This is a genomic window from Ignavibacteriales bacterium, from assembly GCA_020635255.1.
Lineage (GTDB): Bacteria > Bacteroidota > Ignavibacteria > Tepidaquicellales > Tepidaquicellaceae > JAEYVS01.
In genome coordinates this window covers 461,371-519,041 of record JACKAC010000002.1, presented here as the reverse complement: position 1 = coordinate 519,041, position 57,671 = coordinate 461,371, and the positions used below count along the sequence as shown (strand labels likewise).

Annotated in this window: 51 protein-coding genes and 1 tRNA gene (1 of these 52 running past the window's edge); 9 read left to right on the top strand and 43 right to left on the bottom strand. The window is 42.0% G+C overall.

Annotation, left to right across the window (positions count from 1 at the left end; translation table 11 throughout):
* The 21 genes from H6614_10205 to H6614_10105 form a co-directional block, all read right to left on the bottom strand.
* Positions 1–288, bottom strand: partial view of a GNAT family N-acetyltransferase gene (locus H6614_10205; GenBank protein ID MCB9244037.1) — the 5' portion only. Its footprint begins 267 nt before the window's first position; the window shows 288 of its 555 coding nt (coding positions 1–288); its start codon is at positions 286–288; the stop codon falls past the left edge of the window.
* Positions 285–1,241 carry a hypothetical protein gene (locus H6614_10200; protein ID MCB9244036.1) on the bottom strand — a complete coding sequence of 319 codons (957 nt, stop codon included), beginning with the start codon at positions 1,239–1,241 and terminating at the stop codon, positions 285–287. Before H6614_10200 ends, H6614_10205 begins: the two co-directional genes overlap by 4 nt.
* Positions 1,238–1,942, bottom strand: coding sequence for a WbqC family protein (locus H6614_10195; GenBank protein MCB9244035.1), 705 nt, complete (start codon positions 1,940–1,942; stop codon positions 1,238–1,240). Before H6614_10195 ends, H6614_10200 begins: the two co-directional genes overlap by 4 nt.
* A 13-nt stretch (positions 1,943–1,955) precedes the next feature.
* On the bottom strand, positions 1,956–3,182 hold the full coding sequence (locus H6614_10190) for a DegT/DnrJ/EryC1/StrS family aminotransferase (GenBank protein MCB9244034.1): 1,227 nt from the start codon (positions 3,180–3,182) through the stop codon (positions 1,956–1,958).
* A gap of 16 nt (positions 3,183–3,198) precedes the next feature.
* Complete coding sequence (locus H6614_10185) at positions 3,199–4,467, bottom strand: ABC transporter ATP-binding protein (protein MCB9244033.1); 1,269 nt, start codon at positions 4,465–4,467, stop codon at positions 3,199–3,201.
* Entirely contained in the window at positions 4,467–5,291 is an 825-nt protein-coding gene (locus H6614_10180; GenBank protein ID MCB9244032.1) for an ABC transporter permease, read from the bottom strand. Before H6614_10180 ends, H6614_10185 begins: the two co-directional genes overlap by 1 nt.
* Positions 5,288–6,709, bottom strand: a complete 1,422-nt coding sequence (locus tag H6614_10175; GenBank protein MCB9244031.1) for a CDP-glycerol glycerophosphotransferase family protein — start codon at positions 6,707–6,709, stop codon at positions 5,288–5,290. The genes H6614_10180 and H6614_10175 overlap by 4 nt, the downstream gene beginning before the upstream one ends.
* Before the next feature lie 3 nt (positions 6,710–6,712).
* Positions 6,713–7,411 carry an acylneuraminate cytidylyltransferase family protein gene (locus tag H6614_10170; protein ID MCB9244030.1) on the bottom strand — a complete coding sequence of 233 codons (699 nt, stop codon included), beginning with the start codon at positions 7,409–7,411 and terminating at the stop codon, positions 6,713–6,715.
* A complete protein-coding gene (locus tag H6614_10165) occupies positions 7,408–8,361 on the bottom strand; it encodes a hydroxyacid dehydrogenase (protein MCB9244029.1) in 954 nt (317 codons plus the stop codon). Before H6614_10165 ends, H6614_10170 begins: the two co-directional genes overlap by 4 nt.
* Positions 8,358–9,518, bottom strand: a complete 1,161-nt coding sequence (neuC, locus tag H6614_10160) for a UDP-N-acetylglucosamine 2-epimerase (hydrolyzing) (protein ID MCB9244028.1) — start codon at positions 9,516–9,518, stop codon at positions 8,358–8,360. The genes H6614_10165 and neuC overlap by 4 nt, the downstream gene beginning before the upstream one ends.
* Positions 9,511–10,500: an N-acetylneuraminate synthase family protein gene (locus H6614_10155; protein ID MCB9244027.1), complete on the bottom strand. Its 990-nt coding sequence runs from the start codon at positions 10,498–10,500 to the stop codon at positions 9,511–9,513. Before H6614_10155 ends, neuC begins: the two co-directional genes overlap by 8 nt.
* A 10-nt stretch (positions 10,501–10,510) precedes the next feature.
* The gene (locus H6614_10150) at positions 10,511–12,769 is read right to left on the bottom strand and encodes a polysaccharide biosynthesis tyrosine autokinase (protein MCB9244026.1); all 2,259 of its coding nucleotides are present in this window, start codon (positions 12,767–12,769) and stop codon (positions 10,511–10,513) included.
* Positions 12,770–13,315, bottom strand: coding sequence for an SLBB domain-containing protein (locus tag H6614_10145; protein MCB9244025.1), 546 nt, complete (start codon positions 13,313–13,315; stop codon positions 12,770–12,772).
* Positions 13,316–13,358: 43 nt separating this feature from the next.
* Positions 13,359–14,303, bottom strand: coding sequence for an SDR family oxidoreductase (locus tag H6614_10140; GenBank protein ID MCB9244024.1), 945 nt, complete (start codon positions 14,301–14,303; stop codon positions 13,359–13,361).
* 468 nt (positions 14,304–14,771) lie between these two features.
* Positions 14,772–15,371, bottom strand: coding sequence for an N-acetyltransferase (locus tag H6614_10135; GenBank protein MCB9244023.1), 600 nt, complete (start codon positions 15,369–15,371; stop codon positions 14,772–14,774).
* 14 nt (positions 15,372–15,385) lie between these two features.
* Positions 15,386–16,354, bottom strand: a complete 969-nt coding sequence (locus H6614_10130) for a Gfo/Idh/MocA family oxidoreductase (GenBank protein MCB9244022.1) — start codon at positions 16,352–16,354, stop codon at positions 15,386–15,388.
* Complete coding sequence (gene gmd / locus H6614_10125; GenBank protein ID MCB9244021.1) at positions 16,355–17,398, bottom strand: GDP-mannose 4,6-dehydratase; 1,044 nt, start codon at positions 17,396–17,398, stop codon at positions 16,355–16,357.
* A 40-nt stretch (positions 17,399–17,438) separates the two neighbouring features.
* Complete coding sequence (gene lhgO / locus H6614_10120; protein ID MCB9244020.1) at positions 17,439–18,623, bottom strand: L-2-hydroxyglutarate oxidase; 1,185 nt, start codon at positions 18,621–18,623, stop codon at positions 17,439–17,441.
* Positions 18,624–18,641: 18 nt separating this feature from the next.
* Positions 18,642–19,811 (bottom strand): DegT/DnrJ/EryC1/StrS family aminotransferase, encoded by a 1,170-nt coding sequence (locus tag H6614_10115; GenBank protein MCB9244019.1) that lies wholly within the window; start codon positions 19,809–19,811, stop codon positions 18,642–18,644.
* Between the two features lie 8 nt (positions 19,812–19,819).
* On the bottom strand, positions 19,820–21,130 hold the full coding sequence (locus H6614_10110) for a nucleotide sugar dehydrogenase (protein MCB9244018.1): 1,311 nt from the start codon (positions 21,128–21,130) through the stop codon (positions 19,820–19,822).
* A gap of 10 nt (positions 21,131–21,140) precedes the next feature.
* Complete coding sequence (locus H6614_10105; GenBank protein ID MCB9244017.1) at positions 21,141–21,665, bottom strand: UpxY family transcription antiterminator; 525 nt, start codon at positions 21,663–21,665, stop codon at positions 21,141–21,143.
* 499 nt (positions 21,666–22,164) lie between these two features.
* Here H6614_10105 and H6614_10100 point away from each other — a divergent pair, with 499 nt between their 5' ends.
* From H6614_10100 to H6614_10080, 5 genes are all read left to right on the top strand, one after another.
* Entirely contained in the window at positions 22,165–22,560 is a 396-nt protein-coding gene (locus H6614_10100; GenBank protein ID MCB9244016.1) for a hypothetical protein, read from the top strand.
* 13 nt (positions 22,561–22,573) lie between these two features.
* Positions 22,574–23,548 (top strand): hypothetical protein, encoded by a 975-nt coding sequence (locus H6614_10095; protein ID MCB9244015.1) that lies wholly within the window; start codon positions 22,574–22,576, stop codon positions 23,546–23,548.
* Between the two features lie 29 nt (positions 23,549–23,577).
* The gene (locus H6614_10090) at positions 23,578–24,225 is read left to right on the top strand and encodes an RNA polymerase sigma factor (protein ID MCB9244014.1); all 648 of its coding nucleotides are present in this window, start codon (positions 23,578–23,580) and stop codon (positions 24,223–24,225) included.
* A gap of 35 nt (positions 24,226–24,260) precedes the next feature.
* Positions 24,261–24,683, top strand: coding sequence for a hypothetical protein (locus H6614_10085; GenBank protein MCB9244013.1), 423 nt, complete (start codon positions 24,261–24,263; stop codon positions 24,681–24,683).
* Between the two features lie 127 nt (positions 24,684–24,810).
* The gene (locus H6614_10080; protein MCB9244012.1) at positions 24,811–28,527 is read left to right on the top strand and encodes an FAD-dependent oxidoreductase; all 3,717 of its coding nucleotides are present in this window, start codon (positions 24,811–24,813) and stop codon (positions 28,525–28,527) included.
* Here H6614_10080 and H6614_10075 read toward each other — a convergent pair.
* The 11 genes from H6614_10075 to H6614_10025 all read right to left on the bottom strand — a co-directional run bounded on the left by H6614_10075 (position 28,512) and on the right by H6614_10025 (position 40,940).
* A complete protein-coding gene (locus tag H6614_10075; protein ID MCB9244011.1) occupies positions 28,512–29,144 on the bottom strand; it encodes a rhomboid family intramembrane serine protease in 633 nt (210 codons plus the stop codon). The genes H6614_10080 and H6614_10075 overlap by 16 nt on opposite strands.
* A 1-nt stretch (position 29,145) precedes the next feature.
* A complete protein-coding gene (locus tag H6614_10070; protein ID MCB9244010.1) occupies positions 29,146–30,171 on the bottom strand; it encodes a quinone-dependent dihydroorotate dehydrogenase in 1,026 nt (341 codons plus the stop codon).
* A gap of 141 nt (positions 30,172–30,312) precedes the next feature.
* Positions 30,313–30,387: transfer RNA gene (locus tag H6614_10065), tRNA-Pro, on the bottom strand.
* Between the two features lie 68 nt (positions 30,388–30,455).
* Positions 30,456–30,965: a DUF4920 domain-containing protein gene (locus H6614_10060; protein MCB9244009.1), complete on the bottom strand. Its 510-nt coding sequence runs from the start codon at positions 30,963–30,965 to the stop codon at positions 30,456–30,458.
* Between the two features lie 28 nt (positions 30,966–30,993).
* Positions 30,994–31,419 (bottom strand): hypothetical protein, encoded by a 426-nt coding sequence (locus H6614_10055; GenBank protein MCB9244008.1) that lies wholly within the window; start codon positions 31,417–31,419, stop codon positions 30,994–30,996.
* Positions 31,420–31,466: 47 nt separating this feature from the next.
* A complete protein-coding gene (locus H6614_10050) occupies positions 31,467–32,090 on the bottom strand; it encodes a RecX family transcriptional regulator (protein MCB9244007.1) in 624 nt (207 codons plus the stop codon).
* Positions 32,091–32,158: 68 nt separating this feature from the next.
* Complete coding sequence (recA, locus tag H6614_10045; GenBank protein MCB9244006.1) at positions 32,159–33,244, bottom strand: recombinase RecA; 1,086 nt, start codon at positions 33,242–33,244, stop codon at positions 32,159–32,161.
* A gap of 17 nt (positions 33,245–33,261) precedes the next feature.
* On the bottom strand, positions 33,262–33,741 hold the full coding sequence (locus tag H6614_10040) for a hypothetical protein (protein MCB9244005.1): 480 nt from the start codon (positions 33,739–33,741) through the stop codon (positions 33,262–33,264).
* Positions 33,742–33,991: 250 nt separating this feature from the next.
* A complete protein-coding gene (locus tag H6614_10035) occupies positions 33,992–34,495 on the bottom strand; it encodes a hypothetical protein (GenBank protein MCB9244004.1) in 504 nt (167 codons plus the stop codon).
* A 211-nt stretch (positions 34,496–34,706) separates the two neighbouring features.
* Positions 34,707–38,366 (bottom strand): vitamin B12-dependent ribonucleotide reductase, encoded by a 3,660-nt coding sequence (locus tag H6614_10030; GenBank protein ID MCB9244003.1) that lies wholly within the window; start codon positions 38,364–38,366, stop codon positions 34,707–34,709.
* Positions 38,367–38,822: 456 nt separating this feature from the next.
* The gene (locus tag H6614_10025; protein MCB9244002.1) at positions 38,823–40,940 is read right to left on the bottom strand and encodes a T9SS type A sorting domain-containing protein; all 2,118 of its coding nucleotides are present in this window, start codon (positions 40,938–40,940) and stop codon (positions 38,823–38,825) included.
* A gap of 188 nt (positions 40,941–41,128) precedes the next feature.
* On the opposite strand from H6614_10025, the gene H6614_10020 reads away from it, so the two are divergent.
* Together H6614_10020 and H6614_10015 are read left to right on the top strand one after the other, a co-directional pair.
* Positions 41,129–41,674 (top strand): DUF1572 family protein, encoded by a 546-nt coding sequence (locus H6614_10020; protein ID MCB9244001.1) that lies wholly within the window; start codon positions 41,129–41,131, stop codon positions 41,672–41,674.
* A gap of 1,020 nt (positions 41,675–42,694) precedes the next feature.
* The gene (locus H6614_10015) at positions 42,695–43,630 is read left to right on the top strand and encodes a hypothetical protein (protein MCB9244000.1); all 936 of its coding nucleotides are present in this window, start codon (positions 42,695–42,697) and stop codon (positions 43,628–43,630) included.
* Positions 43,631–43,950: 320 nt separating this feature from the next.
* Here the strand turns inward: H6614_10015 and H6614_10010 are convergent, their stop codons facing one another.
* The 10 genes from H6614_10010 to H6614_09965 form a co-directional block, all read right to left on the bottom strand.
* Positions 43,951–44,145: a hypothetical protein gene (locus tag H6614_10010; GenBank protein ID MCB9243999.1), complete on the bottom strand. Its 195-nt coding sequence runs from the start codon at positions 44,143–44,145 to the stop codon at positions 43,951–43,953.
* 593 nt (positions 44,146–44,738) lie between these two features.
* The gene (locus H6614_10005; GenBank protein ID MCB9243998.1) at positions 44,739–45,605 is read right to left on the bottom strand and encodes a hypothetical protein; all 867 of its coding nucleotides are present in this window, start codon (positions 45,603–45,605) and stop codon (positions 44,739–44,741) included.
* 31 nt (positions 45,606–45,636) lie between these two features.
* Entirely contained in the window at positions 45,637–47,526 is a 1,890-nt protein-coding gene (locus tag H6614_10000) for a hypothetical protein (protein ID MCB9243997.1), read from the bottom strand.
* A 366-nt stretch (positions 47,527–47,892) separates the two neighbouring features.
* A complete protein-coding gene (locus H6614_09995; protein MCB9243996.1) occupies positions 47,893–48,126 on the bottom strand; it encodes a hypothetical protein in 234 nt (77 codons plus the stop codon).
* A 106-nt stretch (positions 48,127–48,232) separates the two neighbouring features.
* Positions 48,233–48,838 carry a hypothetical protein gene (locus tag H6614_09990; GenBank protein MCB9243995.1) on the bottom strand — a complete coding sequence of 202 codons (606 nt, stop codon included), beginning with the start codon at positions 48,836–48,838 and terminating at the stop codon, positions 48,233–48,235.
* Positions 48,839–48,888: 50 nt separating this feature from the next.
* Entirely contained in the window at positions 48,889–50,049 is a 1,161-nt protein-coding gene (locus tag H6614_09985; GenBank protein ID MCB9243994.1) for a hypothetical protein, read from the bottom strand.
* A gap of 7 nt (positions 50,050–50,056) precedes the next feature.
* A complete protein-coding gene (locus H6614_09980; GenBank protein ID MCB9243993.1) occupies positions 50,057–50,872 on the bottom strand; it encodes a hypothetical protein in 816 nt (271 codons plus the stop codon).
* 43 nt (positions 50,873–50,915) lie between these two features.
* Positions 50,916–51,293 carry a GxxExxY protein gene (locus H6614_09975; protein MCB9243992.1) on the bottom strand — a complete coding sequence of 126 codons (378 nt, stop codon included), beginning with the start codon at positions 51,291–51,293 and terminating at the stop codon, positions 50,916–50,918.
* A 33-nt stretch (positions 51,294–51,326) separates the two neighbouring features.
* Entirely contained in the window at positions 51,327–52,346 is a 1,020-nt protein-coding gene (locus tag H6614_09970; protein ID MCB9243991.1) for an SPFH domain-containing protein, read from the bottom strand.
* A gap of 45 nt (positions 52,347–52,391) precedes the next feature.
* A complete protein-coding gene (locus tag H6614_09965) occupies positions 52,392–52,919 on the bottom strand; it encodes a hypothetical protein (protein MCB9243990.1) in 528 nt (175 codons plus the stop codon).
* Between the two features lie 238 nt (positions 52,920–53,157).
* Here H6614_09965 and H6614_09960 point away from each other — a divergent pair, with 238 nt between their 5' ends.
* Positions 53,158–54,390 (top strand): tetratricopeptide repeat protein, encoded by a 1,233-nt coding sequence (locus H6614_09960; protein ID MCB9243989.1) that lies wholly within the window; start codon positions 53,158–53,160, stop codon positions 54,388–54,390.
* A gap of 147 nt (positions 54,391–54,537) precedes the next feature.
* The gene (locus H6614_09955) at positions 54,538–55,044 is read left to right on the top strand and encodes a hypothetical protein (GenBank protein ID MCB9243988.1); all 507 of its coding nucleotides are present in this window, start codon (positions 54,538–54,540) and stop codon (positions 55,042–55,044) included.
* A 5-nt stretch (positions 55,045–55,049) separates the two neighbouring features.
* Here H6614_09955 and mutS read toward each other — a convergent pair whose 3' ends face one another.
* Positions 55,050–57,644, bottom strand: a complete 2,595-nt coding sequence (gene mutS / locus H6614_09950; protein MCB9243987.1) for a DNA mismatch repair protein MutS — start codon at positions 57,642–57,644, stop codon at positions 55,050–55,052.
* Positions 57,645–57,671 lie beyond the last annotated feature (27 nt).

The window sequence follows — 57,671 nt, the reverse complement described above, 5'->3', positions numbered from 1 at the left end:
CCAGTAATCTTTTTCTCCTATGAAGATTGAAAATTCAGCGCTTCTGTTAATATTATGAATACCTGTAAGGTACACATTCCCAATGTGTCTGTTTGCTTCTGAGTCTTCAATTGCAAGGCGGACAGCTTTATCTCTATTCTTCAAATAATTTTCATACCATGCACTATCTACAGGTTCTGATGTAAATGAATAATTAGCTCCCAAATAATCTACCAGATCTTTATCATTTCTCCATAAATTTATTCTGCTTATATCTTCTTTTCGGATTTCACGTAATTTTATTTTCATAATACCTCTTTCAGTTTTCTTGATACATATTGAATATCATCCGCGCCGTAACGCTGGTCCAAAGGAAGAGGGATCAAACATTGAGAGAAGTTTTTCTCAAATTCGAATCCCTCGCCATCCCTGCTTGTTACTTCCTCCCAGAAAGTTGGAATGAATATTCCCTGTCTGTGAAAAACAGATTTATCTATTTTTTCAGGTGTCAAAAAAGGATAACAGTAAGGAACTGCTTTGTTATCCCACTCTGCCTGGAAATAGTTGATTCCTCCAAGGAGGTTTTGATACAGTTCGTAGTTCTCTCTCCTTTTCATTGCTGTGTTATCATAATCAACATTGCTCAAAATTGTATCGGAAAGCTCTGATATGAGTTTGATTTCGTTCGTTAGGCTGTCTTCGTATTCCCTATATTGCCTGTATGCAGTTTCTGTATTTCCGATCATCCGGTTAATTAAATAATCAGTGGAAATTCCTTTGTTTACTTCGAGATCATTCACAGCCGGAAAAGTATGGTATAAATATGCTCCATCTGGCACCCCGAAAAACTTTCTCGCTGAATTAAATGAGTTTATTCCGTTCTTATCCATCTCAAAAAAGGCCTGTGTATTATCAAGTATAAGCTTATCGCCGTATTTGCTGTGTAATCCCCCAATATAAGAGTTCATCAAACCGAAATAATTAACATAAATGATCATACTTTCATCGTCTAATGTTATATCGTCTGCTATTTCCAGCCTGTCATTTAGTCCGTAAAACTCGTAAGGAATTTGATTCTCTTCGATAGGAGAAAGCACCGAATCACAACAATAAAACGGAGCGTATAGTTTATTTACATTACTGTTTTTTATTATTAGGTTCAGACATGCACGACCCGTATTCAAACATAATGCGCTGTTTCCATGATAAGAGTTATTTCCCTTCGTTACTTCAAATCCTATAAAACCTCCAATCTCTCTCATACTAATTCAAACTCATTTAATAATTCTTTGATCTTTTCCTTGGGATTATACATCATAACATCTATTATAGAAAGGTCGGGAACAAATGTTTTGTTTAATTGATTATACTCTATAGGCTTTGACTTCAGAAAATAGAGGTTAATATTATGTTTTAAGAAAGTCCCCTTATTATATAAAACCTCTCCACCGATCGGATTTATATAATCTGATGCACCCTCCTTGTAACAAATATCCAAAACTCTTTCTGTACCCTTCAATTCGCTGTTTTCATATTTTGCTGAAGACTCTATCATATCTGTTTCAATGTCCAGATACCGGCAGGTTTCCTTAATACTTTGGAAAGCTATATGCGAAATATATTCACTTTCCTCCGAAAAAACCGCTTCGAGTATGGCAATGCATTTTGAATAATATGGCGCCTTATTGTAATTCAGATTTAAAGTTTTGAAGAATTTCTTTTTCCAGACAGCATATAATCTCTCGTTAGTCATTGTCTTGTTAATTGGCCTGAATGAGCTGATGTCGCTTACAGGAATCGAAAATAGAAACGGTTTCCCATGAGAAAGGACATTATTTCTGTTTATCCATCCCTTTTTGATAAATGATACGTCATCATAATTAACGAATTTATCCACAGTATTGACAAGCTGAAAATAAGCCAGGTACGGGAATAAATATGGCTGCATAATTGCGAGCTTCATCTTATCTCAATGTTCATTTATCGGCAAATGGGACTTTAAATCTTTTTTGCTCTTCACCAAGCTCCTTAAGTTTAACAGCGATCTCATCTTTATTTGATATAACATGCCTTATAACTTCACAAATTGTTTTTATATCATCTGAAGTTACCGATACTCCCGTTGGTAAGCTAACGACTTTTTTCGATTTGGCTTCCGTCACCGGCAAAAGATATCCTGCGTGTGGGTAGTATGACCTGTATGGCTCCATTTTATGACACCCCGGATAAAAATATCTCCTGGCAAGTACGTTCTCGGCATGAAGTATCGACACTACCTCATCTCTGGAGATACCCAGAGCCGTTTCATCTACTTCAATGATTATGTATTGATAGTTACACCCCTCACTCTCATCATATTCCTGGAGAGTAATACCCTTCAAATCTTTTAGTTCACTTCTGTAAAGCTCGTAGTTCTTCTTATTATTAGCAATAAAGTCGCCTATGTTATCCAATGATGTAAGTCCCATTGCCGCGCATACTTCCGACATCTTACCGTTAGTCCCAATGTAAATAACATTATCATGTCCGGCAAATCCAAAGTTGGTCATTAGTTTGATCTTTTTCGCAAGCTCATCGTTGTTCGTAGCTATTGCGCCTCCCTCAAATGTGTTCATAAACTTTGTCGCGTGAAAGCTGAATGTTTCAGCTTCACCGAAATTTCCGATCATCGTGCCATTCCTGCTGACCGAAAATGCATGGGAAGCATCATATATTACTTTTAAATTTCTTTTTTTGGCAATTTCTTCGATAGCCTCTGTATTGCAGGGACGCCCCCATGTATGAACCCCTATTATACCTGTTGTTCTGGGAGTTATCATATCTTCTATCAGGTCAGGCTGAATGTTAAAAGTATGCGCGTCTATATCAACAAATACAGGTGTGATTTCCTGCCATTGAAGTGCATGCGCTGTGGCAACAAAGGTGAACGACGGAACAATGACTTCTCCCTTTAATTCTAGAGCCCTTATCGCCACTTCCAGTGCTATCGTACCGTTGCTTACAGTTATGCAATTTTTAACCTTAAGGTAGTCGGACAGCCTCTTCTCAAATTCTGAAACCATTGGTCCGTGATTTGTCAGCCAGCCCGAATCCAGAATGTTATTTATTCTTTCAAGAAGTTTCTCCCGGTTGCCTACGTTGGGCCTGCCGACATGCATCTGCTTTTCAAATCTCGGCTTCCCCCCAAAAATAGCTAATTCCATTTCCTATTGATAAATATTATTTAAAATTATTGTCCACTTCCCCGAGACTAAAATCCAACTTCGGTCGCACTGCCCCGACCCATTTACCGTACCACCCTTCGACACGTTCACCGTCCAGCACCTCAAAGCTCAATATATCTTTCTGCTTGTAAACCGCGTATGACCTGTCCTTTATCACCATTATCTCGATCGAATAAACATTGCTGTTGAGCAGGTTTGCCGGAATACGGCAAATGCCTTTATACACACCCTTGCCTATATGCTTCACCTCCGACGCCGTATTAAATACACACTCGCCCGACAGCGTCCATAAAATAAAGCTTAGATTTATCTCCCCCTCGTCAAGATTATTCCTGAAAACAAACTCTATCTCCGCCGGATCGTCCGTTGTTATCACTGACTCATCCGCGCTGTCCGGCTTCACCCTCACCGAAATTATCTTCACCGCATCGTTCCCCGGCGCATCCGCTTCCTCCCACCTCCTCTCAAATACCGATACCTCCGCCGACGCCAGATAATTATTGATCACCTTACCTGGTTCACCTATGTCGGCTATCCTGCCCTTATCCACCCATATCACCTTATCGCATATCTGCTTCACCGCCGTCATGTTATGACTCACGAACAACACCGTGCGCGATGTCCCTGCCTCCTCCTCCATCTTGCCTAGGCACTTCCTCTGAAACGCTGCGTCACCCACTGCCAGCACCTCGTCTATCAGCATTATATCCGTGTCCAGATGCGCCGCCACCGAAAACGCCAGCCGCAAATACATCCCCGAAGAGTACCGCTTAACTGGGGTATCGAGAAATTTCTCCACCTCAGAAAACGCTACTATCTCGTCGAACTTCCTATTAATCTCCTTCCTAGTCATCCCAAGTATCGCGCCGTTCAGATATATATTTTCACGGCCGGTCAGTTCTGGGTGAAAGCCCGTCCCTATTTCAAGCAGGCTCGCCGTCCTTCCTCTCAGCTCTATCGTTCCGGTGGTCGGCTCCGTGATCCTGCTTAGCAGTTTCAAAAGTGTGGTCTTACCCGAACCGTTCCTACCGATTATTCCAATCCGCTCACCCCGTTCCACGCTAAACGTAACATCCTTCAGCGCCCAGAACTCTTCCCTCCCGGGAAACGCGCCGTTATCGCCCTTAAATATCTTCTTGCCCGCGCTCGATACAGATTCCGATATCACGTCCCTCAGCGCGATGTAGCTTCCCCGCGCTTGCGCCTTGTGAGAGATCAAGTAACTCTTTCCAAGGTTCTGTATGTCGATAATCTTCTCGCTCACTAAATTATATCCGCAAAGACCTTTTCTGTTTTTCTAAAATACATCAATCCCGTTATCAGTAATAATACCGATATGCCCACCGAAATAATGAATCCCGGCAGGTATATGTCGAATTTCTCTCCCAGCAATGTCCATCTGAACCCGTCTATCGCACCTACCAGTGGATTAAGGGAATACAGTATCCGCCATTCATCGGGCATCAAGCTGCTGCTGAAACCAACCGGCGAGATAAGTAAACCCAGTTGCAATATGAAGGGCACAATGTAACGGAAATCCCTGAAGCGCACATTAAATGCCGAGAACCATAATCCCGCGCCAAGCGCAGGTATAAATGCCAGAAGTATGAACACCGGTAATAATATAATTTCCCATCCGGGATAAAGATCGTACCACACCATCAACATCAAAAGCAGTACGAAAGAAATAATAAAATCTATGAAGCTGACAATAATCGAGCTGATCGGGAGTAGTAATCTCGGAAAGTAAACTTTTGTTATAAGGTTTGAATTCGATATCAGACTCAGACTGCTTTCAGAAAGAGAACTCGAAAAGAAGTACCACGGCAGTAAGCCTGCGAGAACAAGCAGTGGATACGGAATACCTGCCTGCGGGAGCTTGGCGATCTTACCAAAGACGATAGAAAAGATAATTATTGTCAGAACCGGCTTTACGACACTCCATAAAATCCCAATGGCAGTTTGTTTATACCTTACAAGTATGTCTCTCCAGCTCAGAAAATACAGAAGCTCCCTGTACCTCCAGAGATCTTTAAAATAATTACCGGTGCTTTTACCCGCTTTTATAAATATGTAATCATTCGTCATGAACCAGCGGTTTCCGATATTTGTTTAAATGCCATCGCTATCCTGTATGTTGATTTCCCATCAATCTTCCCGCATTCTTTTTCCAGGGCTGTCTCCCGTTCTTTTTTATTGGTCTCAGGGTGTTCGAGATACTTAATTATCGCTTTCTTCAACTCTTCGTAATGATATACCACCTTTAGACCCCTAGTATTAATTATCTTTCTCATGTGATTATAGTTTCTCAACCTTCTAACCGAATTATGATCCCTTATATTGGCATCTCCATCGAACAAGGTCAGTATCACCGGCTTTTCATGTATTAACCCCTCTATCGAGATCGTTGAACCGGAATTCAATAAAATAGTACAGCCCGATATCAAGTTTGCCAGTTTCTCAAGATCTTCCTCATTCATGTTCCACGGCAGGTTACTCTTCTCGATGATCGGATAATCAATACCAACTCTTGAACTTTTAATCTTTTCCAGTCTTGGAAGCCATGATTCATCCGACATCTCTCCCTGCACGTTTTGGGGATGGGGTCTGATTATCAATTGCATATCCTCTCCAAAAATATCTCTGCTAACCAGGTCTGAGAGTCTCTCGACAACATCTATTTCTCTAGGCGAAAAATACGGTGAGCTCATTCCAAAAAATAAATACGGCTTCTTTGGATCTAAACCAAGTGATGTAATATACTTTTTCCTTTTCTCCGGATTGACAAGCTCCCTGCTCTTATCAAAATGCGGGACTCCCGTAGTAAAGATATTGGAGCTGTCAGCATTATAATATTCTTTCAGCTCTTCCGACATTATATCTCCCCAAGATATAAAATAATCAGGTATTGCAGGAAATCTTCCCTTGCATGTAATATTGTCCCAACTCAACAGCTGAGTTACCGTGGCGATACCGGCTTTTTGTGAAACCCTGATGCCCGAGCCTTCCAGGTAATTTACCGGGTAGGTCGAGACCACTATCCGCGGGTTTATCTCTTTTATAAGTTTTTTTAGTTTTTTATTACTCAATATGAATCCTTCAAAAAACTCAAACATTCCTCTCAAAAATTTCAATTTAGTCATTATGAAGTTTACTCCCGCGTAAATGTAGGGTTTAACTTTTCTCCATGGATTATATCCGTGATATTCTTCGATACTCTTGATATGTTTCGCCATCAGGGCCGGATTGTTCCTTACGTCTTCATAAAGATATTTTCTGAAATTAAGGTACTCATTTGACCAGAAAGTATTTTTTATATCGGCGTAATATACTTTTATCCCAAGCGTCTCTTCATATTTTCTAAATGCTCCGTCATCTTTTCCGGGAAGTATCAGCGCAATATTCTTTAAACCGGCATTCTTTAACTCACAGATCAGATTTGTGTGAAGTATCATCCTTGCAGAAAAACCTAGCGAGATTATGTAACAGATATCACAACGCTCCATATGCTAAACTCTCCGGGAATTCAAAAATTCGGAGAGAAGAAAATCGAACTCATCATTAATATCAACCGACCTCTCTCTCGGCATTATATACCCTCTGCAGTCATCCCCAATTATCCTGCCTGCGTCTATGACTCTTTTTTTCGATGCATAAACTGAGCAGTTCCTTACGTATATCTCCGGCAACTTACCCTCTTCCATTCTTCCTTTCTCTTCTTCTAAATACGGTAATAGTTTATCACCGTCCATGATCTTCATTTTCAGAGGATTGATATCATGTGCAAGCTTTACCACGCTTACTGCCGAATCAGCTCCGGAATCTAACAGCAGGCTTATTGTGCCGTCAATGTCCTCAGGGCTTGTAAATGGCGAGCTCGGCTGAAGTATCACAACCACATCGAACTCTTCTCCATTTCCTTTAAAAAATTCACGCACGTGGTTTACATACTCTATTGCGGGAGAGTCGTCTCTCGATATTTCTTCCGGTCTTTTTAAAAAGAAAAGATTCTCGTTGTCATGATCCTTTGCAAATGCTAATACATCTTCCGAATCCGAACTGACGGCTACTCTGTCCAGTTTTTTTGAAGCTAAAGCGGAATCTATCGTTCTTGCTATAAGAGGTTTTCCTCCCAATAAACGAGTGTTCTTTCCCGGCAATCTTTTTGAGCCTCCGCGTGCCGGGATTATGCCGAGTATCTTCGTCAAAAAATACTCTCCATTTTTTCAACTAATTTCTCTGCTATGAACATTTCCGTCTTTGCAAATGATTCATACGTATTTCCGCCTATATGAGGCAGAATTAAAAGATTCCTATTTTCTGATGCGAACTTTATTAAAGGATTATCCTTTGTAAAACCTTTCTCATCCTTTATAACATCGACAGCTGCGCCTTTTATCCTTCCCTCAGTGAGGGCATCCAAAAGCGCACTCTCGTTTATCACACCACCCCTCGAAGTATTTATCAAAAAAGCATCTTTTTTGAAATAGCTGAACATCTCCTCATCGAATATGTCCTCCGTTTCCTTTGTGTAGCTCAGATGAATGCTCACTATATCCGACAATTCGACCAGTTCCTTTAGCGAAGCCATCCTTTTTATATCTTCCGGGAAGTCTTCTCTTATGTCATAACCAATGACATCCGCACCGAACGCCTTAAAATAACCCGCTGTGATCTTTCCCAATCTTCCCATACCCGCTATACCCACAGTCTTTTCGTATATTTCATTTCCTCTGAATATATCCCTGTCCCATTCCCCTTTCATTACCGAGCTGTATGCCGGGATCGCGTTCCGCATCAAAGCTATCGCCATTCCTACCGTTAGCTCAGCCGTCGCTCTTATCTCTTTTAAAAACTCGGATTCTCCCCGCAGTGAAATTATTTCAATACCTTTGCTTTTGCAAAATTCTTCGTCGATATGGTCTGTACCGGTCACAGGACTGACTATTATCCTGCACCTTGCGTTCTCACCAAATGCTTTCTCGTCTATCCTGAAACCCAGACGCATCCATAGTACGTCATACTTTGCAAGGTGATCCCTTAGTTCGCTCTCCCTCACAGGTTTAAGAGTAACTTCCGCAAATTGCCTCAAATGATTTACAGCCTCTTCGCTGAAATCTTCAGGTTCTGCAATTAAGATCTTTGGGGTGAAGTTCAATAAGAAATGATTTTGTCTATGGTAAGCGGAGCTGAGGCAAGCAGGTCTGCGATCTTCTCGCCTGCCTTTCCGTCTCCGTATATTGTGTCTCTCTCATAGTGACCTGCGCTCATCTGCTTCTCAATGGCACTCTTTATAAGTTCGGAATCGTAATCTACGTCTAACACGTTCCTTCCTCTTTCACGTCCTCTCTGCCGGGAGCCGATGTTCACCACCGGTACGCCCAGGAATGAGGACTCTCTTATCCCAACACTGGAGTTTCCCACCAGGCACTTGCTGTTCTTTAGCATCTTTAAAAAGTCCATCGGTTCCATGCTCTTAAAGAAATGTATCTTCGTGCCGGGGTTCTTTTCCCTGAATGCCCTTATTCCCTTTGATGTGCCATCCGCTCCAGCGTCCACATTAGGCCAGAACCAGAACACGGGGATGTCGAGATCTTTTACAGCATTAAGTGTCTCGTTTACGTGTGCCCGCGACATGCCGTATTCGGTCGTAACCGGGTGCTGCATGGCAACTATGTATCCATTTGAAATATCCGTAACATTACCTACCCCGCCATATTTTTTGAAAGGATCAAAATCCAGTGCGGAGTTAATTGCGACTTCGTTTGCAATATCTATCGATGGGCAGCCGGTTATAAAAACCCTTTCGGCATTCTCACCCATTGCAATGACCCTGTCGTAAGATCTCTGCGTTGACACAAAATGTATATCGGAGAGTTTTGTAACTGCGTGCCGAACGCGTTCGTCAATATTGCCTGTAACTTCTCCGCCCTGTACATGCGCGACGGGTATATTCATATACGACGCCGCGATTGCCGTCGCTATCGTCTCAAATCTGTCGGCTACAGTTACCACTATGTCCGGTCTTAGATTATCGAATGCCGTCGTTATTTCCAGTAATCCTAAGCCTGTTGTCTTTGCCATGGAAGTGAGATTTTCTCCCTCCAGCACCATGTAAACTTTTGACGCGATGTCAAATCCATCCTTTTCTATGTAATCGACCGCGTTACCATATCTATCAAGCAATGCCGATGCTCCTACAACCAGTTGAAGTTCGAGTTCAGGATGGTCTTTGATAGCCTGCAGTGCCGTCTTTATCCTTGAATAACTCGGGCGGGCTGAGACTACTACGCTTATTTTTCTTTTTTTACTCAATGTCCGACAGCAATATTAACTCGTCCTTTTTTATATCCCGTACTGCCTTTTTTTCAGTGAGTGAGCCTGCCTTATCCGGTGATAGTCCCGTACCCGGCTTTTTAAATGCAAGCATATCTTCGCTTATTACCGTCCCCTTTGCTATATCATCCCTTGCCACTATGCTCTTATTGAATAGCTTTCTCATATCAGTCAGCTCTTCAGCCATAGCATCCTTATCGACGGGATTTTCCTGTACCGTTCGAATGTAGTTCGCCCCGTCGTACAGCATTTTTAACTCTTCCATAGTGAGCGACACCGGCACGTCCGGTCCAAACATCTCTCTAGAAAACGTTACGTGTACCTCTATAGCATCTGCTCCCATTGCCGCCGCTGCTAAACCGGTATAGACACTCCCCGTATGGTCCGACAGCCCTGCTTTCACACCGTATCGCTCCCTGTACACATCCATCATATTTAGCCCGACTTTTTCCGGCGGTGTCGGGTAAAGCGACGTACACTGCATGACTGTTAGCTCCTTGCTATCCTTGCTGAGCAGTTCCACTGCCCTATCTATCTCCGCCATCGGGCTCATCCCGGTGGAAAGAAAAATCTTTTGCCCAGTAGATGCCACTTTCTCAAATAGTGGTAAATTGCTTACTTCTCCGGAAGCTATTTTCCATGCATCAGTGCTAATCCCGATCAAAAGGTCGACTGCCTCAATTGAGAATGGGGAGCTTATAAAGATAAGATCTTTTTCATTCGCATGCTCTTTTAGCTCGCGCCACTGGTCCTGAGTAAATTCCATCCGCCTCCAATAGTCATAACGTGACTTATCTTGCTTGCTGAATTGCACGCGCCAGGGCTCAGCCGGTGTGCTCTCTGCAGAGGCAATGTGTGTCTGGAATTTCACTGCGTCGGCTTTTCCGGCTACTGCGTCGATATAGGCGTGCGCCATGCCGAGGCTGCCATCGTGAGCCTGGGCTATTTCTGCTATGATCAATACCGGGTTTTTACTTCTTGGCACGCTCTTCTGGTCTGGAGTAATAATAATAGTAGTTATAATAATAACCATATGAGCTCTTGAAGCTGAAATTATTCAAAACACAGCCCAGCAGGTTATGCGGATTTTTATTGTAAAGTGTCTGGTAGGTTTTCCAGAATGTTTCCGTAGGTGTCTTATTTGCCTGCGCGATCAACACCGTTCCGTCTGTGATATTAAATAATATCTCCGAATCCGTAACTGTTATTAGTGGTGGAGAGTCTATTACTATATAATCGTATTTCTCCTTTAGGAAATCAAGAAACTTTTTCATTTGCATTGATCCTAAAAGCTCCGATGGATTTGGAGGTATGGTACCACTCGTTATAAAATACATTCCTTCGAGCGCTGTCTCTCTCACTATCTCGTCAAACTCAACATTATTAAAAAGATAATCACTCAGACCAGGGTAGCGCTCTTCCTTGAAGAAGGTATGCACTTTGGGTTTTCGCAGATCGCAATCGAGAAGCAGAACTTTTTTACCTGCCTGAGCAAAACTTCCCGCAAGGTTGACGGAGACAAGCGTCTTACCTTCAGACGGTATAGAACTTGTTACGAGAATCGTCTGCAATGGTCTCGACTGTAATTTAGAAAATTGTATCCTTGTCCTAAGTGCTTTGAATGATTCGGATACGGCTGACGTAGGTCTGAGATATACCACAAATTCCGATTCTATTCCTGTATTGGCGCTGATATTTTCTATGTTCGGAATCCATGACAGCAGGCTTCCTCCCTTGTCCTCGATCTCGTCCGGAGTTTTGATGGTCTTGTCGAAATAATTCCTCAAAAATGCAAATGCTATACCAAGTATCAAACCTGTAATGGCACCGAAAAGCATTATCCTGGGCCGATCCGGAGCTACAGGACCGTAGTTATCGTACCCCGGGTCTAGTATAGATACATTTCCTAATCTCGACCTCTCGTTTATAGTAGCTTCTTGATATTTTTCTTCGAGCGTCAGATAGAGTTTCTCGGTAGAATTTCTTGTCCTCTGCAGTTTAGCAAGTTCAATACTTTGCGACGGTAATTGAGAAAACTTACCCTCGTAAATTCCAATTACACCTCCCAAAGAAGCTATCCTTGAACTTAGCCTTTTTGAATCTATCCTTGCATCTATTATCCTGTCATAAACTCCTTTCAGTTCATCGGGAGTATCCGAGTCCAATCCTTTTTTAAAAATTTCGATCTGTTGGTTGAGTTGAGTCTGAAGTGCCGATATTTTCTTATTTGCATCTGCCCTTATCTTTTCTTTTACCCTTTCATCATTCGTACTTGCAATATCGACATCCCTTGCTACCTCTATCTTGGCTATTTCACTCTGTATCTGAGCAAGGAGACTCGAATTTAGTCTCGCATCTACATAATCAACAAAATTTGAATCTATTTTTTCATACTCGCTAGTAAGAACATTCATCCTTTGCTGGTTTGCCTTGAGCTCTATTTCAGCGGTATTCTTCTCAACATCATAGTCTGATATGGTTCTTACCAGATTGGTCGTCTGCTCATCGAGTTGTATTATTCCAGTTCGTTTTTGAAATTCTTCGAGTGATGCCTCTGCGTCATTCAATTCATTAAGCTTCTTATCCTTTTCGGAATTTAAATAGTTTTTTACGTTCTGTATATCTTCCCTGCTTAACTCCAGATTATAGTTCAGGTAAACAGTTGCGTAGGTCAGAGTTATAAGCTGTGCTTCATTAAAATACGGACCTTCGACCGATATATCTACCGCGTCAAGACCCTTCTTTTGGTTTGCTTCCACAATCCCTATCAGCTTTTTACGCAAGACCTCCTTTGATGGAATAGATACTCCTGAATTTTCAGAATTTGAAACCAGGAAATTAAAATATTTAAGATCATCCCTATGAGGAATAGAGTCCAGCAAGGCACCTGCTACAAGGTCTCTTATAATATAACTTTTCAGGACCTCTATCTGGTTTGCAATATATCTCTCATCCTTTGAAATCTCAACATCACCAAAACTTGACTGCAGTATGTTTCCCTGCGGGGGTTCGATCTGAATAACAGTTGTAGCCTTATATACGTTAATCGATTTCCTTAAGAATAAAAATGTTACAACAACGCTTACAACCAGTATGAGTAATATAGGTATGATATTTGCGCGCAGAATGCTGAGATATTCACTAATAAGATCTCTCTGCACCTTTGGACTCTCAAAAGGCTCGCCGTTCTTTTTAAATTCTTCGAAGTTTATTAAGTCTTTGTCGGGCATTTATTTGTTTACGATATTAATTACAAGAACAGTTGCTGTCAACAAAAATGAACCAACTGATAATATTATGCTTAGATTTTCCCTAAAGAAGTATCTGGGCTCACCCGGTACAAGAATAATATCTCCGGGCATCAATACCGGGTTTTTCTTCATACCGGATTTTATCTTATCCTCCCACAAAAAATCATTATAATCGATATTAATGATCTGGTCCTTAGAAATATTTAATGTATCATTCTTCAATCTTACTATCCTTATATCATTAAGCATAGCATCTATAGTCGGGCCTCCTCCCAGTGTAATTAGATCTATTGCGGTTGTTCCCTGGGGAATGAGATATTTGCCCGGGCTTTTAACATAGCCCCAAAGGTTTACTTCAATATTCACCTTATCCAGGTCAGCATAATTATAATAATTAGCACCTGATTTTCTCAGTTCCTCAACGCCAATCCTCACGTCATTGCTATCCTGGGCATTGACAAAAACCGGGAAAATAGCGGACAAAGCCACTAAAACGAGAAAATTTCCTACATACCTTTTTACCATATCAGTTAATTTAAATAAATAATACTTACTAAACAATTAATTACTATATTGTAAGATTCCGAATTCCTTCCAGGTTTTCAATCGTGAGGCTAAGCCCCTCGTCGAAATTTACAACCACCTCATAATCCAGTTTTTCCTTTGCCAGATCGATGTCCGCAAATGAGTGTTTAACGTCGCCTTTTCTCGCATCAGCAAAAACAGGCTCAATATCTTTACCCAGCTGGGCATTTATCTTTTTCACAAGCTCAATCAGGTCAATTCTGTCATGACACGCGCAATTGAGCGTATAGCTTCCGTCTATTTCCTTCGTCGCCGCCAGCAGGTTTGCCTTTACCACGTTAGCCACATACGTAAAATCCCTAGACTGCTTACCGTCTCCATATATAACCGGCTGTTTGTCATTCATCATAAGTGTTATGAATTTCGGTATCACCGCAGAATACTGGGAGGTAGGATCCTGCCTCAGTCCAAACACATTGAAATATCTTAAACAAATCGTTTCTATTCCGTATATCCTGTTAAACACCTGGCAATACTTCTCGCCCGCAAGTTTAGACACAGCATAAGGAGAAAGCGGGTTTGGCTCCATAGTCTCTTTTTTAGGAAGTTGGGGGCTGTCGCCATAAACAGATGAAGACGACGCGTAAACAAACCTCTTCACGTTTGCTTTCACCGCGCTCTCGAGCAGATTAAGCGTACCGCTTATATTAACCTCGTTAGTTGTTATCGGGTCTTTTATCGAACGCGGTACCGAAGGAAGAGCGGCTTGATGCAGAATAACATCGACACCGTTTACAGCTTCCTGCACTATGTGGTAACTCCTGATGTCGCCTTCGATGAGGTTAATATCTTTTTCAAAAGGAGAGAGGTTTTCTCTCTTTCCAGTCGAGAAATTATCGATGACATTAACTTCAAACCCCTGTCTTAATAATTCTTCGACGATGTTTGAACCGATAAAACCGCCACCACCTGTTACAAGTACTTTCATATTACGACTCCGGGCATGGCTCCGCCAATTGGCTCACATTTTTTAATTAAAAAAGCCATCTCACTATTGTTATTAAATTTTTTTGCATCATTAGTCTCGTAACTACATATGCATATAAAAAAAAATTGCCACCGGGGAAAACCGCTGATAATCCCTTGTGACAAATTTATAACCCAGATACTCTTCTAAAAGTGATAATATATTCAAAGAAATACACTAATTCTAGTTAATTTATCAAATGTTAATTCTATTTCACTTGAGAAACTGTTTTAAAACTTACTCATCAATCATTAATAATAATTAACATTTAAATAAACGCAGTATAAACTTAAAAGAAAAATACTTAAAATACAAACTAAATATTCTTACTAAAAATTTATTGGATTCATAGTAAAAAAGCTAATAAATTTAGACGAGAATAGCTTTTTCTGTGGAAATTTTAAGATAGGGATTGATAATATTGGGGTATCAATTAGAGTTCTCTAACTCTGTTACGATACCATTGGCGAGCTTATACTTCATATTTGATCTTTCACAAAAAGCTTCTCCATTTTCATCAAATTCCAACTTTTTCCCAGCCTCGCTCACCCAGCCAATTATTTTGGAAGGATTACCTACAACTAATGCAAAATCAGGAACATCTTTGGTCACAACTGCCCCAGCCCCCACAAAAGCGAACCTGCCTACGGTATGCCCGCATACTATCGTGCAGTTAGCGCCCAGTGACGCGCCTTCTTTTATGAGCGTCTTTATATAAAATTTAGAACCAACCTGAGGATATTTGCTCCTCGGATTGATAATATTCGTAAAAACCATAGATGGTCCGCAAAAGACATAATCTTCGAGTTCAACTCCCTCGTACACCGACACGTTATTCTGGATCTTGACGTTATCGCCGATGATGACATTGTTGCCGACGTTCACATTTTGTCCGAGCGAACAAGATCTTCCAATCTTTGAACCGGACTGTATGTGCGAAAAATGCCAAATCTTCGTTCCTTCTCCAATTTCGACGTTATCATCTACCACTGCATATTCATTTACGTAATATTTTTTCTCGTCTGCCATGGTTTTGTTGTTTGTTACCTTAAACTTTTTTCGGATTCTTCGAGTATCTTCAGCACCTCGATCGCGTGCTGACCGTCGGTGAGAGGTTGTTTACCATCCGCCACACATTCAAAGAAATGTTTCTGCTCCTCTTCAAGAGGCATCTTGTTGTCAAACTCTATTACTTCGTAATCATGATCGAACTTTTCCAGCACACCTTCTACTCTCTGAAAACCTTTTTTGTAGTACTTGAGTTTTTCTGCAGGCAGGCTGTCCTCAAAGACAACCATTCCCTTATCGCCTATTACGACTAGCCTCTGCTCTTTGAACGGATGTAACCAGCTGACAAAAATATGAGCCGATACATTATCAGGGTATTTCATAAATGTAAGAGTCGTATCCTCTATTTGGTGCTGAAGGAAACTTGCTCCCCTGGCAAATACTTCCGTCGGGTTATTATCCGTTAAAAATTGTATGACCGATATATCGTGCGGAGCGAAACTCCATAAAATATTTTCTTCACTTCTTATCGTTCCGAGGTTAAGCCTGTTGCTGTATATGTACTGGAGCTTACCAAGCTTTCCTTCTTCCAGCATTTCTTTTATCTTTAGAACCGCGGGGTGATAGAGCAATACATGACCCACCATTAGTATCACGCCCTTATCATTAGCTATTTTTAAAAGCTCCTCCGCTTCGCCGGAAATAAGTGTAATCGGTTTTTCCACCAGAACATTCTTTCCCGCTTCCATCATTTTTTTAGCTATCTCAAAATGTGTCTCTGCCGGAGTAGCGATGATCACTGCGTTTATACTTTCATCAGCTATTACCTCGGAGAGATCAGTGGTGAAATTAATATTGCCGGATATCTTCTTTAGCTTATCCCTGCCGGCTTCATCCGTATCACATACGGTTATGGCAGAATGGTCGAGGAGTTTAGCTGCTGTATTTACATGATTATAGCCCCACTTACCAAAACCCACTATCGCCAGCGTAACGCCTTTCATTTAGTAACCCCTCTTCAATACTTTTTCATAATCGGCTGATGTCATGATGGATACTAGCTCATCGAATTTGACTTTGGGCTCCCATCCGAGGTTAGCTTTAGCCTTAGAAGCGTCACCAATCAGCAGGTCCACCTCCGTCGGCCGGAAGTAATGCGGGTCGATCTCCACGAGCACTTTGCCGGTCTTTTTATCGATGCCTTTTTCGTCGATGCCTTTGCCCTGCCAGTCGAGCTCCATTTCGAGGTGTTTGAAAGTAAGGTCGGCGAACTCTCTCACTGTGTGAGTCTCACCGGTTGCGAGAACATAGTCATCGGGTTTTTTCTGCTGAAGCATGAGCCACATACCCTCGCAGTACTCGGGCGCGTAACCCCAGTCTCTCTTTGCATCGAGGTTACCGATCTTAAGCTTATCCTGGAGGTTGCATTTAATCCGGGCGGCGGCACGGGTGATCTTTCTGGTAACGAAGGTCTCTCCACGTCGCGGTGATTCGTGGTTGAAAAGGATACCGTTGCATGCGAAGAGGTCGTAGGCTTCACGGTAGTTTACGACTATCCAGTAGCCGTATATTTTTGCGACGCCATACGGGCTGCGCGGGTAAAACGGTGTCTTTTCGGTTTGCGGGACCTCCTGCACTTTACCGTAGAGCTCACTGGTAGAAGCCTGGTAAAACTTCGCACTCTTTAAGCCGGTCTCGCGCATCGCATCCAGGAAACGCAGTGTACCGAGCGCGTCAACCTGCGCAGTATAGTCAGGGAGTTCGAACGAGACTTTCACGTGTGACTGCGCAGCAAGGTTATAAATTTCGTCCGGTGCAACTTTTTCCAATATTCTATTCAGATTGCTCGTGTCAACGAGGTCGCCGTAGTGCAGGAAAAGTTTAGCGTCGAGCAGATCCGGATTATTGTATAGGTGGTCCAGCCTGCCTGTATTAAACGAGCTGCTTCTGCGGATTATTCCGTGTACTTCGTAACCTTTTTCCAGCAGTATCTCCGCCAGGTAACTTCCGTCCTGACCAGTGATACCCGATATTAAAGCTTTTTTCATTAATTTAATTGATTATAGAATGTCTCTAAAATAATAAAGATTAACGATTAATTTTATTCATTAACTTGTCCGATATTGTTTTTCCTATGGATAGTGAGGATGTGGCGGCGGGAGAAGGCGCATTACAGACATTTATGCTGTACTCCGTCTCATAAATCACGAAATCATCGATTATATTACCGCCTCTATCACATGCCTGCGCTCTGACCCCGGCGCCTCCATAAGACAGATCGGCAGTAGAAATTCCCGGCATGAAGCGTTTTATGCTCTCCGTAAATGCGTTTTTTGAGAAAGAGCGGTGGATCTCAGCCAGTCCGGTTTTATAATACTTGCGAAAAAGCTTCAGCGCTCCCCTGTATGAAATAAAATCCCACAGTTCTTTCAGATTTATGTCGCTTTTTTTGTAACCCTCCCGGCGGAACGCAGGAACAGCATTCGGACCGGCTTCGGTGCGCCCGTCAATAGTTTTTGTGAGGTGGACTCCGAGGAACGGGAATGCAGGGTCGGGCACGGGATAAACGAGAGAGTTAATCTTTCTCTCTTCTCTTTTTTTCACCCAGAAATATTCTCCGCGGAAAGGCAGTATTTTAATAGAGATGTCGCTTATAAAATATTTCGCGATCACGTCCGAATATAACCCGGCACAGTTTACAACATACTTAGCAGAATAATCTCCCGAGCTAGTCTTAACGGTACAGACATTCCCTGTTTCGATGCCCATAACTTTTGAACCGAAGAAAACTTTTCCGCCTATTTTTACTATGTCATCATAAAGGGCTTTGCACACAAGTTTAAAATCAGTTATGCCGGTGTATGGAATGTAAATTGCTTTTATACCGGTTATGTTGGGTTCACGCTTAGAAAGTTCCTCCCCGGATAATAACTCTATATCGTCGAGCCCGTTTTCTTTACCTCTTTTATATAGATTGTTTAAACGCTCTTCCTCTTTGTCACTTGTAGCAACGATCATTTTACCGCACAGGTCATAGGGGATGTTATTGCTTTGGCAAAAATCCACCATCATAGAATAACCCCTGATGCAGTTTGTGGCTTTCAGGCTGCCCGGTTTATAATAAATTCCCGAATGAATGACATTACTATTATGACCTGATTGGTGACGCGCGATGCCGTTTTCTTTTTCGAGGATACAAATCTTTAGGGAGGGGTCGGATTCAAGGATCTTATAAGCGCCGGCAAGACCTACGATACCGGCGCCAATCACCATAACATCAAAATTGTTCAATTAGCTTTTATCTATAAATTCTTTTATGCTGTCAACTGTGTACTCTATCTGTTCATTCGTCAATTCGGGATATATAGGCAGAGCGAGCGATTTTTCAGCACAAAACTCAGCGACAGGAAAATCACCTTTCTTATTCCCAATATAAGCAAAGCAATCCTGCAAATGGAACGGAACGGGATAATAAATTTCTGTTCCTATCTCCTTCTGCTTCAGATGCTCTCTCAATCCGTCACGGTCTTCGACCCGTATCACATACTGATTGTAGATGTGATATCTCGGAATGTCAGCGCTCCTGTAAACCGCCTTTGGTATAAGGACTTTCTCCGTTTCACTGAACTCTACAACACCTTCACCTGATGCAAGTCCTTTATCCACAAAGAGGCTGGTATAAAGGTCGGCATTGCTCTGACGCTGTTTCGACCATGAGTCAAGGTGCGGGAATTTTACATTAATGACTGCAGCTTGTATCGCGTCGAGACGGAAATTACCGCCGATAATCCTGTGATAATACTTGGGTTTCCCACCATGCACGCGGAGTATCCTGATCTTCTCACCGAGTTCGGCGTCCATTGCAGTGACGAGTCCGCCGTCACCAAATCCGCCGAGATTTTTGCTCGGGAAAAACGAGAAACATCCTACCTCTCCGATCGTCCCGGTGGTCCTTCCGTCCTTGTATTGTGTCCCAATCGACTGCGCGGCATCCTCTATAACAACAAGGTTGTGCTTTTTAGCAATCTCCATTATAGGATTCATGTCCGCGCTCTGTCCGTAAAGATGAACGGGAGTAATCGCTTTTGTTCTTTCCGTAACCAGTTCCTCTATTTTAGAAGGATCGATATTGAACGTAACAGGATCAACATCACAAAAGACAGGTTTAGCGTTAAGACGGCTTACCACACCCGCGGTCGCGAAGAACGAATAAGTCGGGAGAATAACTTCATCACCGGGCTGAATATCGATTGCCATAAGAGCAACGAGCAGGGCGTCCGTACCGGAAGAAACACCTATAGAGGATGTGCATCCGATATATTCATTCATGGTCTTTTCCAGCTTTTCAACTTCAGGTCCCAAAATAAAATACTGACTCTCGGCAACTCTTATTAATGCTTCATCAAGTTCTTTTTTTATCTGACTGTACTGCGCTTTCAGGTCTAATAAAGGTACTTTCATATTTTTGATCAGGCTTTGTAAATTTTTGAGTTCTTAAAATCTTTAAAGGCGTTCCTTGTATCCACTATAAGCTTTGAATGCTTAAGAATGAATTTATGGTCATAGTAAGAATGGTCCGTCGAAAGCAGTACAAGGTCGTACTTACCGAGATTTTCTTTTGTAAGTTTGACGGACTTCTTTTTGAAATTGTATTTTCTTAATTCAGGTATAGACTTTACGAATTCGTCATTATAATCAACCCTTGCTCCGCGCTCCTGAAGGAGTTCAATAAGTTTTAACGACGGGGATTCGCGAATGTCATCCACATTTTTTTTGTAAGCCAGTCCGAGTATCAGTATGCGTGAATTATTTAGCGCTTTCTTATTAACATTCAATGCATCCATTACTTTAGCAATAACATAGTGGGGCATGTTAGTATTGATTTCACCCGCAAGCTCGATAAACTTAGTTGCGGTCTCATACTCTCTTGCCTTCCACGTCAGGTAAAACGGGTCGATAGGGATACAGTGCCCACCGAGACCGGGACCCGGATAGAAAGGCGTATAACCGAAAGGCTTTGTTGACGCGGCATCTATCACTTCCCAAACATCAATATCCATTTTATCGAATACAGTTTTAAGCTCATTAACGAGAGCGATATTTATCGATCTATAGATATTTTCCAACAATTTCGTTGCCTCAGCAGCTTTAGTAGAAGAGACGGGAACAAGCTTGTCAATTACTTTACCGTATATAAGAAGCCCAAGTGAGAGACATTTTTTTGTAACGCCGCCTATAACCTTTGGAATAGTGGATGTTACAAAGTTAGGATTGTTAGGGTCTTCCCGTTCCGGTGAAAAGCAGAGAAAGTAATCCTTACCTACTTTCAATCCTGTCCTGGCGAATATTCCAAGCAGGAGCTCATCCGTAGTACCGGGGTATGTCGTGCTTTCAAGTGAAATGAAATGACCGGGGCGAAGGTATCTAGCTATCTCCTCGGCAGTCTGAACAACGTATTTCATATCAGGTTCCCTGTTCTTATCGAGCGGTGTAGGAACACAGATAATAATAGCATCGACTTCACCGAGCTTAGCAAACTCTTTAGTAGCAGACAGCATATCGCTTTCGACGGCAGACTTAATGCTTTTACCGGGTATGTGTTTTATATAGGACTTCTTGTCTTTATTAATACTTGTTACCTTGCTCTCATCGAGATCGAAGCCTATGGTCTTAATTCCCTTTTGCGCAAATTCAAGCGCTAGGGGCAGACCGACATATCCCATGCCGATTATACCGACTTTGAATTTATTGTTTTTGATTTTTTCTTTTAGTTCTGACATTTAAATGATTTTATTCATAAATCTTTTCAAGAAGCTTGACTTCCCCGGGGCTAAGCACAACATTCAGAGACATCGAGAGTTCATAAATATTAATAGTGAGCTTGTAATTTCCTCTCAACTCGGTAACGATACCCTCCATACCGCTGAAGACGCCTCCGGTGATCTTTACCAGATCCCCCTTCTTTACATTCGAATTTTCGATCTTAAAGCGCTCCGGAGCCTGAAGTGAAAGTTTAATGTTATTAATCTCCTTTTCGGAAACTACAGCCGGTCTTTTCATATAAAAGATATATCTCAATGCTCCAATGGTATCGGCAATCGCCCGTTTTCTTTCCGCCTCATTGGCATGAACAAAGACGTAACCACTAAACATTGGAATGGTAATCTTTTTTTTACGATCGGACCACTTCCTTATTGTAATTATTAACGGCAGGAATGTTTCAATTTCCTTTGCCAGGATCTGCTCATAAACTTTTTTTTCGTATCTCGGCCGTGTCTGGACCACATACCAGTTACGTTCACTACTCTCCGTCATTTAAAAAATCTATTTAATAAAAAGCTCACAAGATAGGCAGTAAAAATTACGGTTACTATATATAATACAATTACTTTAAGACCGTTCTTAGACAGTTTGTAGCCAAAATACCTTTTCCTGTATCCACAGTTGGAGCAAAAATAGTATCTGAATTTAAATCTCTTAAGTAACTTTTCGAATGTGTTTTCGGATCGCGACTTTTTTAAAGTAGCAAGGGTATGGCATTGTGGACACCTAAGGAACTCTATATGTCTTTTTACAAATAAACTTCGCAAATTTACAATAAATAAGTTATTTTAAAAATAATCTATTTATATTTCTTTTTACAGGAAAAAGAGGCAACAAGAGAATTGAAACCTTTTCCGGCTATTTAAGTCATAACGAGTAAATAATCGGAATGAATGGAAAAATTCATAATTGTCGCTTCAACATTTATAATTTTGCTATTTATTATACTGATAAAACAAAAAAATAACTAAATAATATAGGAGATCACAAAATGCATGATCTAATAGAAGGAATGATCCCAGTAATTGCCATAATCTTCACATTTGGTATCCCGGGACTGATCATATTCTACTACATCTACATGAAGCATAAAGAAAGAATGCGCATGATGGAGAAAGGGCTTACGGCTCAGGATATGAAGGCATTCTACATAGAATCCGAGAAAAAGCCGAGAAATCCGTATTCGGCATTGAAATGGGGTATCTTATTCCTGTTCGTCGGTCTGGGTATATTCATCTCGAACATTATTTATTACCAGTATGACTTCGATGAAGGTCTGGGCTTTGGAATAACGATAACATTTGCCGGCTTAGGGTTCTTACTGTACTATTCTATAGTATCGTCGAAGCTGAAAAAGGAAGCCCAGAAAATTTCGGAAACCAATTAAAAGAGGAAGAGAGATGAAACGGGTAATATTTATACTAACAATATTGATAGCAGGAGCCGCGCTTACAGGGTGCGGATCCCGCTTTGAAAAATCCGAGACGCAGGAATTCAGCCCATCGGCAGAAGGTAAATCGAAGATCAGGATAGAGAACGTCAATGGCGAGGTAAAGGTGTTCAAAACCGAGGAAGATAAAATAAGAATAATAGCAAAGATGACGACCCGCGTAAGAAGAAGAGACCTTGATAAACCGATCAAAGATATAAGCATAAACATCGACGAAAGCGGGAACGAAATAATAGTGCAGACAGACATGCACGACGTCAAGGATGGCTTCACTATTTCATTCGGGAATAAAAGGTCGGTGGATTACATAGTATATGTGCCGGCGAGGTTTGAGGTGAATATAAATAATGTCAGCGGAAACGTCGAGGCAAGAGACATAGAGGGTGACGTTAATATAGACCTGGTGAACGGTAATATAAATCTGGATAATATCTCCGGCGCCATCACGACGGAGCTTATAAACGGAAACACAAGCTGTGAAATATACTCGACGAAAGGAATAACATTCTCGACTATAAACGGCAAGATAACACTGAAATGCCCGGAAGACCTGAACGCGAAGATATACGCGGACGTATCCAATGGGAAGGTGGTGACAGACGAGCTGGAGTTTACTAATTCCTATAAGGAGAAGGATCATCTTTCGGGGAATCTCGGTGACGGAGCCGCAGACATAAGGCTCGAAACGATCAATGGAAGGATAACACTCGGCAGGATAGAGAACAAGCTTACCAGCTCGGCAGGAGATAAATCGAAAGAAGAAGTATATATGCTGATGAAAGAGAACTATGAGAAGGCTAAGTCAGAGATGGAAAAGGCAGAAGAGGAGTTTAAAAAGGCAGAGGAGGAGTACTTAAAAGGAATGGATTCGATACAGAGTATGCCGCGTGACAGCGTGAAGACGGACAGCGTTAAAACATTATAAAGTAAATCGGACAGCGCAGGCGCGTGCCAATGCAATCGGAGACAGAAATAATAAATAAACTGGTCAGGGGAGATGAAGCCGCTTTCAGGGATTTCATCGAGGAGTTTAAGGATAAGGGATATTCGTTAACGCTCAAGATCCTTAAAAATCCCGACGAAGCGGAAGATTCCCTCCAGGACGCGTTCATTAAATTTTACAGAGCTTTGATCCACAATCAATTCCAGGGTAAATCAAAGCTCTCGACTTATTTCTACACGATCGTGTATAACACGGCGCTCGATCATTATAAGAAGAAGAGAAAAGTATCTTTTAGCATGATCTCGATAGACGTAAACGATTCAAATTTTAAAGACGGGGATGAGCTGACACCCGCATTCAGACAATCCGAGATAGACAGGAACGTTCTCCCGGAGTCAGTCGATGCAAATACGGATAAGGTGATCTCAGCGAGCGAAATCCAAGGAATCATTAATGATTATATAGAGAATATCCCGGAGCAGTATTCGGTGATACTAAACATGTTCTACATAAACGAACTTTCACATAAGGAGATCTGCGACATTCTAAGTCTGCCGCTCGGAACCGTAAAGAATAGGATATTCAGGGCAAAGGAAAAGATAAAGGAGCTTATACTCAGGAGATATACGGAAGATGAAATTTTACAATACATTGATTAGTTTATTTTTATTTATAATTAACTTATATTTAAATAATGTCGGAAGGCAAGAAAAATATGGACCTCTATTTCGATGAAAAGCTAAAGAATGCTCTAAAGGGTAGACCTTCAGAGTATTTCTCGAACAACCTGATGCATAAAGTATCACAGGAGATACAATTTGCGCAGGAAGACAAGAAGACTGAAAAAGTGACATTCAAGCTAATGGGAAGCATAGCGCTTGTCATGATAGGATTGACAATTGCATTTGGATTTTTCTTTGCCAGATCCACACCCGATACAACTGCAGAGACCTCCATGATCGAGGATTTCACAATTACTATTAATAAGATCCTCTATGATATACAGTCTGCAATCGGTGTCACATTCGACGTACAGACTATCTTATTCGTTCTGACACTGCTTCTCATCATAGCGGTATTTACCGCTTCGGATAAATTTATTTTCAAGAAAAGATAAATCAGGTTTTTTAAATTTTATTCCTTATACAGCCCGCTATCAGCGGGCTTTTTATTTTTGAATACCGCAAATTTTAATTTTAAAACCCTTATATTTCACATATTATCGGTAATAAAATCCATCTCACATGACGGGAAATTCAGAAGATTTCTTAAATCCTAAATTCGGTTTTACTTATGCCGACCTCTACGATACTGCCCGGCTAAAGGACCTCAATGATTCCTTTCACTCCTACTTTAAAGAACAGGACAATGAAAAATTTCTGGAATTTAAAAAATATGCGGATGCGCGAGGTGAAGGATACGCAAATCCCGATGTTTCCAGGATTCTCATAGAGTCTGCTACTTTCCTTTCGGGGTTTTTGGGCGAGCTTTTCCAGATAGACGCTCACCTGGACAAACTGCTCTACGAAACTAAGTACGAATACGACGTCCTGGCATTTAAGAAAGATTTTGTACAGAAAGAGATAACCAGAAAATATAAAGATAAAGATCCGGATTCCTATGATTGGGATGAATTGCAATCGTTTGTGAACGAGGTTAAATCCGCGGGGTTTGGTGAACTGGATTTCGCGAAAGATGAGGAGAAAAACACCGCAACATTCGCGCAGGCAATCGTAGAGATGGAAAAGAATTACAGATGGTTTTACGAGGGAGACAAATTCGCACCGGAAAATTTTACAATACCCGACGACGTAAAGCAAAGAACCGAAAATTTACTGAACAAACTCAAGCAGGATAACCTGATTCCCGAAGCTCCCGAGCTGGAGAATCTGAGACTTATATTACAAAAAATAAAAGACTGGCTATTTGTAAAATACAGCAAAGATCCATCTGCAAAAAAATGGATATCTTACTTCGACCCTAAGAAAACGGATTATGATCACCTGGTCGAATACATAACACCTGATGAATCGCTGCCTAACCTGATGGACAATCACGAAGACCATTTCCGGCAGAGGGACGGATTTAAACTAAACGATTTTCCGCGCACGGAGCGCCAGCTTCTTAACCAGGTGGACTATTGTATGTATTGCCATGAGCGCGAAAAAGATTCCTGCTCGAAAGGTCTCACCGACCGCATGGGCGCACTGCAAAAAAATCCTCTCGGCAATACACTCCACGGCTGTCCACTGGAAGAAAAGATCTCGGAAGTTCATGTCCTTCGGAGAGAGGGGTATCCCCTTGCCGCGTTTTCATTAATACTGATCGACAATCCCATGTGCCCGGGAACGGGACACCGTATCTGTAATTTCTGCATGAAGGGATGTATATTCCAAAAACAGGAACCGGTCAATATACCATTAATTGAAAGCTCCATACTGAGAGAGGTACTTGCATTACCCTACGGATTTGAACTTTATCACCTGCTGACAAAATGGAATCCGCTAAACGTAAAATCACCGTTCGAAAAAAGCTATAATGGAAAGAACGTGCTGGTCACAGGTTTGGGTCCCGCCGGATATACATTATCACATTATCTGCTTAATGAAGGCTTTGGTGTTGTCGCAGTCGAGGGATTAAAAGTGGAGCCAATCTTTGAAGAATACACATTAAACGACAAATCCCGATCCGTACCCAAACCTGTGAAATTCTTTTTCGATGAGATACACAGACCGCTCGATACGAGGGTGTTGCAGGGATTTGGCGGGGTAAGCGAATATGGTATTACGGTGCGATGGGACAAAAACTTCCTTTCGGTAATTTACTTATCTCTTTGCAGGAGAAAGAATTTCAAATATTATGACGGTATAGATTTCGGAAGTTCGATGACAATAGCTGACGCATGGGAGTTCGGCTTTCATCATGTGGCTCTGGCTGCAGGAGCGGCTAAACCGACGATCATCAATGTAAAGAATAATCTTATAAAAGGTGTGCGCAAATCTTCAGACTTCCTGATGCAGTTACAGCTGACAGGAGCGCAAAAGGAAAATAATTTTGCGAGCCTGCAAGTACAGTTGCCTGCTATAGTGATAGGCGGTGGATTAACGGCAATAGACTGTTCGACAGAACTGCTTGCTTATTACCCTGTGCAGGTGGAGAAGATACTCGCCAGATATGAAAAGATCTCCTCCGAAAAAGACGAGCGATATTTCTGGAAACAGTATTCTGAAAGTGAGAAGGAGATCATAAAGACATTCATCGAACATGCAAAGATCGTCAGGGAAGAAAAAGCCAAAGCGGAAGCCGAAGGAAGACACCCGGATCTAACCTCACTGGTCAGAGAATGGGGCGGTGTAAAACTTATTTACAGGAAACGGCTCAATGACGCACCTTCATACAGGGAAAACCATGAAGAGATCATCGAAGCGCTCGAGCAGGGTGTGCAATTTGCAGAACTTCTCTCGCCATCGGAGTTCGTAAAAAATGATAACGGCGCTGTAGAGTCGGTGGTTTTCGAGAAACAGGAAGCAGTGTTTAACGAAGAAAAGAACCGTTACTCATTTAAAGGAACGGGAGAAAGTATAACGATCCCGGCTAAAACAGTTATTGTGGCAGCGGGTACTTCCGCGAATATGATCTATGATGACGAACATCCCGGCACGTTCGAACTCGATGAATGGAAAAGCTACTATAAACCCTTTACAGCAGAGATCATAAATGGAAAAGTCGAATTGAAACCGGCGGAAGACAAATCGGAAGCGTTTTTTACATCATATAATAATGAAGGAAAACTAGTGTCGTTCTTTGGCGACAGCCATCCGCATTATTACGGAACTGTTGTAACGGCTATGGCATCGGCGTCTCACGGCGCGCCACACATAAAAGCACTTTTTAAAAATGAACTCGAGGAGCTGGACAATTCACCGGAAGCTGTTAAACAAAGGGCTGAGATACATGATTATTTTTCGACAATGCTGGATTCAAATCTAAGAGTAACGGTAAAGTCCGTCAAGAAGCTGAACGATAAATATACAGAGCTGGTCATTAATGCTCCGCTGATGTCGGATAAATTCCGTCCGGGACAATTCTTTAAACTGCAAAACTATGAATGCACAGCGGGGAAACTGAACGGGTCATTGCTTACATCCGGAAACCTCGCGCTATTCGGGTGCGGAGCGGATCCTGCAAATGGAACTATAACGCTGATAGTAGATGACCACGGCGTCTCTTCACACATAGCATCATCATTAAAAGAGGGAGACAGGGTATTTCTTTCAGGTCCGGGGGGTTCTCCGCTGGATATTCCGAAGGGAAAAACGGTGCTTCTTGCCGGAGAAGACTTTGGCAACCCCGCGCTTATCCCCGTTCTGAAAGAACTAAAGGAAAACGGGAACAAGACACTGCTGTTTGCTTACTACCGCGATTCATCGGACGCAATTAAAGTCGAAGAGCTCGAAGAGCTTGCGGACCAGATCGTCTGGTGCTACTCTGAAGGAGGTGAGGTACTTCGAGGAAGGAATGAAGATCTTACCTGTAACGCAGACATCGGCGAATGTATGAAGAATTACGTCACCGGAAATTTAGGCGGACGCAAGAAAATCGAATTCAATGACGTTTCTTCTATAATAGTGATCGGTTCGCCGGATTTTCTGGATGAAGTAAGAAATGCGAAAAAAGAGCTTAAAGATTATTTCGGTGAAGTGGCATCGCTCGGAAGCGTAAACTCTCCAATGCAATGTATGATGAAGGGGGTCTGCGCGGATTGTATGCAAAGATTGGTCGATCCCGAAACAGGTGAAGAGAAATTCGTTTATTCATGTGCCGAGCAATTCCAGGACCTCGACTGTATCGACATCGAAAATCTGAAGGAAAGGCTTACGCAGAATTCTGCAATGGATAAGGTTAACCTGGAATACTTTAGATTAATATCCGATGGGAAGACACTTCAGCCTGTGAAGTAACTCAAGAACAGATCAAACGCGCCTTTAATAAGTATAAAAGTAGCGATCACTCCCCCCACCGCTCCCCCAAGGTGGGCTTCATGCCCGATATTTCCGAGACGGGTCTTCATTCCATACAGCGAAAATCCGATCCATAAAACCGCAAACAGGTATGCAGGCATAGGTACGAACAATACATATATCTGGCTTGTTGGATCGAAGATTATATATGAGAAAACAATTCCCGAAACCGCTCCCGACGCGCCAACTGCCACATATGTCGGGTCATTCCTTTTCAGGAGTATGGTGAGTACCGAACCGGTGAGAAGACTGATCATATAGATTAAAAAGAAGTAGAGGCTCCCCTCCAGTCCGCCGTACACTTCGTTAAAGAATCCTTCAAGCGTAACTCCAAATGTAAACAACGCGAACATATTAAAAAATAAGTGCATGAAATTGGCATGAAGGAATGCAGACGTCACCATCTGGTAGTACCTATGCTGGTGAACTATCTGGTAGGGCCACTCGGCGAACCGCTCGAAGTAGATAGGATTTGAATACAGCGCCCATAGCGAAATGGAGACGTTAGCAAAACACAATGTGAGTGTTACCGGGGCGTCAGTTAAGTTTATTCCCAAATTAGTTTAATATTTTTTTGATTATTCCGGGACCTCTATAAATAAATCCTGTATAGATCTGCACCAGACCGGCACCGTTTCGCATCTTATCATCGAAATCATCTCTGCCGAAAACTCCTCCCACGCCGATCAGTACCATTTTGCCTTTTTCATTTTGTAAATTCAATTCATTTAATTTTTTTAATACGGCATCGGCTTTTCTTTTTAAGGGCTGTCCGCTTAACCCCCCCGATTCGTTTATTCCGGAGGTAAGACCGTCACGTGCGATGGTCGTATTGGTCGCGATTATCCCTGTAAGTCCGCTCTTATATGCAAGCCTATACACATCATCTATGCCATCGTCTTCCAGATCAGGTGCGATCTTCAGGAAGATGGGTTTTTCAGCAACGACATACTTGCCGGCTAATTCCCTGTTGAGATTCATTAATTGCGCAAGGAGTTCATCGAGATGCTCTTCTTTATGGAGCTCTCTCAATTGCTCGGTGTTCGGTGAGGAGATGTTAATAGTAAAGTAGTCCGCAACATCAAATAATATGTGCATGCATTTAATGTAATCGTCCTTGGCATTTTCCAGCGGAGTGGTCTTGTTCTTGCCAATGTTTACGCCGATGATGAAATCTTTGTCAAGTTTTCTCCGGGCAGAGAGGATATTTTCTCTGAGCTTTTCCGCTCCAACGTTATTAAAGCCGAGGCGGTTGATCAGGGCATTGTCTTTTCTAAGGCGGAAAATACGGGGCTTGTCGTTCCCGGGTTGTGGGAGCGGTGTAACAGTGCCAACCTCCACGTGCGAGAAGCCGAGCGCTTCCCACGCTCTAACCGCGACAGCGTTCTTATCGAGACCGGCGGCGAGACCGAGCTTGTTACGGAATTTTAATCCGGCAATTTCGATAGGTCCTGTTTCCCCCGGATTATAGAGCATCCGGAATAACGGGTATAAAAATGTCATGCGTGACATGAACCACATCGTGAGATTGTGGACCTTCTCGGCATCAAAAGAAAATAATATGGATCTTATTATCGCGTACATGCTAAAATAAAAAAGTCCTTGAATTGCCTTCAAGGACTCTAAAATGTTCTGATGTTTTTATTTTCATCATCTTTGTCGGAGCGGTCCCGCTCAAGCGGGACGACCCCCATATTCTTTATTTAATAAAGAATATTTCCTTTGTCGGAGCGGCAGGATTCGAACCTGCGACCCCCAGTTCCCAAAACTGGTGCGATAACCGGACTACGCTACGCTCCGTATTACGCCGCAGATTTTTGCCTGCGAACTACCAAAATAACAATAACTTTATACTTTTACAATGGACTTTAATCCACAAATTTAACGCCTGTAGCCTCTATTTCGTAAGTCTTATCCTTTTTCGTTATCTCGTCCTTAGGATTTGCTGATTCTTCATTATAGTGCTGTTCTTCTTCCTCGGAAAATTCTTTAACTACGAATTTACCTGTAATTAAAGCGTTCTTCCCGGCGTTTCCCTTAGGAACAAAGAACTCATGCTGTGTTACGACCCTTACACTATTGTCTCCTTCGGAGATTACCATCCAGCATCCCATCATCGTGCATACCTCGGAAACATATCCCTTTACGGTTATCTCCTGTCCATTGTACTTTTCTGCGCTGGCGATCACTTCAGTAAACTCTACGGCTGAACTGCCATCGAAGTCCTGCCCATAAAGCATTCCTTCTTTGGTTTCCGTGCCTACAGGATCATCATCGGAAGATTTATTCATTTTCATGTCATGGTTCTGAGCGTTTACACTTGTGCTCATCATAACTGCCAGCACAAAAGCAAAGAATACCTTTACTAAATCTTTCATGTAACTATTATAATTAATTTTTAAAAATCTATTCTTCTGCCTTGCAGAATATGTTGTAAACTTTTTCTATTGGAGAATCAGGCTTTATCGGCTTGTTCTTCTCTTCGTAATCCACAGCTTTCTTTTTACCGTCAACGTAGGTTACCTCAACATCTTTTAAAGTGTATCTGTTTTTACCGCAGAAAAGGTAAAGCGAGTTAACAGCGGATTTCATCAATTTGCCGTCTCCATCTTTCAGCTTTTCTTTGTAAACTGTCTTTATCCATACTATAGTTGTGTCGCCTTCCGTACTAACCGTAACCGAATCATAGTAATATTCTTCGGTGGAATTGCTCAGCACCAGCTTCCACCTATCGTCATTATCCTGCGCTTTTGCTCCAGAAAAAGAGCCTGAGGCAATTAGTATGCCTAGAACAAATAAATGTAAATATATAAGTTTAACTCGTTTCTTCATAAATCTCCTCTTATTGTAAAATATTTTATCTGATTCGTAAAATCAATTTACTTACAATGCATATTGATTATTTGTTCCACGGTATCATACTCAAATCCCCTCGAAGCTAAATATTTAAAACACTTATTCCGCTTATCAAATTCATCTTTATACTTAACTTTTTTCACGTATTTCTTCAACAGCTCCTCCGCCTTTTGAAGCTCCATTTCAGGTGAATAATTTTCGGTGATCGTCTTTACTATCGTCTCCTTATCTATCCCGCTCTGGAATAGCTTCTTCTCGACCATCTTCCTGCCTATTGGCTTTCTGGCAACTTTGTTCTCGATAAGCTGTTTTGCGAACTCCTCATCATTAATATACTTTAGCTCCTCAAGCCACTTTATTACTTTGTCGATCGTCCTATCGGGAATCTTCTTCGTTTTAAGTTTCCTGCTTATCTCTCTCCTGCTTCTCTGCCTGTAAGAAAGATAATTATATGCTACCTTCTTCGCGTAATTATACGAATCATAGTCCTTCATTTCTTTGATCTGCCTGGCCTCGAGCATATCACCGCGCCTGAGCCCGTATTTTAATATCGTATCATCATACAGGGCGAACATATACTCCCCATCCACATAAAAATTGTAGCGGTTCTTATCCTTCCTTTGCTGTTCTATACCTGTTATCTTCATACCTAAATAAAAAGACTGTTAATCTCCCCGAAGATTAACAGTCTGATTTGAATATGTTTCTATACTTCTTACCCGTTTGCTTCAGCTTTCTCTTTAGCTTTGGTTTCCTTCTTCTCTTCTTTCTTTTCCTCTTTATGGACACCATTAGTGCTTGGCTCAGGGAGGATACCCATGGCTTCCTTCACCTTAGATAATATCTCTTCGAAAAGCTCCGGTGTGTCCTCGAGAAGCTTCTTCAGTCCGTCTCTGCCCTGTACCCTGTAATCTTCATAAGTAAACCATGCTCCGCCCTTCTTTATTATTTCCTTGGTAACAGCCAGATCTATAAGGTCACCGGACCTGGATACACCCTCGTTATACATAATGTCAAATTCCACCTCCCTGAACGGAGGCGCAACCTTGTTCTTTACAACTTTTATTCTTGTCCTGTTTCCTATAGTCTCTGTGCCGTCCTTTATCTGCCCGATCCTTCTTATATCCATTCTAACCGATGCATAGAATTTCAGCGCCTTACCGCCCGTTGTCGTTTCCGGGCTTCCGAACATCACGCCGATCTTATCTCTTAATTGATTGGTAAATATCAGAACGACTTTTGATTTTGCTACAGCGGCTGTGAGTTTCCTCAATGCCTGTGACATAAGCCTCGCCTGCATACCCATCATCGAGTCTCCCATTTCACCCTCTATCTCTGCTCGCGGTGTGAGCGCGGCTACAGAGTCAACTATGATCACGTCGAGTGCGTTGCTTCTCACCAGCGTTTCGCAGATCTCGAGCGCCTGTTCACCGTATTCCGGCTGAGAAATAAGGAGGTTGCTTACATCCACACCAAGCTTTTGAGCGTAGGATGTGTCAAGAGCATGCTCGGTGTCTATGAATGCAGCCATTCCCCCCTTCTTCTGAGCCTCGGAGATTATGTGGAGACAAATCGTGGTTTTACCGGAAGACTCCGGACCGTATATTTCTATTATTCTGCCCCTCGGGACACCGCCTACTCCTAAGGCGGCATCCAGGGAAATTGAGCCGGTCGAGATCGAGTCTATCTTTCTTACCGGTTGATCGCCTAATCTCATTACGGAACCTTTTCCGTGTTCTTTCTCGATCTGCTCGATCGCCATTTCGAGGGACTTCTTTTTTAGGTTGTTGTCGTCTGCCATGATTGATAATTATTTTTTTAAAAATCGCGTAGAAACCCCAGCTTAAGATCCTGTATATAGGGCTTGGTATATTTATAATCAAACACTGTAACTACATAAACATCAAGGTGGTTGGATTGATATTCCATAATTATCCTATTTGCAAGATCGCTTTCATAGCCTAACTCGTCTATAGAAGCCATCCCTATTTCACTATAACCGCAGCTCATTTCCCCCACCAAAAAATCCAAATCATATCCCTCATAAACTTTTATTTCATTATAGGGAGTAAAATATTCATCATTTTCATTTTTGAGAGAAAATGAAATATAAGCTTTACTGTAAGAACCGTTTCTATCCAGATTCTTAAAACCAAATAGGAATGTATGAATGTAACTTTCTTCGTTTTCTATTATAAGCGTATCTGTTTTTACTGGATAAAGGGTTCCTATCTCCATTATATAACCCTCTTCTGATTTTGTATATTTAAATGTATCATTATATACTGTTTTGTCCACAATCAGAAAAATTATATTATCCTGTAGGCTGCCACTTGTATCTGTTTGGCATATTCCAGGGGAATATAAGGAAAATAATAGTATCGTTATGATATAAATCCTAATCAATGTACTTTTTTGAAGACCCGAAATTTAATTCTGCTTCAACGTAATTTATTTTTATGATTATTGCAATACCAAAATACCATAAATTATTAAGGTCATGCGGTTGATTAATAAATCTAGAAAAATCATAATTCTATAATAGAATTTATTCGAAGTAATATACAATAGATATATCTTTTAAGCGGGGCTTCACATTATTATAATCTAAAACATAAATAAAATAATCTAATGTTACCACCGGATCAAATTTAGCCTTTATGAGAAATATACCTTCCATAAGAGAACTGTCCCTAGCTTTTATTGAATCAACAAGCTCCTCATAATAATTTGAATAAGTCCTTTCAAGCACATACTCGGAATCCAATCCACCCAAAAATTCAATTACATTTTCGCTGGAAAAATATTCTCCCTCTTGGGGAATGAGTTTACCTATTATTAATACTCTTCTAGCCCCAATTCCTCTTTCATAATGCGCATCTAATTTGAATTTGGTATAATATAAAGGTCTTCCGTCTGAACCGGGAACTTCTGTCTCTTCCACGGGAAACACTTCTTCATATTCTATTATTTCCCGGAGATTATCACTCTGTGAAAAACAAATAGACGGAACCACAATCAGGAATAGCGATATAAAAATAAGGGTTCTCATAACAATTCTTTTATAGGATTTGAAGTAACCTAATATTTCCAGAGGATTATTGCAATACAAAAATACCATAAATTCATAGGGTAAGCAAAAAAGCCAATTACTTGAAAGCAATTGGCTTGAAAACAATGACTTATTTATCTTATGAGCAGCCGCTCGTGCCTCTCTACGAGTCTACTACTCGAAGAGTCGTAGACCGCAGGTCACTCTTTAATTATGAGCAGCCGCTTGTACCGCCGCATGTCACACATTTAAGGCACGTTCCGTTCCTTACCATTGTGTTGCTTCCGCACTCCGTACAGATGTCACCGGTATAACCTTTGAGCTTGGCTTCTTCTGACTTGGACATTCCATTCGTACCGTTTTGTGAAACTGCTGTCTTTTTTGCAATAGGTTTTATCTTTACTTCAGGTGAATCCGGTTCCATATTTTTGATATGAAGCTCGGGGTCGTCATTCACCTGGCTCATCGGTATCTCATCTACTATCTTCTCGCTGTAAACTTCTTCTTCATCGAAGTCCTCTTCCACGTCGGAGCTCTTGCTTCCGGATATCGAAAGAATATCTATTCCTTTGTTGAGCTTTGCTTCATCGGTAAAATGAGCAAGGTCGGTTCTTCCGAGATATGTTACAGCCAACTCCCTGAATATATAATCAATGATGGAAGTCGACATCTTTATCTTGTCATTGCCCATTACAATACCGTTCGGCTCGAACCTGGTGTAAACGAAGGCGTCTATGAATTCCTCTAACGGTACGCCGTGCTGTAGACCCAGCGATATCGAGATAGCGAAGCAGTTCATCAAACTCCTGAATGCCGCGCCTTCCCTGTGCATGTCAATGAATATCTCTCCCAGCTGTCCGTTCTCGTATTCACCCGTCCTGATATAAACAGAATGGTTTCCGATCTTTGCTTTCTGCGTATATCCTTTCCTTCTGAATGGAAGTTTCCTTCTCTTTGCGATGTACCTGTGAATTATCTTCTCTGCAACTTTTACTATGTCGTTGTTATTTTTAACGATCTCTTCCGCTATTTCCATTACTTCATCGTCGTAATCACCGTCATCGGTTATCGAATTCAACGGCTGTGACAGCTTAGAGCCGTCCCTGTAGAGCGCGTTTGCCTTCAGGCACAGGTTCCATGACATCATGTAAGCAGTCTTCATATCCTCGACCGATGCCTCATTAGGCAGGTTAATGGTCTTGGATATTGCGCCTGAGATAAATGACTGAGCCGCCGCCATAAGCCTGATGTGTGCGCCGGCTTTGATATATCTCGAACCTTTCTTACCGCATTTGTTCGCGCAGTCGAATACCGCGTAGTGCTCCTCTTTTAAATGAGGGGCGCCTTCGACGGTCATTGCACCGCACACGTAATCGTTGGCTTCCTCCACCTGCTCCCTGCTGAATCCCAGCGCTGTCAGTATGTTGAAGTTAGGATCGTCCAGCATGTCCTCGGAGAATCCGAGCACGTTCTTGCAGAATCCTGCGCCGAGCGACCACTTATTGAATGCGAAATTTATATCGAATACAGACGGAAGTGATTTTTCTATCTGCTTTATTATTTCCTTCGTAAATCCTTTTTCCAGCAGAGTGCCTGCGTTAATGTGCGGACAGTCTACCAGTGTTCCGTGTCCTTTTGTATATTTTACAATGTCGTCGATCTCTTTTTCATTGTAGCCCAGCTTCTTCAGTGCGGGAGGTACGGATTCGTTGATGATCTTAAAATATCCGCCGCCTGCCAGCTTTTTGAATTTCACCAGCGCGAAGTCCGGTTCGACACCCGTAGTATCGCAGTCCATTAACAGACCGATTGTTCCCGTAGGAGCAATCACCGTAACCTGCGCATTCCTGTAGCCGTACTTATCGCCCAGTTCAAGAGCGAGGTCTGATGCGTCCCTTGCCGCCTTTAGCAGTTCTTCCGGACAGTATCTTTTGTCTATTCCCATCGGGAATATTGTCAATCCTTCGTAATCTTTCTCTGCGAGATTATATGCCGCGCGTCTGTGATTTCTCACTACCCTCAGCATGTTCTCTTTATTATCCTCGTATCTCGGGAATGCGCCAAGCTCCTTAGCCATCTCAGCAGAAGTAGCATAAGATGTCATGTGGAGTATCGCCGTTATTGCGCCCGTTATCGCGAGAGCGTCATTGGAATCATAAGGAATACCTTTCCTCATTAATAGAGCGCCCATGTTCGCGTAGCCAAGTCCGAGCGTCCTGTACTCGTATGAAAGCTGTGCGATCTCCTTGCTTGGAAATTGCGCCATGAGTACGCTGAGCTCGAGCACTACCGTCCATAGCCTCGTCGCATGACGGAATTTGTCTATCTGGAACTCTTCCGAATCGTCGTCATAAAATTTCACCAGGTTCAGCGATGCAAGGTTACACGCGGTATCATCCAGGAACATGTATTCCGAACACGGATTCGATGCTTTAATTTCTCCGCCTGCCGGGCATGTATGCCACTCATTAATAGTAGTGTGGAACTGTATTCCCGGGTCTGCGCATGCCCACGCGCTAAACGCTATCTGGTCCCATAATTCCTTTGCGGGGATAATCTTGTACGGCTTTGGATCCCGCTTTTCGGCTTCGGCTTTTTCAAGCTCTACTCTCCAATAGAGGTTCCAGTCCTCATCGTTCTGGACTGCCTCCATAAACCCGTTGGTTGCTCTTATGCTGTTATTCGAGTTCTGACCCGACACGGTAGCATAGGCTTCCGAGTTCCAGTCTGTATTATAGACGGGAACATGAATCTCCTTATGACCCAGCTTAGCAAGCTGAACCACTCTCTCTATATAGTTTACGGGAATATGAGCTTTTTTAGCCTCGGCGATGGCTGCCGCCAATTGCTTGTTCTTCTTCCTGTCGAAAAGGTCGTTTTCGGGATGACCCGCGTGACAGGCTTTCATTATCCTGTTAAGGTGCACGTTTAGAGACTTTGAGCCGGCTACGAGTGCCGCTACCTTTTGCTCTTCCTTCACCTTCCAGTTAATATACTCTTCTATATCCGGATGGTCCATGTCGAGAGTGACCATCTTTGCAGCACGTCTTGTTGTACCGCCGGATTTTATTGCCCCCGCGCTCCTGTCTCCTATTTTCAGGAACGACATTAAACCGGACGACTTACCGCCGCCGCTAAGGGGTTCACTGTCTCCTCTTATTGCAGAAAAATTCGATCCCGTACCGGAACCGTATTTGAATAACCTTGCTTCCCTCACCCACAGGTCCATTATACCGCCTTCATTCACCAGGTCATCGCTGACCGATTGTATGAAGCATGCGTGTGGCTGCGGATGTGTGTAAGCGTCCTCTGATCTTTTCAGTTCACCTGTCTCTGCGTCCACATACAGATGTCCCTGCGCCGGACCTTTGATTCCATAAGCCCAGTTCAATCCTGTATTGAACCATTGAGGTGAATTCGGGGCGGAGAACTGCATCGCGAGCATGTAAAACATCTCGTCGTAAAAGTTCTTTGCGTCCTCTTCTGTGTTAAAGTAATTGTGCTTCCAGCCCCAGTACGTCCAGCATCCTGCCAGGCGGTTAAATACCTGCGCGGAATCGGTCTCCGATCCGTACCTGTCTTCGTTATCGAGCTCGGACAACTTCTCCTCGTCCGGCTCAGACCTCTGAAGCCATTCGGGAACTCCCTCTTCTTCGACTTTCTTTAGGTGCTTTGGGACTCCGGCTTTGCGGAAGTACTTCTGTGCGATGATGTCGGTGGCTACTTGCGACCAATGCTTGGGGATGAGTATGTCATTCATCTCGAAAACAATAGAGCCGTCGGGGTTGCGTATAACGGATGATCTCTTTTCAAAGTCAATCGTGTCCTTAGCGTGCTCACTATTTACTGTGAATACCCTATTAATTTTCATATCATAATGAAATTTGTAAATTAATGAAAAATGATTTAATGTAGAGTTTTTACCCTGTGAGGAAAATCTCCCTTAACTGCTTAAACTAAATGATTGGCTTAAAATTGTAAATATTTAAGTCAAAGAATGGGGTTAAAACAAAATTAACGTTTCTAATTAACAAAATCAAATTTTTTTAATTTTGTGTAAATCCGATAATTCTGTCAAGGAGAACAATAGTTATTAACAAGGTTTTACGAGTTACTAACATTATTAACAAATTGCAATCCCACCATAAATCACTTGACTAAAGGGTATTTTTTCGCCCCCATTTTTTTTTGCATCAAATCCTAACAACTTCCTGACACACATATAACAAAATATTCACATTATTAATTACCGAAGATTTTTTCTGACACAAGTAACATAAAAAAAGGCGGCATGCCGCCGCCTTTTTTGAGTAGCACCTCGTAAAAATTATTTTACAAGGACCATTCTTTTTGTTTCGGTAAAGCTTCCCGCATCCAGCCGGTAAAAATAAACCCCGCTGTTTACGAGATTACCGTTTGAGTTTCTGCCGTCCCAGACTACACTATATCGTCCCGCAGTTTGTTCTTTGTTCACAAGATTGATAACGCTTCGTCCGAGCACGTCATATACCGTAAGACTAACACGGCTATTGCCCGGGAGCTCATAAGCTATCCTTGTGGACGGGTTAAATGGATTTGGATAATTCTGGCTCAGGAGAAATCTCTCCGGAAGACTGTTCTGCTGACCCGATATACCGACTACATCAGGTCTCAATCTTCTCCAGACTCCGTTATGATCCGACCCGCCAAAGATATAAGTATCGTTTACGGCAAATGCCTCCACAGATGCCGTCGGGGAAAGACCTTCTCCGAATGGAGTGTAATTGATACCATGATCCTGCGAGATGTAAGTCCAGGATTGTTCGACATCCGTTCCGACAACTACCAGTCCATTGCCAAATGCATTCATTGCAAAGACCGATGCCTCGAACGGAAAACCGCTTCCATAGAACCATGAGTTTCCATAATCATTGGTGTATCTGGTACCGTTAAAGAATGCTCCGGCATACGCGTAATTATCGATCGCCTCCAGTGTAACGAAATCTACTCCCGGACTCAAAAGGCTGGGGGTCCATGTTACACCATTATCGATCGACCTGTAGAGACCTACCTCAGGCACTGTTGCATAGGCAACGTTATTCGCGCCTGCTGCGACAGCCTCTATTACGCTGAAGTTGAGATTCGTCGAGTACCAGTTTAAACCGTCATCCGGTGAATAATACACACCCAGGTAAGTTCCGGCAATTAAGTTTCCTCCGCTTTTTGCCAGGCTGAATACAAATGGAAGCCCGGGAGGAAGACCGTTTCCGCTGCGGATCCATGTCAAGCCTTCATCGGTGGACTTATATATAGTAGCATAGAAATTTATTCTCATTGAAGCAAAGATCACTTCATCTTTTTCACACATTACATTCACATGAGAATAATTAACTGTGTCATTATCTCCCATAAGTTTGACCCAATTATCTCCGTTATCACCGCTTCTATATATACCGTCACCACGGGTTCCGGCATACACATATGATCCGCTTGCCAGCATACTTGCCATTGTGGAGCCGGCTGTAAATCCCGAATTGGATTTATCCCAGCTTGCGCCATTATCCTCGGACCTGTAAATACCTATATAATGAAGTCCTGCCAATAGCGTGGATGAGCTGGTGACCGTCAGCGCTCTTACATCCTGCGTTGGTCCCATGCCCTGGTTTGTTGGCGCCCACGTACTACCGTTATCTGAAGATGAATAAACACCGAAACTGGATGTGGCAGCAAAGAGCATTCCGCCTGACTCTGCTATATCGTAGATATTTACAAGCGACCCCGGGAAAGAAACGCTTATCGTTTCCCAGTTATCGCCGCCATTCATAGTCCGGTAAACCTTATTCCTGCCTCCGGCTATGATCATATTTCCGGCAGAATACATTGTAAATAATGCCGCACCGTCGAGGTCGTGAACTATACTCCAGTTATCACCATTGTTTGTTGACTTAAATGTGTAGTTGGATGATGCGGCGAATATGTTACCTCCGTTTACACACATAGATTGAATGCTTGTGGTCTGTCCGGGAAGCACATTATCCCATGTTGCTCCGTCATCGGAAGACCGGTATACGCCATTTGTGATAGCGCCGGCAAATACATACTGTCCGTTTATTACCATTGAAGTTACGGCAAGATCATTTCCGTTCAAAGGCGCTGTCCATGTATTTCCATGGTCGGTTGAATGGTAAACACCTTTGCCGAATGTTCCCGCAAAGAGGTTGCCCGACTTGTAAGCAAGACTGCTTACACGCAGGTTTTCTATTCCGGAATTGACAGGCGTCCACGTAAGCCCGTCGTCGGTAGATGAATAGGTGCCGTTTACTTCAGTTCCGGCAAAAATTGTGGATTTTAACGTCGTAAGTGTACGGATAGAAATTCCTTCCGGTCCGTTAGTTCGCATCCATTGAGGGTATAAGTTGGGCGAGAAAAAGAACAACACAAAAACTAGTAAAACGAGCTTTTTCATTACTATATCCTCCTTTTCTTAGCTTTATCAATTGTTTCCCTGGTACGTCACACATTCGCTTTCCCTTATTACAAAATTAACTATAACCCCTCTGCCCTTCAATGAAATACAAGCGTGTGATACATATCACATAACAACTCTCGACAAACTACATTAACTCTGTAAACTTTATTTGCTATATTTATTTCATGAACGAACTCGCACAATATTACCTCGAAGACGCGGTAAAAAAATTCCGCGAACTCAAATCCCTCGGCGATAAAGCATTCTCACATATAAAAGACGAAGACTTCTTCTTCACTCCCGACGAAGAGACCAACTCTATCGCGATAATCATACGCCACCTGAGCGGTAATATGCTCTCGCGCTGGACGGACTTCCTCACCTCCGACGGTGAAAAAGAATGGCGCAACCGGGACGAAGAATTCGAACAGCTCTTCTACACCGATAAAGACGATATAATAGACAGGTGGGAAAAAGGATGGAAGTGTGTCTTCGACGCCCTCGGATCTCTCACACCAAATGACCTCATGAAGAAAATAAAGATACGCGGTGAAGACCACTACGTAGTCGAAGCCATCAACCGCCAGCTCTCACACTACGCCTATCACCTCGGACAGATAATCTACATGGCAAAATACCTCGCCAAAGACAACTGGGGATCGCTCTCCGTCCCCCGCGGAGGCTCCAAAGATTTCAATGACAGGATGAAGAAAGAGCATGGAGAATTTTAGATATGACATGAAGTATAGTCTCACATTAGTGGATTCCGCAATTACTCTTTCTTCAGATAACATTATGATTTCTGTTTGTGCTTTACAAACATCTGAAATACTCAATTCTGCTATTTTTCCTCTTAAAAGATTTTACAATTCCTTTTGATTTTTTTAGTTTAGACCCTTAAATTGATTCAAATCTTTCTAAAATAACTTTCCCTTACCAACATTTTAAAAAGGCAAATTCACTTGCTTCCCTTTAGTAGTGCTGTAGGGTATTCTCCAAATATTAAAAAACTTAACACGTTGACATTAAATTTCAAAAATTGTAAGTTACGCTTACAATTACACACGAATTATTTGTGTTTTTTAATAATTTATCCTAGTATTGCTCTACTTTTATAAGTATTATTAGAAAAAAACATTAATATGAACACTACATTAGTACTAGTAAGCAAATCCGATAAAATTCTTTCACTTATAAGTTTTGGAATGATTTTTATTCGTTTAGTAATTATTTCTTACTTAGGTTTTTTCATTCTAACATTTGGCGTTGATAATATTTTCACGATCACGTCAATGATCTTGGCAAATGTTGTGTTGGATTACTACGATGGTGAATTATTTAAAAAAACCTCGTTGTATTCAATTTCCAAATGGAGAGTAAAAAGAAGATTACTTGATTCATTAGTGGATAGGTTAGTGATCCAAATTAGCTGCATTTCTCTTTTAATTATCGATTTGAATTTCCTACCAATTTATCTATTTATTTTGCTTAGAGAGATTGCTGTTAGCGGATATTGTTCAATAAAAATATTTCAAGGATATCTCTTATATCCGCATGTAACAGCAAAATTGGCAGGAGTTTTTACGGCAATTACCTTTATAACTTACTTAGTTGAACCTCATTACACTTTTATTCCTTGCACTATAATGCTTTATTTTAGTTTCAATTCATTTTGTGACTATTGGAGAAGATGTAAAGAAATTCCCAAAAATCTAATTTCGACAAATGAATTAATTGAAATCTTTTAACTAATGGAACCGATCGAAAAATTAGAATATCTTTCAGAAAGACATGAGTTTTTATTATATAGTGGACTTATTATTGCCGTGATATCTTCCGCATATGTCATTTTTTTAGCCAACATAGTATCTTGTATATATACACCAATTCCAACTTCTACTATAGTATTTGTCAATCTTATTGTGTTTGGTATAACCCTTTTTTTTTGTTGGGTGTGTAGCCCCCAAAAAAATTATTTATCAAGAAGTCCCTATCGTTTTTCAATTAAGGTCAATAACCCAAAATGGTCTCTTGTATGGTTAATCTTCGTTACGGCAATTTTAATATTAGATGTATCAATGATGATTTACCTTTTTGGAGGGGCTCAGAAATCAATCTTTGGATCTATATTAATTACAATTTGTAGCTTAATCGTAGTTATTACTTCCAACATCCCAATTAGAATAACTTTTGCTCTAAGTTGTTTAATTTTGTTAGGCTTAACTTCAACACCAAATTTCTATTTTGAGGTTCTAGTTTTGGAAAAATATTATAATTTTTTTGATTTTAGGGTAGATAGTAATTTTGTAATTACAGTTTCAAACTTTATAGTAATTATTTTATTTATTGGTATTACTTTTATTCTCTCTTGGAAAAGTAAAATCATATTTGATGGTTCTAAACTAATTCAAAGTAAAACTAACCCTGCAGCATTTTCGTTAGAGCAGCTTACTCCAAGTAAACTTATTGTAAATACTAGAATACAATTTTCAATAGCTGAACGATCTAGAGCTAAATTAATCATCCTAAACTCAAATGATAAAATAATTGATAAACCATTTAATCGTATGTTTGAAATTGGTGATTACGAGTTCGAATATAGCGCACAAACACTTTCTAAAGGTGATTATTTATGTAAGTTAAAGACTAAAAAATGTGAAATAGAACAGAAATTTACGGTTTCATAAAGTTAACTAGTATTTTAATTTTACCCTTTAATCTACCGACAAGTATCAATAATCTCACATTGTTGTCACTACAAGAGGTATTTATGCCGTAAGGCGTCGCAAAGAATAAGAGAACAAAAAAAGTATATATACGTATCTAACCCTTTCTCCCTTGCATTCCCCACACACACTTGTCATCCCCGCGAAGGCGGGGATCTAGACCCGTCGCATCTGAACGTCCTGATACACTCTATTCGGTCTCGGTACCTCATGCGACCAACACAAAAAAAGTATATATACGTATCTAACCCTTTCTTCATTTAAACTAACTTGACTACATCTTATTTTACACTAGTTATTATAATAACTAGTTCTTTGCCGTTGGCTTGTTCCTTTGTAGGCACGCCTTCGGCGTAAATAGAACCCGGAGACCGCGCAGAAGCGGAAGATTCACACGCCCGCGGTAATACGCTATCCCCTGCTGTGACGCCATAGCCAGCCATTGCTAATTTGTGGAGAGATACCCCTAAACCCATGGTTAAAAAAGATTATGGATCACGACTCCTAAGACCGGGAAGCCGGAAAATCAAAGATTGACTCTGGAAGTTACTACTGATATCGAGGGGAAACGGGTATAAACGGGAGCAGACCTGTCTTTTTTCGTCCGCATGGTCAGGGAAGGCAAGGAAACTTAACCGTTATGTCACTTGGCAGTAGCAATGGGATCACACCTGCACCTCCACGTCGTATGTACACAGATAACGTATGACCGTTGCGCCTGAATTCCCGTATGACGGCGTGTAATGGCAGATTGCATGAAAGACCACTCAATAGTGGTCGAGCTTCATGACATGCTTGCACGGCACTCTGGAAAATCTATAGTGCATTGCTAAAATCAGGCTAGCCTGTTTATTAAAAAATTGTCATTCTGAGCGAAGCGAAGAATCTCAAAACTTAATACAATGCTATAAACTAATCCCTTAACACTAAACTAAAAACGAACAAACACAAACCCACTACCACCACAAAACATATCACACACTAAAATTCATCATAATGGGATAAACAAAAACCCTGCCGGAGATGACAGGGCTTTTGATGAAAGGAGTAAATAAAGTGTTACAACTATCTAGAACTCGTATGTGCAGTTCAAACCTATTATGTAATTAAATACAAGACCGGCGTTCCCTCCTGGCACTTTAAAACTCAGTGCCGGGCGTATGTTCTTGTATATCCCGGTTATCAGTATGCCGTACTGCACGAGATTATTCTTATTCGATGAGAGCGGACCGGAATCTACGTCGTACTTTCCGACCACCCCGGCGATGACGTGCACATATTTCTGGAAATAACCCACCTGGAGCGTATAATCAAATGTGACCTCCGGTTGAGTATCGAACCCCGGTATCTTTTTTGTATTAAACCAAATGTTCACACCCCCGCGCCCTTTCAGATAGATATTCGACTCGCTCAGCGATTCATAGTTCACGGCTGTATATACCGGCACTACATCGCGGAGAAAGGCTTCCGACCGGTCGATATCGGCGGCAAAGCCCACCAGCGAAGGGATCACCGGGTTATCCGGCGACAATGGAAGCCTGAGCCCCAGCTCGAACATGAGCGGAGACTTTGGCAGGCGGTACTCCGCGCCAAGATATGGATTACCGATCTTTGCACCGCTTTCGTCCACGACGAAGTTGGTCGTGTCATACGCGCCGTAAGCAAAAGGAAACTCACCGACGAGCGTGAAGTCTTTATAAAGGTTGTAGCGTCCCGTGAGATAGACCGCCACCGAGGGCACTGTAAAACCCGGCTCTATTCCGCCGGGCTCATACTTATTGCTGTCACGTGGTGTTATTGGTTTATATATCTCGATCGAGACCGAGTTGCCGGTTCCGTAATCGAGCCATTCGGACTGCGCGCGAGCATCACTGCAATAGAGAATCATCAAAACAGGCATCAGCAATATTATTACGAGTCTGTGTTTATTTTTCAATGTTATTTCTCCGGTTTAGTTTTTTTTTAGATTATTGCAGTGTCGTACACGGCGGATCGATCGTTGCATTATTGCATGTCACCGGCGGCGGAACTACCGTATTAATGAATGCCGTAAAGTCATCATTACACATTGTATACATTCCGCCGGGGTTCTTTACAGTCCGCCCGTTAGTACAGGTTGCATTCTGTGGATGGAATACCGGCCACAGAAAGCGCTCCGGCACGTCCTGGAGCCTCTGCGCTAACGTGTAAAATCCCGGGTATACAGGCGGAGTACCTAAAATGAATGAATCATCGGTAAAGAATAAGTAACCGTCGTTCATACTATTACATTCGGCGCTTATCGCGAAACCGGTCATCCAGTTATAGTCTAAATTGTAATATTGCTGTCCCAGGGTATTATTATTATACGTATAGTTATATAATGTATAAGTACCCAGTGTGCCCTGATTTGGGTTTCCGCATTGTGTGTGCTCCACATCCACGGGGTTCAGGAGGCTCTGAAAATCCCCTTCCCTGTAGAATACAGCAGTTTTCTCCCCGGAAACGTTCTCCGTAAGAGTTCCGTTCGTATTAAAAAACGGGACAAAGTAAAGGGTATGACCGGCATGAGGTAAGTCTATAGCTACCGAATCCGACGCAATGACAGTCTTGTTTGGACTGAGCACATTTTGAAAACCGGCTACATCCTGGAGATATTGACCCAGGTCTCCGCCGACCGTTCCTACCTTATCTATATCAAAAAGGTTTACAAGCTCCTGAGTTTTTGCAAAAGCAAAGGCGCCTTCTGATCCCCTGTAGGTATCGATCGTAAGCGCCGTATTAACAAACCCGGCAGTGGGACCGCATGGATAATCGTTACCTAAAGGAAAAGCACCCGGGCACTGAGCGCCTGACTCTGTTGTAAAATCTTCCAGTGATGTCACCCATACCACCGGGCTTGTTGCGTCATACTGCATCGTATAGTAGGCATTGGAATATGGAGCACCCGCATATGTTATCTGCGTTACAAGAGAATTGTAAAGCGAGTTTGTAGCGGTAGCCACATTATTACAATAATCGAGCGTCGTACCGTTGTAGTTACACACCTGCTGTACTTTGTCTGCGGTGAGGGTATCATTTGCGCCCGGTGAGCCCGCCTCCATCCACGCGTAATAATGATACGCTTCGCTGAGCATCAATAGACCTATCGACTGGTAATAATAGTAATAGTTTGCCAGCGCATACACATTTGCGTAATACAGAGTATCCAGCATAGGAGCATTACTGGACGGTAGAGAGACGGTCTTTATACATGAATATAACGCTCCCGTCGAGCTATTAACGTTTACTTGTATAGTGCTGATCAGCGCTTCGACACTTGTATTGCCTGCATAGAGGTTCTTTGCGAGCACCTGGTCCGCCCAATCCTTCATTATCGATTGAGGTATTGTATCACCGCTCTCCGCGGTTGCCAGCATCGAGTTATATTGGTTATAAAGACTGGTGAGCGAGCCTATCTCCGTCTGAAGTGAGGACTGCTGTTGTGAGCAATTTATCTGCGCGAGCACCTGTTCTATCAGCGTGAGGTTATCGTTTACGCCGTTGATAAGAGTTACTATCGAATCCAGCTTTGCCTCGATCTGCACAAGCTGCTGTGTGTACTCGGAAGAGGATGAGGTCAGCCCCATAGCGCCCAGCACCCATCCGGCTATCTCTCCGCCGACCGCCGAGGCGGCGCCTTCTCCCACCGCAGTAAATAACCCGGTTACTAACTCGGTAAAAAAGCCGGCCGGAGCGAGCGGATTACCCGTAGCAGTTGGTCCGGGTGCGGTCAGAATGCTGTCTTCCTCGGAACAGCTCACAAAAAACGTAGTGAACCCCAAGGAAATCACAAGCAAACACCCAATAACCGTATCACGGAATTTGTTTGTTTTCATTTCCTATTCTTATTTTTTAAAATAAATTGAATTTTAATCCTGTTGTTGTTCCCATCCCCTGGAATCAGGATCTAAGGCATCCTCCTACACTGGTGTGATGTCGGCTACAGTAAATAGCTGACTATTTCAAATATAGTAAAAAGTTTCTCATAAAAAACTGAAAAGCGACTAAATTTGAAAGGTTTTTAAAATTAGGGTTGGTTTTTCAATATTTAACCTAACATTATTTCACCTGACACCTAATCGATATTAACACCGGAGCGACACAAAAAAATCCCAAATAAAACTAAAAGGTCAACCTACCACACAAACTACAATATAATTTATCAGGAAGGAAAAATGAATTTGAATGTAGTGCCATCAATATTATTTCTGGTTCTTTCGTACGCTCCGTAATAATCCACGCTGTCCCGTTTCGGCATCCTTTATTTGTGATATCACCTGTTCGAGATTAAACAAAACTTCATTCGTGTGGGATTTTTGCTCCTGATCGTGGATCAAATCCTTAATGCTCGAGATGGAAAATATGCTGAAGGCAATAATTAAGACGATTGAGGAAATAAATGTAATTAAAAGCGTATTTTTAAACTTCTTATCCAATATCCTTTTTTATATATAAATCAAACAAAGATAATGAAATTTACATAATCTTAATATTTCAAAAGCTATTGCAATTAAAAAAGGTGGGGCAAAAGTGGTTAGGGACTTATACAGCTATTCCCAGGACAGCATCTTTATAATGCCCGTCGGCTGTTTTATAAAACGGCACGCCGAGGATCTCCATTTCGTTGAATGTGATATTGTATTTGAAGGTCTTCATAGTGTCGCTCTTTTCGGCTTCGAGCGATATGAGTATGAATTCGGCAAGTTTCTTTGCGTCTTCTTTACCGTAAGCAAATCCGACCAGTTTAGAGTTGTATTTTTGTGGTGAGGCAACAGGATTCTTTATTGTAAACTGTGTCGCGATGTTTTTCATAGCATCCAGCTGACAGTAGAAAGCCGGAATGTAAAATATAATGTCACCGGATGCATTTTCACCGCTTCCTCCGAAAAGGTTCTTGAAGAAGTTACCCGATGCCTTGCGCTCGAGGATATCAATATGAGCTTTTATATACCAGAACGGTTTGTAAACTATCTCACCGTTATCACGGATCGCCGTAGCCGCAAAATTTATTTCGATAGGCTGGAGGTCACCGTCATTGATCTCGAAACCACTTCCACAGCTGGTGCAGTAAGTAATGTTGTCATTGACCTCGACCACGAGACCGCTTCCGCATTTTGCACAGGTTAGAGCTTTTAATTGATATTCCAAGAGATTTAATTTTTTGTTTTTAGATGCTGAAACAAGTTCAGCATGACAAATTATCGTCTTGATGCATTCAGGAAAGCGTTTAGCACTGAACCGGCTATTGCGGCTGTGCCCGCTCCTTTTACAATTGCCATTGTGTCAATTCCCTTATCATCCAGAACGGAAGTAATTTTCTGTTTATTCTTTGGAGTCTTAACAATACCCGTTCCCTCTTCTATTTCACCGCCGTAGCGGAATTTTCTATAGCCCCACATCATTACTGCAATACCAATGATAAGCGCCACGATGTATCCGAAAAATCCCGACTCGTCTATGCCGGTAACACCAAATATCCCGAAGAGAGTCGCCATATATGTTCCCACTCCCATACCGAATATCCCAACAACGGCACGATATAGATTATTTCCGGGAGCTTTTCCGTATGCAATAGTACCGTCCTCACCGTCTATCACCACCTGGTATGTCCTGCCCATAAAGCTGTAACGGGTAACCCATAGAGGGTAATAAACAACACTGATGTCTTCGCGGACCAGGTCATAGTGCTCAAATGTTACATTGTATAGATTGGCTTCTCCTCTCGCGCTGGACTGAAACTGCTGGAATGCGCCGGTCGAGACTTCATTTCGTGACGAGATAATATTGAATATCATACCCTCGAGTTCGAGGGTTTCGTAATCTATTGGCTTAATTTCATCTCCCGCAAGATTGACCTTATTTACGCCGAGCTCCGATATATCACACGCGGCGAAAGTATTATCGAACGGTTTTTGTATCTTCTTTTCCACATCGACGTAATAGGTCTGTGTTCTACCGTTTACGGTGCGGGTACGTTTTTCCTGTCCGAACACCCATCCGACGACGTCTGCTCTGACCCTCCAGTAAGGAATATAGACCAGGAACGCGTCCTCAACGGTGGATTTAGCAGCGAGACCTTTTGCTTTGTCGAGCCCTTTGCCGAGCCACGCCTTCATGCGGTTAATAGCATCCTCACGGCTGATCTTTTTAGGGACGTAAAATTTTACCGATTCGCTGTCACCTTTGGATGTAAGGAGTGTTCCGCAGTATTTGCAATTGAAGGTGCGGATACCATCACGGATATCGAGTTCACCACCGCAGGCAGGGCAAGTAATACCACGTATGATCTTTTCCTTTTTGAACTGGATCGCCTGCTTCTGGGTATTTTCCTGTTCTTTTATTTCGTTTATATCGTCCATATAATTGTCAAACTTTTTTTGCTATGTAATACGATATTATTATCAACGGAATAGCCGTAAGTATGTAAGCGGGTATTTTTATCACCTCGCCCATTGCCAGACCGGATTCATCAGTCGAGACAGCCAAACCAATGACGAAACTAACCAGGCTTGCAAGAGCGAAAAGCAAAATGCTTCCTGCAAATAGCATCCTGAAAGGTGTTTCTTTCTTGGCGGGCCATAGGTTCGCATAAACTTTTCCCGACGAAGCCTCGACCATCGCGCTGTACTGCTTACCGTCATAATTATAGTAAACCTGGTAAAATGGGATATGAACAAGGTTAGCCTCCGCAACTTCAGACGCGTCTACGCCGGACTGCTGTAGCCAGCTCTGCGCGGATTCAAAAAGCACATCCGGAGAAACGAACTGTTTCTCGTCAAACTCGTTTTTATGGTATACTTTTAGGTCGCCCGCGGGTATTTGTATGTTCTTGATCTCCGAGATAGGTGTCGAGTGCGCGGGCTGAAGATAGATCTTATCAACTCCCCCCTGGTTGGTCTTGAAATACCACAGCGGGAAATAATAGAAATAGACCTGTGCTATCTGCGCATTCTTGTCCAGGTCTTTTACGTGAAAATTTCCAGCCATCCAACGCTTTACGTTTCCGATAGCTTCGTTTTGGTCGAAGTTTGACAGGACGACGTAGTGATTTACAACTTTGCTTTTATCTACGAAAATAGAAGACCCGCAAAATTCGCATTCAAGGAATCGGGAATCGGTTGGGATCTTATTTTCGCCCCCGCACTGGGGACAGATTATGGTTGAAGAGGTAACAGTTTCCATAAAAGATTTAACTCACCGCAAAGACGCAAAGAAAAGAAAAAAGCTATAAGTTATTAGCTATTCTTTTAATACCATCTTTTAGCAAAGTAACATTAAAATTTATTAAAAGTCCTAACTTAAGATTTGAAAGCCTTAAATATGACAACAGTTGAGCAAAATAAATATTATTGAACTTCTCAACAGCTTTAATTTCAATTATCAATTTATCATTAACGAGAATATCTAACCGATATCCACAATCCAAAGATACATCTTCATATTTCAAGGGCATTGGTTTCTGTCGTTCGACTTTAAGACCTGCCTTGGCTAATTCATAGTAAAGGCATTCTTCATACGCAGATTCCAATAAACCCGGTCCAAGTACTTTGTGAACTTTTAAAGCTTTATCAACTACAATCTTTGCAAGTTCATTCTCATTCATAAACCTTTGCGTCTTTGCGGTGAAATCAACCGACTACATTTTTGCTAACAGATCTGCTTTCTTTGTATCGAATTCTTCCTGAGTAAGAAGTCCCTGCTCCTTAAGTTTCCCGAGCTTTTCGATAGCCGCAGTGATCTCATCCATGGACATCTTTTGCTGAACCGGCTGTTGATTCTGGTTCTGCGGATTTTGATTTTGTCCCTGGTTCTGATTTTGGTTATTGAATGCCTGTGTCATCATATTAGCCATTCCCATACCGGCACCAAGACCTGCGCCCATACCTGCGAGACCGCCGCCTTCGTTTTCGGCTGCCTTTTCGATAGATTGAGCAGTTTTGAATTTCATGTAAGCGTCGAGATCTCCGACAGCGCCCATTGAGCTTCTTTCGTTGATCTTTTCCTGTACTTCTTCCGGAGGTACGATACCGGCAATAATGAGGTCGGTAAGTTCGATACCCATGGATTTGAAGAAGTCCGATACTTCGGATTTTACACCTGTCTCGATCTGTGGATAATTTTGTCCAAGGTCGAAAACCGTCTTCAGGTTTTGACCAAGAACTGTATTCAATCTCGATACGATCGCGTCCCTAAGGTAATCTTCGATCTCATTAGTCATGTAAAGACCCTGCGTAGAGACTATCTCCATGAGGAATTGTCTCGGGTCAACTACCCTGATCGAAAATTTACCGGATGCGCGGAGCTGGACATAATTGAGTTCTGTGTCACGGAAATTGATAGGTGACTTCGTACCCCATTTCAGGTCTATGAACTTTTTCATAGCAACAAAATAGACCTGTGCCTGGAACGGTGATGTACCGCCGAAAGGCAGGCTGATAAGTTTAGTCAGCAAAGGAATATTTTCCGTTGTCAGAGTATGTCTTCCCGCCTGGAATACATCGAGCGCTTTACCGTCGCGATAAAAGACGGCAGCCTGTGAATCCTGCACAATGAGCTGTGTGCCGAGACGGAATGCCGCGGAACCGTCCTGCGGTTCGCGATGCACCATAGTCCTCCCGGTCTCATCGAAAAATTGTATTACATCTATAAGTGCCATTTCTATGTGGTTTATATTAAAATAAAATTTTTTTTATTTATTTAACTAAAATTCACGCAGTAATGTTTCACGTGCGTCGAACTTTCTAAGCATGTCATCAAGCGTAGAAGATATCTTTCCGACGGCTTCTTTTATGTCCGTGCCGGCAGCGCTGTTATTTTCCATTTCTGAGAAAAGACCGCTGAGAGCTTCGACATCACCGATCAAAGAAGCGTCGTAATCATAAAGCTGTGTAAGCTTTTCTTCTTTTATCTTAACTACGTCGAACGCTCCGCTATATCCGCGCGCAGCTGACCTCAACTTTGCAATAGCGTTTTCGTTTTTCTTGTCGAGCTTATCAATGTCCTGACTCTCAAAAAGTTTTTTATCTTTCGACAGGTTTAAAACCGTATTCTTAATTTTTGTCTTATTGTCTTCGAGCCTGGCTGCAAGCTGGTTTCTGAGTATGGTATCGAGCTCGCGTGAATTGTCCCTATTAACATACCCGTCGTAGCCGGGGATCCATCTCTTTATTTTTTCGAGAAAGTTTTCCTTTGACTTGATCTGATCAAGTTTACCATGTAGATCTGACATTTTCCGATAATTTTAGTTATTTGGAGTTAATTTTAAATTAAAATAAAGAATGGAAAATATAAACCCAAATAAAAAAATTGTAATTTGTTGTATGTTTTTGAGGTTTTTAATGAATGAAAATTTGACCATATGGAGGATTTATTTTGTAGATATTATTGTGTAAAAACATTATTATTAACCCATACCTTACAATATTAATCTATAAAAAACAACTATCACAAATTAATAAAGGGAAATCATGAGAGCACTAATTACCACGTTTTTGCTGGCATTTTTATTCTTTTCACTGCCGGTCCACTCTCAATCGCTCAAGCCGGAAGAAATTTTCGAAATGTATAATAAATCGATTGTTGTAATATACCCGGTCGATTTTAACGGGGAAGTAATGGGTCAGGGCAGCGGTGTGATCCTCAAGGATAAAGGAATGCTGTTAACGAACTTCCACGTATTTGCTGGAGCCGAGAAAATGATAGTAGTGCATGACGAGGACACTCTAAATTACAGCGCGATAATAGGTGTAGATGTAGAAAAGGATGTAGTAATAGCACAACTCGACGGATGGGATTGCGCAAACATACCGGTTGGAAACAGCGACAACTTAAAGATCGGCGAGGAGGTTTACGCAATAGGCAGTCCAATGGGGCTCGAGAATACGATCACAAAGGGTATCGTGAGCGGATACAGAACATCGCTGGGTGATATAAAAAGCAGTTTGATACAGATAGACGCCAGCCTGTCACCGGGAAGCAGCGGCGGGGCTATCTTTAATTCGAAGGGTGAACTCATCGGCATAACCGCTCTGGGACTAAAAGGCGGGAATAATCTAAACTTTGCAATCCCTATCAATACCGTGATGTCAACCGACCTGGGAAATTATTCCGACCAGAAGAAACTGCAGGCACTTAATTATTTTTACCAGGGAAAGAACCTGTATGAAGAGGGTGAGAATAAGGAAGCTATCGAGTATTATTCAAAGTTCCTCGACATATTCCCGAACGATCACAAAGGATATAACTATAGAGGGCTGGCATATTTCGCGGCGAAAAATTATGAGAAGGCGCTTAAGGATTTTAATAAGGCTATCAGCATAGACAGGGCTTACGCGCCGGCATATAATAACAGGGGCGAGACGTATTTCAAAATGGAGGAATACGAAAAGTCCATAAAAGATTTTACGAGAGTAATAAAACTTTTTCCGGATAACCTGCAGGCATATTATTCAAGAGGTGTGGTAAAGATGAGTGACGGAGATAATGAGGAAGCTATAGAGGACTTTGAAGTGGTGGTAAAGAAACAGCCGGACAATGCCGAGGCATACGTAAACATGGGAATAGCTTATTATAATGACAAGCACTACGAGAGGGCGATATCAAGCTGGAAGAAAGCAATAAAGATAGACCCTTCACTGCAGCCCAGGTTACAGGGAATAATGGACCTGGCTGATGCATTATGGCAGTATAATATAAAGTAGGGTTTATAGAGTTTTTTAAAGAGTATAGAGTCGAAGAGTTTTAGAATTAGTGAGCCGTCCAATAGGACGGCTTTAAATTTTTAAAGAATAATTATGATATCGAGACTTATTACGCCGTTACAATTCAAGGATTACTTTAAGATAGTGGTGGAAGAATCTGAACGAACTATTTCAGAGCTATGGAATAAATTTCCAGACTACTCAAGACTAATGCTTGGGACCTATGAAAAACCAGGTTTGCTGAATGAAGTTGCTAAGAAATTAAACTTACAATCTACTATTAACTATTGGTCATTCGATTCAATTTTTTACACAGAATTAATAACCGAATTTTTTTCTGATGATTATTTGTATGTTAATTACGCGTCAGTTGCGATTGAGCATGAAAACGTTATAAATTATTCTCATAATGAGATATCCAAGCTTTCTCTTTTAAATTGTCCACTAAAAGTATTAATCACCTATCCTAAAAAAGAAACCGATATTGAAACATACCTTACCCATTACGCCAAAATAATTAAATTAGCAGACGTATTTAATGACTTTTCAAGTTTAAGAAAGCAATTGATAATTTTCGGAGAATCCTTTGAGGATTATCACAATAAGTGGTCATATTATGTCTATAATGGAAACGAAGGTTTTGACGAAATATAAAGGGCTTATAAGTTATCCTTAATTTTTTTCAGCATATTTAAAGCCTCTACCGGTGTGATATTGTTTACATCAACTTCGTCCAGCATCTTAATTACTTCGTCTGTTGTCTCATCTTTTTCTTCCTTCTTCTCAACTTCGAACAAGCTGACCTGCAATTGATCTTTTTTCTTGCGGGAGGATTCTTTGTCTTCGAGGGAATTCAGTATTTCCTTCGCGCGCTTTGTGACGGCATCCGGGAGACCAGCCATCTGCGCGACCTGAATACCATAGCTGTGATCGGCAGTGCCTTCGTTTATTTTTCGGAGGAAGATGACCTTATCACCGTATTCGCGGACTTCCACTCGGTAGTTTTTTATTCGGGGATAGAGATTTGCGAGAGCATTGAGTTCATGATAGTGTGTTGCGAAAAGCGTCTTGGCACGAATATTAGGATTTTCGTGAAGATACTCCGTCATAGCCCACGCAATGGAGATACCATCGTATGTGCTTGTTCCGCGCCCTATCTCGTCGAGAAGGATTAGACTTTTTGAGGTGGCGTTATTGAGTATATTCGCGGCTTCATGCATCTCGACCAGGAACGTACTTTCGCCTTTAGCAATATTATCCGAAGCCCCGACGCGAGTGAATATCTTATCCACTATGCCGATACTCGCGCTTTTAGCAGGAATAAAACATCCTATCTGGGCAAGCAGAACTATCAATCCCACCTGTCGGAGATAGCTTGACTTACCGCTCATATTAGGACCGGTAATGATCAGGATCTGGTTATTAGCAGTGTCGATCGCTGTGTCATTAGCAATGTACTGTTCTCCTGCCGTCAGGAGGCGTTCGATGACGGGATGGCGTCCTTCGGCAATGGTTATAGCGTCGGAATCATTTACTTCAGGGCGAATGTAACGGTACATCTCCGATACCTGCGCGAAACTGAGCAGAGTGTCCAGTGTCGCAATGAGAATTGCGTTCTTTTGTATGTCGTCCGTGAATTGCAAAATAAACAATCGCAGGTCGTTAAAAATCTTGCTTTCAATGACGGAGATCTTTTCTTCCGCGTTGAGGATCTTGTCTTCGTACTCCTTGAGTTCCTGCGTGATGTAACGCTCGCTATTGACGAGGGTCTGCTTACGAATGTAATCCTGCGGGACTTTATCTGCATGAGTGCGTGTGATATCAATGTAATAACCGAAGACTTTGTTGAAAGCAACCTTCAGCGAATTTATTCCCGTTCGCTTTCTTTCCCGTGATTGGAAGTTATCCATCCAGGTTTTTCCGTTGATCATAATGTCCTTGAGTTCATCCAGGTTCGGATTGTAACCTTTGTTTATCACACCGTAATTATCTCTGCCTTCGATGAAGTTCTGGTTGACCGCTTTCTCTATCTCTTTAGTGAGTTCGGGAATGTCAATCAGATTCTGTCTGAGTGACGTAATGGATTTAGAGGTGAAATTATCCAGTTTCTCACGAATGTTATTTATCTGCAACAGGGAAATTTTGAGCTGGAGTATGTCACGCGGTACTGCTTTGCCGGTGGAAACTTTTGAGAGTAGTCGCTCCAGGTCCGCAACAGATTTTAGATCGTTTAGAAGGTCTTCCCTCTCGCGCTTATTACTATATAGATCGCTCACTGCTTCAAGTCTTCGCTCGATCTGCTCTCTTTTCTTTAATGGTCTGGAAACCCATTTCTTAAGCAGGCGTCCGCCCATTGCAGTCTCGGTACAGTCGAGTATAGAGATAAGTGTTCCTTCCCTCCCGCCCTCGGAAATGGATGATGTTATTTCCAGATTCCGCTTAGTAGACGGGTCGAGTATTATATAATCGGAATAGTCATAATTATAGATCTTCTTTAGGTGCTCGAGATTTGTCTTTTGCGTCTCATTAAGGTAATTCAGGATACATCCCGCGGCAATAATGCCTTCTCGCATGTTATCTATACCGAAGCCCTTTAACGACTTAGTATTAAACTGTGTCGTCAGGAGCTCGACAGCATAATCATTGTTAAATACCCAATCGTCAATCTTAGTAATAACATATTTCTTCTTCTCATCGAATGATGCGTCCGGGTCGAAGCCTATCGTCTGAAAAACTTTTTCTTTTTCCTTTTTCGAGACAAGTATCTCGGAGGGACCGATGATCTCGACCTGTTCTTTCAACTGTTTGATATGAACTTCCGAAGTGGCAAACTCGCCTGTAGATACATCGCAGAATGCAAACCCACACACGTCGCCATTAATATAAATAGAGGCGAGAAAATTGTTAGATTTATGGTCGAGAAGTTTCTCGGAGAAAGTCGCACCGGGTGTAACAACTTCGACGACATCACGCTTCACGATACCTTTAGCAAGCTTGGGGTCCTCCATTTGCTCACATACGGCAACACGGAGACCGGCTTTGACTAGCTTGGGCAGATAATTATCCAGCGCATGGTGCGGAAAGCCGGCAAGCGGGACATCAGAAGCTTTACCGTTTGCGCGCTTAGTAAGAGTAATGCCGAGCACCTTGGATGCAGTTATGGCATCATCTTCGAACGTCTCAAAGAAATCGCCCATACGGAAGAGGAGCAGAGTATCGGGATACTTCTGCTTGATCTGCCGGTACTGCTTCATTAAGGGGGTTTCTGTAGCGGTATTACT

Bases quoted from the DNA above. Each gene is read 5' to 3' on its own strand.
- H6614_09965 (MCB9243990.1), bottom strand. From the start codon at position 52,919: ATGTCAGATCTACATGGTAAACTTGATCAGATCAAGTCAAAGGAAAAC.
- H6614_10010 (MCB9243999.1), bottom strand. From the start codon at position 44,145: ATGGGTTTAGGGGTATCTCTCCACAAATTAGCAATGGCTGGCTATGGC.
- H6614_10095 (MCB9244015.1), top strand. From the start codon at position 22,574: ATGAAACGGGTAATATTTATACTAACAATATTGATAGCAGGAGCCGCG.
- H6614_09975 (MCB9243992.1), bottom strand. From the start codon at position 51,293: ATGAATGAGAATGAACTTGCAAAGATTGTAGTTGATAAAGCTTTAAAA.
- H6614_10085 (MCB9244013.1), top strand. From the start codon at position 24,261: ATGTCGGAAGGCAAGAAAAATATGGACCTCTATTTCGATGAAAAGCTA.
- H6614_10195 (MCB9244035.1), bottom strand. From the start codon at position 1,942: ATGAAGCTCGCAATTATGCAGCCATATTTATTCCCGTACCTGGCTTAT.
- H6614_10000 (MCB9243997.1), bottom strand. From the start codon at position 47,526: ATGAAAACAAACAAATTCCGTGATACGGTTATTGGGTGTTTGCTTGTG.
- H6614_10130 (MCB9244022.1), bottom strand. From the start codon at position 16,354: ATGAAAGGCGTTACGCTGGCGATAGTGGGTTTTGGTAAGTGGGGCTAT.
- H6614_09960 (MCB9243989.1), top strand. From the start codon at position 53,158: ATGAGAGCACTAATTACCACGTTTTTGCTGGCATTTTTATTCTTTTCA.
- H6614_10200 (MCB9244036.1), bottom strand. From the start codon at position 1,241: ATGAGAGAGATTGGAGGTTTTATAGGATTTGAAGTAACGAAGGGAAAT.
- mutS (MCB9243987.1), bottom strand. From the start codon at position 57,644: ATGAAGCAGTACCGGCAGATCAAGCAGAAGTATCCCGATACTCTGCTC.
- H6614_10150 (MCB9244026.1), bottom strand. From the start codon at position 12,769: ATGCCCGACAAAGACTTAATAAACTTCGAAGAATTTAAAAAGAACGGC.
- lhgO (MCB9244020.1), bottom strand. From the start codon at position 18,623: ATGGTGATTGGCGCCGGTATCGTAGGTCTTGCCGGCGCTTATAAGATC.
- H6614_10020 (MCB9244001.1), top strand. From the start codon at position 41,129: ATGAACGAACTCGCACAATATTACCTCGAAGACGCGGTAAAAAAATTC.
- H6614_09970 (MCB9243991.1), bottom strand. From the start codon at position 52,346: ATGGCACTTATAGATGTAATACAATTTTTCGATGAGACCGGGAGGACT.
- H6614_10030 (MCB9244003.1), bottom strand. From the start codon at position 38,366: ATGAAAATTAATAGGGTATTCACAGTAAATAGTGAGCACGCTAAGGAC.
- H6614_09980 (MCB9243993.1), bottom strand. From the start codon at position 50,872: ATGGAAACTGTTACCTCTTCAACCATAATCTGTCCCCAGTGCGGGGGC.
- H6614_10140 (MCB9244024.1), bottom strand. From the start codon at position 14,303: ATGAAAGTACTTGTAACAGGTGGTGGCGGTTTTATCGGTTCAAACATC.
- H6614_10110 (MCB9244018.1), bottom strand. From the start codon at position 21,130: ATGTCAGAACTAAAAGAAAAAATCAAAAACAATAAATTCAAAGTCGGT.
- H6614_10080 (MCB9244012.1), top strand. From the start codon at position 24,811: ATGACGGGAAATTCAGAAGATTTCTTAAATCCTAAATTCGGTTTTACT.
- H6614_10180 (MCB9244032.1), bottom strand. From the start codon at position 5,291: ATGACGAATGATTACATATTTATAAAAGCGGGTAAAAGCACCGGTAAT.
- H6614_10135 (MCB9244023.1), bottom strand. From the start codon at position 15,371: ATGGCAGACGAGAAAAAATATTACGTAAATGAATATGCAGTGGTAGAT.
- H6614_10050 (MCB9244007.1), bottom strand. From the start codon at position 32,090: ATGAAGATAACAGGTATAGAACAGCAAAGGAAGGATAAGAACCGCTAC.
- H6614_10145 (MCB9244025.1), bottom strand. From the start codon at position 13,315: ATGGTAAAAAGGTATGTAGGAAATTTTCTCGTTTTAGTGGCTTTGTCC.
- H6614_10190 (MCB9244034.1), bottom strand. From the start codon at position 3,182: ATGGAATTAGCTATTTTTGGGGGGAAGCCGAGATTTGAAAAGCAGATG.
- H6614_10015 (MCB9244000.1), top strand. From the start codon at position 42,695: ATGGAACCGATCGAAAAATTAGAATATCTTTCAGAAAGACATGAGTTT.
- H6614_10025 (MCB9244002.1), bottom strand. From the start codon at position 40,940: ATGAAAAAGCTCGTTTTACTAGTTTTTGTGTTGTTCTTTTTCTCGCCC.
- gmd (MCB9244021.1), bottom strand. From the start codon at position 17,398: ATGAAAAAAGCTTTAATATCGGGTATCACTGGTCAGGACGGAAGTTAC.
- H6614_10060 (MCB9244009.1), bottom strand. From the start codon at position 30,965: ATGAAAGATTTAGTAAAGGTATTCTTTGCTTTTGTGCTGGCAGTTATG.
- H6614_10070 (MCB9244010.1), bottom strand. From the start codon at position 30,171: ATGTACGCGATAATAAGATCCATATTATTTTCTTTTGATGCCGAGAAG.
- H6614_09985 (MCB9243994.1), bottom strand. From the start codon at position 50,049: ATGGACGATATAAACGAAATAAAAGAACAGGAAAATACCCAGAAGCAG.
- H6614_10115 (MCB9244019.1), bottom strand. From the start codon at position 19,811: ATGAAAGTACCTTTATTAGACCTGAAAGCGCAGTACAGTCAGATAAAA.
- recA (MCB9244006.1), bottom strand. From the start codon at position 33,244: ATGGCAGACGACAACAACCTAAAAAAGAAGTCCCTCGAAATGGCGATC.
- H6614_10175 (MCB9244031.1), bottom strand. From the start codon at position 6,709: ATGGAGCGTTGTGATATCTGTTACATAATCTCGCTAGGTTTTTCTGCA.
- H6614_10105 (MCB9244017.1), bottom strand. From the start codon at position 21,665: ATGACGGAGAGTAGTGAACGTAACTGGTATGTGGTCCAGACACGGCCG.
- H6614_10100 (MCB9244016.1), top strand. From the start codon at position 22,165: ATGCATGATCTAATAGAAGGAATGATCCCAGTAATTGCCATAATCTTC.
- H6614_10055 (MCB9244008.1), bottom strand. From the start codon at position 31,419: ATGAAGAAACGAGTTAAACTTATATATTTACATTTATTTGTTCTAGGC.
- H6614_10035 (MCB9244004.1), bottom strand. From the start codon at position 34,495: ATGAGAACCCTTATTTTTATATCGCTATTCCTGATTGTGGTTCCGTCT.
- H6614_10090 (MCB9244014.1), top strand. From the start codon at position 23,578: ATGCAATCGGAGACAGAAATAATAAATAAACTGGTCAGGGGAGATGAA.